Source organism: Bacillus sp. V2I10, from assembly GCF_030817055.1.
GTDB lineage: Bacteria > Bacillota > Bacilli > Bacillales > Bacillaceae > Bacillus_P.
The window spans coordinates 4,364,851-4,422,521 of sequence record NZ_JAUSYV010000001.1 but is presented as its reverse complement, the minus strand read 5'-3'; the positions used below and the strand labels follow the sequence as shown (position 1 = coordinate 4,422,521).

Genomic DNA, 57,671 nt, shown 5'->3' with positions numbered 1-57,671 from the left:
ACATGCCGATGTTCAACCGTTAACAAGAGAAGATACTCAGATCATGAAGAAAATCTATAATGGTAAATGGAGCTGGAAAAGAAGAGCCGTCATTGTGTTGGTCAATGATCAAATGATCGCTGCTTCTATGCATGGAATGCCACATGGTGATGGTGCTCTTCAAAATGGTTTTCCTGGTCATTTTTGTGTCCATTTCTTTGGAAGTATTACACATCGTTTGAAAAACGAAGATCTCTTTCATAAATTAATGATATTGAAAGCAGCCGGTAAGATGGATGAATATTTAAACATGGTAGGTCCCTATGAGCTCATCAATATTTTTACTGTTGCCATTAATCAAGAGGATAAAAAATTATTAAACCTGATTATTTCGGATTCTGACTGTCCTAAATGTTTTGATGAATTTATAAAAGGTATTACATATTTTGGGGTTGGTGGCCTCCCAGCACCACCATTTAAAGATACAAATGGACTACTACTAGTTGAAATACCAGCCCAAGTAAATATTTATACAAAGAGAAAAGGTGCAGAAAAGAAGATAGTCCATTTTATGATCAGAAGAGAAAGTTTGACTGATCGTTGGCTAATTGATCAAGAATCCCTCTATAAAGACTTAAGATAAAAGGGCGTGTAAGTACCCATGAAAATAAATTCATTATTTGCTGTCAAATTTTTTTTGCTCATCACTTTATTCTCCTTTGCATCGGTAAATGCGGTAAGTCGAGAAAATGTTCATATCAAGGTAAATCTGTGGTCAAACGAACTCTTCGTCTGTAATGGTTAGATAAGTTTGTTATAGGTCACTTTAAATAACATTCCGAATGAATCTTTCTAAATAAGTCACATCAAAAAAGTTCTTAATATATTTTTTATATTACTCGCTCTAAAGTTTATCATGAGAATAAAGGTGTGAAAAAATGGAGACATAAATTTCATCAACCTTATACTATTTAAAAACTAAAGACGAAATCGGGGATACTATAAGAACAGCTGTTTTTTAACTTGAAAATGAATTATTTCACGCGTCAAAAAGATGATAAACAAAATTATTGGTTTTGGTGAGAGTGAAAATGATAAAACAGCTATAAATTTTATCAAAACAAGACCTAAGAATAGAATGGGAAGCTAAACACTATACAAAGGATATCAAAACCCTGTATTAAAAAAAATTTAAAATCCGTAGAGAAGAAGTAAAACGAGGGCGACCTATCTTCTTTTTTTATTATTTAACGGGTGTCTTTAGTTCAACAACTAAGTATTTAATATCTTCAGCAATCGGGCGCAATTCTGCAGTAAGAATTGTGCTCTTTCTTTATGTTAAGGGCCAGATTGTTGAATAAGATAAGTAATACTTGTCTGAAAAACCAATATGCGATATATTGGTTTTATGAAAAAAGACATTATAAAACCAATTAAACGTTTGTCATTAAGAGATGAAGTATATCAAACTTTAAAAAATTCGATTATCACCTTGGAATTACACCCAGAAGAACGCTTAAATGACAAAGAATTAGCAGAGAAGTTTGGAATTAGTCGTACCCCTGTTAGGGAAGCACTTAAAAGACTTGAAGACGAAGCACTTGTTGAGTCACTTCCAGGATCATCTACTCGCGTAGCACCAATAAAATTAGAGGAGGCGAAACATGCATTTACTGTTGTAGCAGCTTTGCATGCTTTAGCTGCTCGACTTGCATGTCCTTTATTGAAGGAAACGGATATTGAAGAATTAGAGTTTAGCAATAAGACTTTTAGACTTTCAATTGAAAAAGGTGATGTTATTAAGGCGATTGAGACAGATGAAGCTTTTTACAAGGTGTTCTTAGATGTGGCTGGGAACCCTGAAATAGTATTCGCATTAGACAGGAGTGTACCTAAAATTCAACGATTAGAGATTTCACAATTTACTACGCAAAAAGGCTTACATTCGATTGAGCAACACAATCAAATTATATCTGCTTGTAAAAATCGGGATTACGAAATAGTCGTCCGTCTTGTAGAAGAAAACTGGCTAAGTCTTGGCGAATTACTAACACAACAAACGGACCCGAGGTGAGAGCAGTTGCAACCAATTTTAATAGGTATTTGTGCAGCCTTCTTTTTTGCTTTTACATTTGTACTCAATGCATCTATGGAGTTGTCTGGTGGTAGTTGGATTTGGAGTGCTTCGCTCCGATTTATCTTTATGTTCCCATTTCTTTTGTGTATTGTAATAATTAGAAAAAATTTACGACCACTCTTAAACGAAATGAGAAAACGACCAGGAACATGGCTTTTATGGAGCTTTGTTGGATTTGGGTTATTCTATGCTCCCTTATGTTTTGCATCTGCTTATTCACCTGGTTGGCTTATCGCTGGAACATGGCAAATTACGATTATTTCAGGTGCTTTACTTGCACCGTTATTTTTTGAAACGATATACACAAAGAATGGTCCTTTACAGATAAGAGGGAAAATTCCCTTTAAAGGTCTTATCATGTCACTTATCATTCTGTTAGGTATTGTTCTCATGCAAATTGAACATGCAAAACAACTTTCTTTAGAAAGTCTATTACTAGGAGTTGTCCCCGTTCTAATAGCATCATTTGCATATCCTTTAGGGAATCGTAAAATGATGGATGTGAGTGAAGGGCGTTTAGATGCCTTTCAAAGGGTGTTAGGAATGACACTGGCAAGTCTTCCATTTTGGTTTTTACTTTCCTTGTATGGCTTTTATACCGTTGGATTACCAAGTAGGGGGCAGAGTATTCAATCTTTATTGGTGGCACTTTGTTCTGGAGTTATTGCTACTGTCCTATTTTTCAAAGCAACAGATATGGTAAGGGGAAATATGCAAAAGTTAGCTTCTGTTGAAGCAACGCAATCAATGGAAGTGCTTTTTGCATTAGCTGGGGAACTAATATTTTTGTCGATACTAATTCCTTCTCCATTATCTTGGTGCGGTATTTTTATCGTCATTCTTGGAATGATTTTGCATAGTTATGTTTCAAATAGAAAAGAGGAAAGTCATTTTAAACAGTCAGTGAATCTTTAAATAATCTTTCTCTTATTCTACAAAGGGTGCTAATGTTCAATAAGTGCGAGCCGGCTTCAACAGCCTTTGATCTTCAACAATCGGGCGCAATTCTGCAGCAAGAATTGTGCTCTTTCTTTATTCAAAAGGGCTAATTTCTGAGTAAGGAAGGAATATAAAGGGTGCCTCTTGAAATTTAATTTATTCCAGAAAAGGGCAGTTTAGTTTAAGAAGAATTTGCATTAAGCCTTACTTTTTCATGCATTTCCCAGGCTTTTTCAGAATCCGAATGCCGATATAAAAGTTATAAAAAAATAATACAAACGCCAACCCCTGAAAAGTATGAGGTTGGCGTTTTGTTAACTTTATAAAACCCTTACATGAACAAAATTTATATGATTAGAACATCGTTTTTAAATGCTCAATAAACTTTTTGGCAGCAGGAGAGATTTCTTTTAGAGATGTTGCGGCAATGCTGATAAATCGATGCTGTTCTGGCTCTAGACTAAGAACCCTAACTTTATGCGGCATACCTTGCAGAACTAATTCAGGAATGATACTTACACCTAGTTCATTTTCCACCATAGCTATAATAGCTTGGTCATCAGCCATTTCAAATCTGTTTTTGAGAGTAACACCAGTCTCTTTTAATACACGCTTTATATCGTGGTTATGACCTGATTTTAGTGTAACGAAGGCTTCATTCTCTAATTGTTCAATACGGATTTTATCTTGATTACTTAGAGGATGATTGTGTGGAAGGATACAACACAACCTGTCTTTTTTTAGGGGTATCGTTTCAAAGGATTCTAATGTAGGTAAAGTAGTAAAACCAAAATCTATAACACCATTAGTAATCCACTCTTCAATGTTTTGATAGCCTCCCTGATAAATCTTAATTTCTATGTGGGGATGCTCTTGTTTAAAATGCCTCATCCATCCAGGAAGCCATTGGATACAAATACTAGTAAATGCCCCTATCCGAACTGAACCAATTTCAAGTCCGTTGATAGAGGCGGCTTCTTGCTTCATTTTTTCATCCCAATGTAGAATCGTTCGTATATATTTTAAGATTCTTTGCCCATTGTTTGTTAAAGTAATTCCAGACCGACTCCTAATCAGTAAAGTGAATCCAAGTTCAGCTTCAAGATTTGCAATAGAATAACTAACAGCAGACTGAGTTAAATTTAATGACTCCGCAGCTTTAGTTAGATTACCCAGTTCAACAACAGTGTTAAAAACCTCATATTTGGCAAGACTCACTTCAAATCATTCCTATCCATAAAATTTATTCATAATAAGTATCAAAAACTTTGATTTTATTTATATGTAGTTTACTCCTATAATTTGAGGAAGCACAACTACATAGAAATGGACAGGTGAAATAAAATGATATTAATGGGGGCTTTAGTAAACGGAATAGGTGTATGTATTGGTGCTTTATTAGGCAGTCTACTTCGTCGTATACCAGATAGCATGAAAAACACTGTCATCAATGCAATGGGTTTAGCCATTATAGTCCTGGGAGTACAAATGGGAATTAAAAGTGAGAATTTCCTTATCGTAATTTTAAGTCTTGCTATCGGTGCAGTAATTGGTGAGTTATTTGCCTTAGAGGATAAACTAACAAATCTGGGAGGCTGGATAGAGAAAAAAATCGGCTCAAGTAAAGAGGGAAGTATATCTCAAGGATTTATAACAGGTACTTTAGTATTCGCCGTTGGAGCAATGGGTATTATTGGTGCTTTAGATAGTGGCATTAGGGGTAATCATGATGTGTTATTCACAAAAACCATTATAGATACATTTGTAGCGTTAATATTAACTACAACACTTGGGATTGGGGTCTTATTTTCCGCAATTCCTGTCATTTTATATGAAGGTTCAATTGCTATTTTTGCAGTCCAAATTGAACGTGTTATTCCTCATGCTTTAATGAATCATTTTATTCTAGAAATGACTGCTACTGGTGGGATAATGATTATTGCTATCGGTTTAAATTTAATAGGGATTACCAAAATCAAAGTAGCGAATCTTCTTCCTGGAATAGTAGTGACTGCACTGCTTGTTTCAATAATCTAAGTAAGCATTAGAAAAAAAGATTGTGAAATTTTGTACTTAAACTAACGGGGGCGTGTGCGGCCGAGCCTAGGTCGTATCATATAGCGGGTGGGATTCCCGTCGAGTAAGAACTAGCCATTCGCTCGTAGCGAGTCTTGGAGGGCTAAAGGTAACTTTAGTCTTTAAGCGTAGACAGTTAGGTGGAGCAGCCGTCAAGGCTGAGAATCTTATGGAGTGAAAGTCTCCTGTCATCAATTGGCCGAATTCGGATGACTAGCATATCCAATGCGTGGGGAGGTAACAAACCACGTTCTGCTTGGAAGTAAAAGTCACGGCGGCCTATTCTACACTGAGAGAATAAGGTCGGAACAGTCTGTGTGGCGAGCAAACCTAGAGGCCAGAAGGATTTAACGAATACTGCAGTCCCGAAATCTACGCCCCTCTAAGAAACTGTTTCGAGGGATATATGCTTAGCGTCGACCTTTATCTAACGGGGGAAGACCGATGCCTTACGGGAAGAAACGGTCAAAAGCACCGTAAGGGCAGCCGGGGCACGGGTTCTAGCATCTAGGGAAAGATTCTCAGAGATAACGACGGGAAGGTCCTACTTCAAATTGGAATGGTTCAAACCAATAAAGACCTATCATATATGAGGCTAATAGAAGTTGATAGGAAGATTTAGGACTGGCGCATGAGGTCGTAGTAGCGATGAGAGAAGGGTAATGCCTTCTTAAGTGTAAGGAAATTACACTTCTATCAAGGTAACACCTATGATGGAGCGAAGGACCTCTGGGCACTTGGAATGTTTAAGCATAATAGACTCTGAGCTATAAAGTATGTTTAAACTAGCTTACAAGTAAACCTACAAATGATGGGGGAATATGTGTACCGACATTTAATCCTGCGGTTGTATGGGAAGGCCTGTAGGTGATTTAACCAAGGTCAGAACCGGACTCGGGAAATCCGACCGTCCGGGATCGTAGGGGGGCTACAGGAAACGTGATTTTATCATATGCGCGCGCCTGTTTTCTACCCGACGGCGGGCCGAAAGCCAAATGGTTGAAGGGATAGAGCTCCATAATGTTAGTAAATCGAGAGGGCTGATGCTTTACGCACTGCAGAAAGCTATATTTTATCCTTCGTTAAGGGCAAGATGGATAGAACCTCTCTGGAGTCAGAGACCTTGGCACGTTACACATCGATATGATACGGCAACTCGGGAGACCCTACCAGTCTTTTCTAGTTAGAAGAGTATGGTGTACAAGCGATAAAAAGCAAGGAAACCAAATGCTGGGTAGGGAGTCGGATAGCAGCGTAGTACCAATGAAGTTGGGTAATGCCAATGGAGGAAAGGCTAGCTACCAGTTATCAGCCTTACTAGGGAAACATTTACTACACTCAGAGGTAGGGATAAATGGAAACAAAACTACTAAGGATAGCAGAATTAGCAAAATCTGAATCTAAGAGATTAGCTACATTGTGTGAATGGTAACTAGGAGGAGCCGTGTGCGTAAATAGCGCAAGCACGGTTCTGTGAGGGGGGAGGAACACAATCTACCGCAAGGTAGAAAGGTTCCCTTCTACTCGACTAGTGAAAGAAGAATTAATTGATTTTAAGATTGAAATCATATTTTAGGTATTCCAGAAAAGGGCGCACTTCTTGAATAAGAAGGCGTCCTTTTTGAATCGGGCAGATTCTGAAGTAAGGAAATTAGTTAGTGCATCTTGAATATGTAGTTATTCCATTATACCAGCTAATATAAGTCAATACATTTTGACTAAATTAGTTTTAGTCACCGTGTTATAATAATTTTAGGCATGACAAAGAGACTTCAAATGTTAGTTTGAAGTTATGGTAAAAAATGTTATTTCAACTCATTTTTATACTTTAAATGTCTCTTTGTGTGTGAGGATTGCATAAATCCAATGTAAGAGCTTGTTGGCACAGGCTATAATTGCTACTTTGTGAGGCTTGCCCTCACTTCTTTTTTTATCATAAAATTCTTTTAATTTTGCGTTTCGATTTCTCGTTATTCCGCATTGAACGGCTGTATATAAGGCTTGTCTAAGCCGCGTAGATCCTCTTTTCGTAATTCGGTTAATTGACGCTTTAAACTTTCCAGATTGGAATATCCTCGGGTCTATGCCTGCATAAGCAACTAACTTTTTAGGATTGCTGAATTGATCTATTTCCCCAATTTCTGAAATCAGAGTAGCGGTGATTTTCGTTCCAATACCGGGAATGGAACGAATGATTGTATACTCTTCAAACTCCTGTGCAAGCTGATCAATTTCTTCCTCTAGGATTAGCAGATACTTTTTTTGCTGAAGAAGTAAATTCATATACATATTAATACTGACTAAATGGCTTTTATATAAGGTTTCTTTGAAGGGATTCTTAACTGCTGCTTCTTTAAGTTTTTCTGCCTTACCCATACACCAAGAATACGATCGATTCGCTCCTAGATTATATATTTCACTAGCCAACTCTTCTGTTTTCACTTGTAATACATCCTTGGAAGTCGGATATAGAAGTAATGTTTTTAGTGACACAGGTGAATATACATTTCCAAACACACTTTTATATTCAGGGAACACCTGGTCAAGAATGGTTTGGAACTGTAGTTTTAATTGAACATGATTTTTTGTTAAAGACTCATGTTGCCGTGATAGGTTTCTTAAATTCATTGTTCTAACACTCTTCCTATGAAAGGTCTCTAGATCCTCTTTATAGTAAATTTCACATAAATGTTTAGCATCATGGGGATCTGTCTTTACTTTTCGAAGGCCTGTCTTTTTTGTTTCGTAAGAAACTACTGGATTAATAAGATAGTATGTGATCCTTCTTTCCTCCAGGAATTGAAGTATAGGTTCATGATAATGTCCAGTAGACTCAAAGATTACAACAGGATCTGTTTCTGCTGTATGCTTAACATCCTCATAAAAAGCATTAAACACACCTAAGCCTTCATTATTATGCTTAAACTTAAAAGATTTTTTGAAAGGCATTTTCTTTTCTAGAAATGCTTGTACTTGGCTTTCTCCTTTAGCGACATCCAGGCCAATGACTGGATTCATTTTTATCACATCTCCTCTGTATAAATTTACCGGTAGCCCCTGTCTATCTTACAGTTTCATAGCTTCGCTTGTTATACGGGATCTTTGTCCCAACCAGCCTCAAACATGTTTCTGCAAGTAGGGGGTGGACAGTATAACGGACGGGATCTAGTCCCAAGGGCAGGAACGTCCTCCCCCGGCTACTTAAACATAACCTAAAAAAAATAGGCCAACCAGAATTAACTGATTGACCTTATAATACGAAAGGGCAGCATTCCTGTAATGAAGAAAAATGGGGTTTGAACAAAAAATAAACCTCTTGGTAAGATATGAGTGTCCAGTGCTTGCCGGCAAAAAGGACGAACTCAAATAACCAGGAGGCTGTTCAAATGAATTATAACCAAAATAAAAAGATTGCTCAAATAACTTCTCAAACACTAATTGTAGGTGTAGATATTGCGAAGTACAAGCATGTAGCTCGTGCTCAAGACTTTAGAGGCCTAGAGTTTGGTGCACCTTGTCATTTTGAAAATACCAAATCACATTTTAATCTTTTTTTAGGCTGGATAAAACATTTGATGGAACAACACGGCATGGATAAGGTGATTATTGGAATGGAGCCGACAGGTCATTATTGGCTCAACCTCGCTCATTTTCTTAAAGAAGAGGAGATAAAGTTTGTCGTGGTAAATCCTATGCATGTGAAGAAATCTAAAGAATTAGATGATAATTCTCCAACCAAAAATGATGTGAAGGACGCAAAAGTCATTGCACAGCTAGTCAAAGATGGGAGATATGCCGAACCTAATATTCCACAAGGAGTTTATGCAGAACTTCGTGTGGCAAGGAAAATACGCGATCTCTTATTTGTTGACTTACAAGCTGTGCAGGGGCAAATTCATAACTGGTTAGATCGATATTTCCCTGAATTCCTTACAGTGTTTAAGGATTGGGAAGGAAAAGCAGCACTACAATTATTAAAGTTAAATTTATTACCACATGAGTTAGAGATAGTCTCCGAACAAAAGATCCTCATTCACCTCAGAAAAGCTGTAAAACGTGCGGTTGGACTCAGTAAAATTCAAGAACTTAAACGAGTAGCCAAAGACTCTATTGGTATTCGTGAAGGTTCAAGGATGGCTAAATTAGAGCTTCGCACTTTACTAGACAAGTATGAGTTAATAAATGAAAAGTTCGAAGAACTAGAATCTGATATTGATGGACTCCTTGAACGGATACCAGGTGTTCAACAAATGTTGGCCATCACAGGAATCGGCAAGGACACTGTAGCTGGCTTCTTTTCAGAAGTAGGGAATTTAAGTTACTATTCTCACTCTCGACAAATCATCAAGTTAGCTGGGTTAAGCTTAAAGGAGAATACCTCTGGAAAGCACAAAGGACAAACGAAGATTACAAAGAGAGGTAGGAAGACACTAAGGGCTCTCCTCTTCCGAGTAGCGATGCCTTTGGTAGCTAAGAACACTGCTTTTAAAGCTTTACATGAGTATTTTACAACACGTAAAAATAATCCTCTAAAGAAAATGCAGTCTCTTATAGCGATATGTAATAAGCTGATACGTATTCTTTTTACGATTGGTACAAAACAATGTGAATTTAGTGAAGATAGAATGTTGAAGGATATTCCTCATATGGCTCCTTTACTGAAAGCAGCTTAGGGTTCATTAGTTAATATTCAAAAGGTTTTATTTAGGATTATTATTTAGACATTTGAAGCACGGATTAGTCAGTAAAACAACAATACTACGGACTTTGATCCTGTCGGGCAGCATCACTGACATCCACCTCATGGAAAGGTTGGACGAAGGAATTTTGGAGCATAGACTCTGTGAGACATGGGAGGGTTGACCTCCATGAGACATGTGGACATCCACCAGTGCAACCATACTTTTACTAGGTAACCACTTTTTGGATAGGAGTGGTTAGGCAGTTAAGGACTTTTTTTCTCTAACACTCCAAAAATATCCTTAATTTCAACTTAAATCCATAACTTTGATGTCTAATTAAAATAAATCTAGATGAAATCTTAAGAAAAAGCTAGAAATCCAGAGTTATTCCTTTCTTTATAGAGGGAGGATTGTTGAAGAGTGGTTTCAAGAGTTTGATCAACAATCGGGCCAGATTCTTGAAAATTGAATTTTAAAAATAAGAGATTTCTAATGATTTAATTTTTATTTTGGTTATAATGACTGATGAGCAAGTTAACGATTTTTGAAGGACTGATTATCTATGGAAAGAATCATTTTATGGTCACTGCTTATAATAGGAATCGCCTTATTCTTTTATAGTTTAAGAAAACCACCAATCAAAGATTTGATTTTAATTTTCTTTTTGACCTCTTTTTTCTCAATATTTCTTGGTGTTCTTGTTGTAGAAGAAAAAATGATCGAATATCCAATAAGCTTTTTAAGTAACTATTTCAGTTCTAGTCTTCTTTATGAATATCTTTTACTTCCAGTTGTCTGTATTTACTTTTATCAAGCAACTTATTATTCAAGATATCCTAGCATGATTCTAAAATGTGCATTGTACACTTCTGTTTTAACGATCATTGAGGTTCTTTTGGAAAGATATACTGATTTAATTGAATATCATACTTGGACATGGATACACACGTTTATCAGTATCTTTTTTCTAATGATGTTTATCCGTATCCTTATGAAATTAATTAACAGACTCGATAGATAAATTGAAGACTATACATAATAAAGATCGTACATTATCCATAAGTCAACGAAAGGATTCTTAAATTTATTATTCCAAAAACAACTTTGCTCAGATTGGTTACAGAGTGCATCAGGGAATTCCAACCGACACGATTAATAAAAGAAGTATAATTTAGATGTATTTTATTCAGTTAAAGGGCGCTTTTCTTCGATAAGACAACATAAATGATATTCAACAATCGGGGGCGATACTATCCTCTTCTTCTTAAGAATACACCACGACCATTCGCTAAAACATTTTGTATCAAAGATATCCAAACACTATGATTAGGGTTTGGAGATTGAGACTTCCCGATCCTTGCTAACTGCTGTTCATACCAACCAATTTCTAACATAGCAGCGGTCTTATCTACCAATTTAATTCCCGTGCGGATAGGCTTGGTTTGAACGGTTTCATAATTGCCTTGAAAGATCTTGTTTGCCAAGTCAGGTACTAAAGCAAAAGGTTTTGCCATTCCAACCATATCAATTTCTCCACTAGCAATAGCTTCCTCCATCCCTTCTTGGGAACGGAAGCCGCCTGTGACTACTAATGGCGTAGAAACTAATTTCCTAGCCTTGTTTGCATATTCTATAAAATAAGCTTCTCGTTTTTTTGTCGTTTCTTTTACATCCGCTACCATCATCTTGGGATTCTCGTAATTCCCTCCAGAAATTTCAATGAGATCAATCCCAATTTCAGACATTTTCTGAAGAACTTCCATAGACTCCTCTTCAGTGAACCCGCCGTGTTGAAAGTCAGCAGAATTTAGCTTTATGCCAATCGGAAATGTTTCTCCGACTTGTTTTCTAATTTCTTTATATGTTTCAAGCAAAAATCGCATTCGATTTGCTAAGCTCCCACCCCATTCATCTGTACGCTGATTATGGTGAGGCGATAAAAACTGACTAATAAGGTATCCGTGTGCTGCATGGATTTGAACACCAGTAAAACCTGCTTTTTTAGCTATTCTTGCCGCTTTTCCAAACCGGATGATTATTTCTTCAATTTCTTTCGCATGAAGAGCTCGTGGTGGGGTGAAGAAATTCTTTAAGTCTCCTGAAAGCGGAACTGCACTTGGTGCTACAGGTTCTTTTGAAATTGTCTTAGGCGACTGCTTCCCTGGGTGATTTAGTTGCATCCAGAGGTGCGTTTCATTTTCAGTACCAGCTTTCGCCCATTTCATTAGCATGTCTAGATCACGTTCGTCTTCCACAACAACGTTATTTGGTTCCCCCAAAGCATTTCGATCTATCATAACGTTACCTGTCACGACCAGACCTGCGCCACCATTAGCCCATGTTTTGTATAACGTAACCAATGACTCTCTAGGATTTTGATTATTTGTTCCTAATGCTTCACTCATTGCAGATTTAAAGATTCGATTCTTGATAATTGCTCTATTTGGGAGTTGCAGAGAATCTTCCAAGACTGACTTTGACTGTTTCATTTTATATTTTGTCACCTCATTTTTAATTGTTTATAGGCAGAAAAGTCATAGAAATTATGATTATTTTAATATCTATGACTAATTTTCCTCTACACTCTTTATTACTTAGAATCAAGAAACAGGTTTACATGTTCAGCAAACTGTTCTGGGTACTGGAATAGATGTCCATGCCCGGAGTCAGGATAAATGATGAGTTGGGCGTAAGGTAAGTTTTCGGTAAGAATATAACTGTTTTCGGTCGGAACCATTATGTCTTTAACACCATTGGTCACAAGTACCGGTTGTGTAATCTTCTGCAACCAGTCGTATTTCTGTTCAGGATCCCGCTCAGCCCATTGGGAGATTGCCTGTAATTGCGCATCACGTACTTGAAGTGAACTTTCCACTTTTTTCTGGGTCAAGATTCGTTTTAATGAAGATATTCCAGCCGTGCGACTCGTTTCGGTCGGACTGTAAAATAGGAACAAGAAATTCTCTAGGGCATCATTTGCATCTCCATCAGCTTGAGTCATCGCTTCATACACGTCTTTTCTAGAATCATTGACGCCAGATTGTGGAGCAGTCCCCGCCAAGACGATGCGTCGTACCAAATTTGGCTGTTGCAATGCTAACTCCTGTGCAACAAATCCGCCAATTGAGAAACCAAGGGTATCGACTTTCTCTAAGCCAAGTGCTTTAATGAAAGTCGCTGCATCCTTTGCCATCTCAGTTATAGTAGTCGGAGTTTCACCACTGGATTCACCGACACCAGTATTATCAAAAAGAATAATTGGTCGACTTTCAGCTAAAACACCAATCATGTTAGAATCCCAGTTTTCCATTGTTCCGCGGAAGTGAATGAAGAAAATTAGTGGAATTCCTGTTTCTTGGCCGAACTTTCTATAGGCAAATCGGATTCCTTCAGCTTCGATATAACTTGATTCAGTTGGAATTGTAAATTTTGACATCATTTTTTCTCCTTTAGAACGGTGAGTTCGGATTGATTTGATAGAGTTTAAATTAGTTGTTAGTTCGCTTTGTGCATAGGGTTTACGCATTTTAGAATGAACATTCTAGAATTGTTAAAAAAAGAAAGCTATTCTAACACTGAAAGTGTCATGTCAACAATGCTTTCTAATTTTTTGTTATCATCTTCAGTCTTCACTAATACGCGTAAGCCTACAAGTGAATTATGAAGAAAAAGAGACAGTACTTCAGGATCATGTCTCCTGGATATTTCTCCATTTTTTTGCCCATGTTTCAGTAGCTCATAAAAGAGAGATTCTGTCTTTCTAAACATTCCAGCAATCTTTGTTGCAATTTCTTCGTCAAGCAAAGATAATTCAACAGCTGCGTTTACAGACAAACATCCTTTTGGCAGATTAAGACCTGGATAAATCACCATTTTAAACACTTCTCGTATCGCTTGTTTAACCAGTAAGTTTGAATCTACTCTCTTCTTCATTTCAGTAGTAATTAACTCTTCATAGTGAGATAAAGCACTTAAAAACAAAGTACGTTTGTCACCAAACGTATCGTAGATGCTTCTACGATGAATGCCCATATAGTCTACCAACTCTTGCATAGACGTTTTTTCATACCCTTGTTGCCAAAAAAGCTCCATTGCTTTTCTTAATGCTTGTTTTTCATCAAATTCTTTACTTCTAGCCATAATTCCCCCCAAAGTGTTCATTTTGTATTCTGGGGAAAGATAAAAATTAGCTACATCGCTTGGATGAATAAGGATTAATTAATCAACCATCCCTCCCTCAATACATTTATAGAAAAAATTAAAGAATGATCATTCTCATTTCAGTAGAATAAAACAGTCAAATCTAACTTGCCTTAGTATATCAATTTAAGAACGTTCAGTAAAGAATTTTTCATCAGGTTGTCCGAATAAAGAAATTCTGTAAATTATAATTAGTAAACAAGAAGTGAAAAAGATTAAAAATATTGTAAGAAAATTAGATGAGAATGCGTTTATTACAATACATGATGTTAGAGTTGTATTTGGTTAGGGTTTTATAGATCTAACAAAAGTTTAAACTTTATTCAACAATTGGGCACGTTTCCTGAATAAGGATAAGTGCCCGTTTTGCATATCAGGGCAGCCTTAACAGTAAATTACGTTATTTTTAATGTACAATTCGATCAATAAACCGAAGTCTTAACTTCAATCTAAAGTTGCAGGGAACTTCATTCCATTTATCGATTCCTGAATCTATTTTAATCGTTACAATAGAGAGGACGAAGCAAGAAGTCTACATCAAGCTTTGTAAAGCGGTTTTGAAAAGTTATTGCTAAGAAAAGGAAGTGTACCTTATGAAACTAAACCATATCAATCTTACGGTCACTGACGTTAACGCTGCTCGAGAGTTCTTGGAGACATATTTCGACTTGCAAACCAAAAGTATAAATGGCGATTCATTTGCTGTAATGACTGACGATTACGGATTGTTACTAGCTTTGATGAAAGATACCCGGGCCAACTACCCCAAGTCCTTTCATATTGGCTTCTCTCAAGAGAGTAAAGAACGAGTAAACGAGATCAATCAACGATTGAAGGATGATGGATTTGATGTGAAACCGCCCAAAATGGCTCATCGATGGACATTCTATGTTAAAGCCCCAGGCGGATTTACTGTGGAGGTACTCAGTTGAGTAAGGCACATTCAATACATTGGTTACCTCATGCTCCAAAGAATCAGGCGGTGTCCGTGACCTAAATGATTTTAAAAGCAATGGTGGTATAACAAGAAAAGGATCAAGTTCCAGTAGAGAGCAGATGCAAGGCGCTTTAATTTAATAAAAAGAGAGCACATATTATACATGACTAATATGTGCTCTCTTTTATTTTTTAGGTTTTTTATAATTTAGGTCTGGATAACTTTAGAGATAAGGTAGAAAATGGAAAGTATTTTTCTTTTATTAATGGAAGTTAACAGTTCATTTACAAATAGGTGAATATTGGATTAATCGACAAATTTTTAAGAATTGCTTGATTATAATGGCTTTACCTTTGAAGGAAGGGAGTTGGACCCCCATAATCTAATATCTGGGAGGATGACTTTTTAAAAACAGAGGAAAAGCTTACCTAATCATCAATCTCTTTTTAACAACTCATCATCTAACAGTATGTTGCTTACCAATCGTTCGTGAACAGTTCATATCGATGATCATGCTGTGATCATCTGAATTGAGAGGTAAGTTCCTTGGTCAACAAGTTCTAACATATAGTGCAGCAAGGGATTGTATCAACCCTCGATTAACAAGATGAGAAGGGATCAGTGATCATGATGGAGGTTTTAACCTATCTAGGTATTTATCTCTCGGGTACCCTTGCTATTGTATGGCTGATTGCCATCGCTTTTGATCAATTATTAAAATAAGGAGCAAGGGAATCAAATATTTTTTGTAGAGGATGTTCAGGACCGATAATCAGAAACGGTTGATAGGAAGGATGAAAGGAAATGCATGATAATAGTAACATTCTGGAAGAAAAGGAGAGAAGATTAGCCCGATATTTTGAAGCATATACAACAGAGGAAGTATTGAAAGATGCCCAGGAATACATTCCTTCCCTTTGTTCTCATTTAGATATTATCCGTAAGTTGAACGAAATGAAGCTATCACAACCAGTCATAAACACTCTCATTTATTACGTTCTTGCCACAAACAAACAAAAATTCGTAACTGATAAATTATTGACTTTAGCTAATTTATGCAGAAAATTCAACATAAAGAATGCTCAGTCAGCTATTACATTCTTTAAACAGTACTATTCATATCATACTCTTATAGGTCAAAAGGTTAAACTCGTTTCCCTTAAACCGACTCTGTTCGGTGACTGAAGGATGGTGACTTTCCATGAAAAATAATGATAATAGAAGAAAAAAGAAACGTTACTTTTTATAGAATTATTTGAAAAATTGGTAGCCTAATAAATCTGGTAAAGGACCTGCCTCCAACCATAAAGCGTCGGCATAAACAGAAGGGACACACAACATGTCCGCTTTCCTTTTCGTTAAATGTTTGATGCTATCCCAATTATTTGTTTTCTTTTTTATGTACTGCTGCAACTGCCGATTCTATGTCCGTGAATACATTGACTTTACTATATACCATACTAAATATAGAAAGGATTGATTCTACATTAATACTCTCGACTTAACGTACACGTCCGTAATGGAAAAAGCAATGTTTCAGGCTCATGGAATGGGGTATGCTGAATATAGCCAAAAACTGGAGCAACGTTTGAAAGTTGAACAAGAACGGGAACAGGATTATTTACAAAGCAGACGTATATTAGAGGGAATACGAGCCAATCTTTTTCTGATTAAATACAATATACAAACCTAGTTACATAATAACAACTAATATGTTGCTTCCCTTTCGTTCCTTATGAAACTTGAGACATTTGTATATGGTGTTTTTTTGTGGGAGTTATAAACAACCTAGAAATAACAAGAAAACCACTACTGCATAAATGAATTAAAACTTATATGTCGTAATTATCTTGTTCTTCACTTAATAATTCAATACATGCAACAACTTCTAGGTTGTTTGCACGTTTCTTTCTAATTTCCACATATAAGTTGCTTTAGGCACACTAGTGAGTTTCACAAGGTCTTTCACGCTTAATTCATTCGTGTTTCTACTATTAGGCCCAGTACCAGCGTTTGTGCAACCAGGGCAAAGTAAATATTCTTTATTGATACAGTCCTGACTCTAAGGGCTTTTTTTATATTCTGAATTCCTATAAGATTTTGTTAATACGCAGTCTTTAAGTTCTTCTCCTGAAATTTCGTTGTGTTTGAAGTTTATAACTTCAAATTGGGGAATTCTAAAGGTTATGGTATCCAAGCCATATGGTGGCATAATTGCTCTCTCTTAAGTAACACTTGGACAGTTACATCGTACTGTTCTTCATAGGGAACTTTTGTTATGTTTATTATCTTTTCTTTAAAAAATAATTTTGAGTCATTATAATAGCTGTCTAATGCTTTACCAATTGGCTTACTCATCGATCTCAGAAAGGCTTATTTAATTAAATCTTGTTTATCATTTTGACTAACTGCATAAGTTTCCTTATCAGGTATAACATAGTTAGTAGTTAAAATTAAACAGGCAAAAGTCAAAATATATAGGATTTTAGCTTTTCTTCTCTTCAAATTTTTCACCTTATTTCTGCTTTAATAACGGTATTTCTTACTTTCTCTTTCCTAAATAATTCTTAGAGTGGGTTTTATGTCAAAATGTTGGTGATACCCCATAATAATCTTATAGATGAAAATATAGTGAATTCAGTATCAGTATATAAATTTGTTGAAACAGACTTGTTCAATTGGTAGTTATAACCTGTCCTTTAGGGGAGTATAAGGGAAGAGGATAGTGAACAAACTATTTTTGATACCGATGTAAGGAGAGATAATGTTTTAAAATAAAATTTATTTGGCTGTTATATGTACCATACTTATCTCGCTTATCAACTAATATCTTTTTTACAATATTCGATACAAGGTGGAAAATATGATTTGGTTATTCATTCCAATTTTTGTTTGGGTAATTGCCCTACTAATTATGGTGTTACCTAAGTCTGTTTACAAAAAAATACAAAAATTAAAAGTGGAACTTAAGGTAAATGCTGAATTAGCAAAACACACTAATCCCGCTGAAAGTATATTTAAAAATATAGAGAAAAGTATTTTAGATACCATCCATATTCAAAACCTGTATTTAAGTAGTTCTATAATAGGTTCAGTATTAATCGCTCTTGGTACTTTGGCTCTTTGCCTTGTTTTATTACTATAAATTAATTGACAGATTGGAAAAACGACGGTTGAGCCATTCAAAACGTGCAACCAGCTATTCTAGGTTGTTTGCACGTTTCTTTCTAATTTCCACATATAAGTTGCTTTTCACTTGTGAGTTTCTCAAAGATATAAATGTCAAATTGATAAAACAGGTCATTTTTTTGTCATTAATAATATTTAGTGAAGAGCAGTGAGAGCTGCTTTTTTAACTTTTGAAGATCTGAATTTGCTACAATGATTGAAATCATGTATACCTTTAAAATGCAAGATTCTGAAGTAAGGAAGGAATCTAAAGGGGACCTCTTGAAATTGTAAGTTATTCCAGAAAAGGGCAGTATAGTTGAAGAGTGGTTTCAAGAGTTTGATCAACAATTAGGCCATTTTTTTGAATAAATAAATCCCAATTTCTCATTTGTGAAACTGAGAGATTGGGATTTTTAATACTGGAATATCCTTAACGGTATAAATCCTCATTTTCCTGACGCTACCCTATGTAAGGAAATAAGTAAGCCAATACTTATTCCGGGAATCAAAAACAACATAGGTAAAAAAACCTTGAAAGCTATAAATAATCACTTTATTAAAATTTGATTAACGTTGATTAAAAATTCTAATCTAATCAATAGAAATCCTTTGAGAAACTTATCATTTAAAAACCCCGGTAATGCAATACTCCAAAGGACTTTCTCCATTCGTCCTTCCCGTGACATTGGATTCACTGCCTATTAGCTAACTGATCTCGATCCGGTGCTTGTGGTGGTTGCTCTAGCCAACCGTTATCAATCATTATATTGGTTCCATCTTCTGCATATTGTACAATTTCCGCCATTAATCGAGGATAAAGAGCTCCTAAATCGCGTCTTGCACTTGTCCCAAGACTAGCCCCATAATGGGTGATTCCTATCGAAATTAACGCTGTTACATGGTACATCATCAGTTTATCGGAAAATGGGGCAACCGTTGAATCAGTTGCTTCAGCATCCCATTTACTAGCTGGAGGCAGGTGATCCTCACTTAATGTGGAGCCGAAAATTTCAATATGTTTGGCTGAAATGTCTCTTCCTCTTATCAAGTAGTTACGAACCTCTTGAGACTTCGCTACTTGACTAAATCCCGTGACCAGTGCTTTTCCTAATATATTTCGTATCATACTAAAATAGATATTCGATATTTCAATTGCATTAAGAGGTCTACGCTTGCCAAACCAACCTGTTAAATAACTTTGTTTTTGAACGTATTGAACCTGTTTTGGTTTTGGAATATGCGGAGTTCTCGTATGGTTTCCCTTTGATAACAATACTTGTAATGCTTGGTTAAATAGTTGTGTGTATTCAGTTAGACAGTTGGTGAAATATTGACTTTGGTCTAATCGAGAAGAATTAGCTAGAGCCATCCCATATGATTCGATGCCGATTTTGCCCATGTTGTGAATGTATGTCAGATAGAACGTATCCGTAAATAAAGGAGGGGCTTGTAAATTAAGATCCTCATTTTCGTTAAATCCATCCGGAATCGGAAGTTGTTCTTCGTTAAACATAGCAGTTAATTGTTGAACATGTGATTGAGATAACTGTAACGCAGTTTCTAAAACGCTACGAATTTCTGTATCTTGAACGGTGGCTAATGCATATTTAACGACACAAATGACCATCGTATCATTTTGGTAAGCCACCCAAAGATTTGCCATTTCTGCAGATGTTAAATCAATATGATGTTTTGTTTCCATGAATTTGTTTCCTCCAACTTTTTATTCGTTAGCAATAATTTCTCCTGTATTAAATTAAATATGTATAATTGAGCTGCTTTTCAATAGCTTATGTTGGTTTAAATTACAAAGCTGCAGCTAGAATAAGTTATAAAGTTAATTTCTTTCATAAACACTAGCTTATATTAGGTTTTTGTTTATTCAAGAAAAGGGCGCTTATCTGTAATAAGGTAAGTGTCATGCAGACATACTTTTACTAAATAACCACTTTTTGGATAGGAGTGGTTAGGCAGTTAAGAACTTTTTTTCTCTAACACACCAAAAATATCCTTACTTTCAACTTACATCCATAACTTTGATGTCTAATTAAAATAAAACATGATGAAATCTTAAGAAAAAGCTAGAAATCAAGAGTTATTCCTTTCTTTATAGAGGCAGGATTGTGGAATAGTGGTCTCTAATTTATGGAAGACCAATGAAGACAAAGTTCAAATTGAAGTTAAGTGGGATGAAAAGGTAAATAAATTTCAATTAATTAGTGTTAGATGATTTGAATCATATCTTCCATAATCGGGGCGATTGCAGCACAGAGTGTTCGCCTTTTCTTATTAAGGAATTGGGCTGCCTGTGAACGAACGAGTGTCTGAAGCAAGCATTCCTCAATATGCTAAATTCTTGAATATTTTATTGGATTAGACACAAAATATGTGATGTCCGTTTATTTTTCAAGTAAAGGCGATGGAAGTAAATGATTCGTACTTTTGCGGTTACAAACGATTTAAAACTTTTAATAGATATACCAATGAATCGTTTATCTGATTCTGATATTAAATGGTTTTGGGTGGATTTTGATGCCCCTACAGAAGAAGAAGCAATATTTCTTAAAACACATTTTAGCTTCCATCCTCTAGCGATTGAGGATTGTTTGCATTTTTTGCAGCGACCAAAACTTGATTATTATGATGGTTATGATTTTTTTGTTCTACACACTTTTAACCAAGACTCACTTTCACCTGAGGAAATCGATATATTTGTTGGAAAAAATTTCATTGTTACATTCCATTTATCGCCGTCATCTGAAATAGCAATGGTTCTACAAACATTAATGGGAGACAATAATATTCTAAATAAAGGGACATTGTACATTTTTTATTTAATAATGGATAAAATTGTTGATGAGTTTTTCCCTACCATTTATAAAATTGAAGATAGTATAAGTGAAATTGAAACGAAAGAAGCAAACCAAAATCTAATTGAAAGTGTATTTGAAATTAGGAACCAGCTACTAAATTTACGCCGAATCATTTTCCCGATGCGTGAATTGCTATATAGAATTTTAAATTCAGAGCGGGTTATAATACCCAAAGAAGAACGAGTGTACTTCATGGATATTTACGACCATTTGCTGAAACTTTCCGAAATGATTGAGTCGAATCGAGAAATGACGAATGATATACGAGACAGCTACATTTCATTAAATTCAAACAGAATGAATAAGATTATGAAGACACTAACAGTTATGACTTCCATTTTTATTCCTCTAACTTTTATTGCAAGCATTTATGGAATGAACTTTGAATATATGCCGGAACTTACCTGGCGTTGGGGCTATTTTTGGGTACTGGGGATTATGTTTGCAGTCGGTTCAGGCATGCTACTAGGATTATGGATTAAGGGTTGGTTCAAATAATAAACATAAAAAAGCCGATGTTCTTAAAGACTTCGGCATTTTTATGTTTATTAAAAGAACCTCTTTTTCCAGAAGATAACTGCCGTAATACTTGATAAAATAAAAGAAATGATAATTGCAACAAAAAATGCATATGGGTAATTTTGAAACGGTATGGGAACATTCATACCATAAAAACTTGCAACCATTGTTGGTAAAGCCATAACAATCGTAATGGATGTTAAAAATTTTATTACGATATTTACATTATATGAAATGACAGATGTGAAAGCGTCCATAACCACTACTATTGATTTGCGTTTCTGAAATCATCAGGAACGCTTTTTAAGTAATGTTAGGGTAATTAGACATACTATTTATTCAGTAATTATTCAACAATCGGGGGCATTTCTTCAAGAAGGAGAAATGCTCTTTTTTATTGAAGTAAAGGGCAGGATTTTTAATGACTACCGACGAAATCATTATTCTCATTAATTATGAAATATTCTTATTTTATTGTAGATAATGCAATCTTTTCTAATTTTAAAAGGAAAATGAATTTAACTAAGGTACTATTTTAAATGATAACTGTTCAAGGGGGAGATGACTTTGAATCGTATTGAATTCCTTATAAACGTGCTAGATTCGACGTTTGATAAGGAGAGTTGGTATGCTCCGCTCAAACATGCAATTGAAGGAGTCACGGCAGAACAAGCCAGTTGGAGACCAGCTGGAGAGGCAGCCAAAACAATCTGGGAGAACGTTAACCATCTCAACTATTACAAAGAGAGACTTGTAGCAGACATGGAAGGCCGTGAATGGACACATAATCTCAGCGGTGACGAAAACTTCTATCTCACCGAACAATCAAATAAAGATAAGGAATGGAAGAAAGTCATTGAACGTGCTGAAAACGTTCAACGTAGTTTAAGGCAGATACTGAGTAAAACTTCCGTTGAAGAGCTTGACCAAAATTCCGAAGGGAAACTGCTGGACATATTTCTTCACGACGCTTACCATACGGGGCAAATTATTCAAATCAGAAAAATGCAAGGGTCCTGGCCATCCCATCGTTGACCGAACGAAGAAACATTTTGTTTGGGTGAAATAAATTATTATATATCTAACCAAATTATAATAGTCTCTAAAGGCAGCGTTAAGCTGTCTTTTTAAAATAATTTAAGTGAAAGAGGTGTCCATTAAGGACACCTCTTTCACTTAAATATTCCTTCATGCTTTACGATGTCTTTTCAAACTTGCTTGTCGCAATAGATTGACTTTTTCATCCTATGTCAATTTTATTAAGAAACTTGCTTCGCATTTTTAACTAATTTCATTTCCTGCTCTTTTTTTGCGGACTTTTTCGCCCAGTACGTGGCAATCAAAGGTCCAGAAATATTGTGCCACACTGAGAAAATCGCACTCGGAACAGCAGTAAGTGGGGAGAAATGGGCGGTTGCTAACGCTGCAGCGTCATACATCCGTTCAACTGACGATTAGTAACTCGGTTAACAAATTACGTGAGCAAGATATACATCATATGTTTGACCGTTTTTATAAAGCAGACCAAACAAGGACTGGAAAAGGTACAGGCCAAGGATTACCGATTGCAAAAAGCTTAATGGAAAAAATGAACGGAAGCCTTTCTGCTGAGTTAATCGAACTAAGCATTCTTATTTTATAAACAATGACATTAATGTAGGCTTTTTTTCATACTATATTTTTGGGGTGGAAAAATGCCAAGAGTAAGTTACCGAAGTTCAGACGTTGACTTAATGGCAAGGATGATGAGAGCAGAAGCCGAAGGTGAAGGAAAACAAGGAATGTTATATGTAGGCAATGTAATTGTTAATCGTCTTAAAGCAAATTGTTTAGACTTTAAAAATTTAAAAACAATTCCACAAGTCATTTTTCATGTACAAGGAGGAAATTATTCTTTTGAAGCTGTTCAAAAAGGTAATGTATTTTATAATAGAGCGAGAACTGTTGAAAAAAGATTAGCAAAACAGAATTTGGATTATTGGAGACAACACCCAGGGAAATATGCTCTTTGGTATTTTAATCCATATGCTCCATGCCCTCCAACATGGTACGGTCAACCTTTTTCTGGACAATTTTTAAATCATTGTTATTATGAACCAAAAGCTGGAACATGTGATAGTGTTTATAGCGGTTAGGTTGTCTGGAGCTATTAGTAATTCTGGAGTTTTATTGTAATTTTGCCTTTTTGGTGCTACGAATACAAAATTTTTAGTCGTAGGTGCTGGTAGCCAACCATATTCATTCAATGCAGCTTCTGTAGGTAATGTAACAGTTGTCGGTTGAAAAAAGGCTTGAAAGCCTAACCGCAGCCTATTTTTCAATCGTTGTTATGGTGTATTTTTATCTCACGAAATAAAAAGGGAACTTCCAGGTTAGCAGGTGTTCCCTTTTTTTATATATCAAACATTTAGTAATAATAATTTATTTATCCAATAAAGCAAGATTGTGAAATATTGCACTTAAACTATCGGGTGTGTTAGTTGATTAAGGAACACCAAAAATGATCAATCTTTTTTATAAAAGAATAATCCAATTAAATATTATAAGGGCATGTTTTGATTAATCTTTCAAAATATGCCCTTTCTATTAATTCATTTATCAAGGTTTATTGTATTAATTTTTGATCAAACTTTGTTTCAAAGCTACACATGGAAGAGAACGACTTTGTTGTAATTGAAACAACTATATTGTTATTCAATACTAGGTCTTTTACTTCTGATATGAAATATGTTACTCGATTGAAATGAAACGTTCACGAAATTTTCATTTGATTGAAAGCGTTTAACATTGATAGTTTGAATAAGGCTCTCAGACAAGTATAGGAAGAATTGATTTAAGAATGAATATTAGTAGCAGGGTTCTTTATAATTCGAAATCTATATGATTATTTATGAATTACAGTAATGATTATTTTGAAATCAAACATGGTTTTAATAAAGTTTCATTAGTGAAACATTCAGATTTAACACCTCTAGAATAGGCAACTCAAATAGATAAATAGTCTGTCTGAACGTGTCTTTAACTTATAAGAAGAGTTAAAGATTCACTTCGAATATAACAAAGAGAGAATTTTGTTACGTTCGTTAAAACCTTATAAAAATAGAGGGAGATTTATTAAATGATTCTCAATGATTTTTTCATTACTCTTTGTATTTTTTCGTTCTTAGTTAGCACGTGTATACTTATTCGAGTTTTAACTGAGCGAAAAAAGATGGAAGAGGAACTAAGGACGACTAAAGAACGACTAGAATCATTTATCAGTCATAACACAGATTCTATCATTATATCTAATTTAGAAGGATATATTTTACAAGCCAATAAAGCTTTTGAGAAGACATTTGGTTGGTCAGTACAAGAAATCATGGAAAAAAAATTACCTTGTGAACCAGATTTTATAATGGATCGAGCTCTAGAAACCATTCAAAAGATTATAGCTGGAGAACCTGCTATAACTAAGTGGGAAACAGTTAAACAACGAAGAGATGGAAGTCTCATCAATGTAAGTGTGACGCTTTCACCTATTCTGGATTCAAAGAGAAAAGTGATTGCTTTATCAGCAATTATTAGAGACATTTCCGAAAGGAAACAAGCAGAAAGAGAACTCTATGGATTACATCAACAATTAAGGGAAAGTGAGAAGAAATACCGTGTTCTATTTGAACGGTCACCTGATGCCGTATACTTAGTGGAATTGAATGAGGATCGACATCTAACTCGATTACTTGAAGTAAATCCAGTAGGGTGTGAGAGATTTGGGTATAGTAGGGAAGAACTTCTCTCGATGCCATATGCCGATATTTTTCCTCAAAATTCTACAATGCTCATAAGAATTGTGGAAAAAATCAGAGAAGGAAAACGTTCTTTTACTTTACAAGACGAATTTGTTTTTGAAAAAACAGGTAAAAAAATAAATAATGAGTTTAGTATTCGTGTTTTTAACTTGAATGGAAAGGAAGTTTTATTGCTTATCTCCCGAGATATCACTGAGCGTTTAAAAACAGAAGAATTATTACGGAAGTCGGAGAAGCTTGCTGTAGTAGGACAATTAGCTACTGCAATCGCCCATGAAGTTAACAATCCTTTAACCGCAATGAAAGGATTTATGCACTTACTAAAACCAACAGAAAATGAGAACAAGCAGCATTATATAGATGTGGTATTGTCAGAAATGGATCGAATAGAAAGTATTACCAATGAATTTATGGCAGTAGCCAAGCCGCAGGCAGTAAAGTTTCAACCGAATGACCTACATAGGTTGGTAGGACAAGTTATCATGCTACTTAAACCCCGAGCAATGATGAATAATGTTCAAATTATAACAAAGTTTGAATCTGATATTCCATTGATCCCCTGTGAAGGGAATCAAATAAAACAAGTAGTTATCAATATCTTGAAAAATGCGATTGAAGCGATGCCAACTGGAGGAGACATTTTGGTTCAAATTGATAAACCCGATGATCATCAAGTAAGTATTCGTTTTATCGATCAAGGGTGCGGGATTTCAAAAGAACGTATCCCATATCTCGGAGAACCTTTTTATAGTATCAAAGAAGAAGGAATCGGTTTAGGATTAATGATCTGTTATAAAATTATTGAAACACATCAAGGAAAGATCGTGATTGAAAGTGAAGTAAATCAAGGAACGACAGTTGATGTCATGCTCCCTATTTATACTCTTCAAAATCAAAACATTCATTCATTTTCTTATACTGAAATAAGAGAGTAGTTTAAACCTTATATTCTATTTTTAGTAAACAATCTTTTTTGTAATAAGAAGGAAATTTAAATGATAAAAGAGTTTAGAGGATTTGCATTAAAAGGCAATGTGCTTGATTTAGCTATGTAATTATAGGTGCAGCTTTTGGTAAGATTGTCACATCGCTAGTGAATGATATGATCATGCTATTAATTGGGCTATTATTTGGTGGTATCGATTTTAATCATTTACAAATTAAAGTTGGAAGTGCTGTTGTAAAGTATGGAATGTTTATTCACACAAGTGTAGACTTTCTAATTGTTGCATTTTCTATTTTCATGTTTATCAAATTGATTAGCAGATTAAAGAAAAAAGAAAAAATACAAGAAGAAGCGACAGAACCAACACTACTAAAAAATGAATCAGCAAGAGAACAATCATAATTAATAACTTATTAATGAGGTGGCTTATGAAAAGTCAATGGAATTATTATTAGCGCTAATTGTCGTCTTAATTATTGCGGTTTTTTCCGTTATCAATGTTGAACTTGTAACAGTTAATTATTTATTAGGAAAAGCTGAGTGGCCTTTGATCCTCGTCATTATTGGATCAGTTTTATTAGGAGCTCTATTCGTTGGGTTAATTGGTATGATAAAGATTTATCAACTTCAAAGAGCTTTAAAAAAATCAGAAAGTGAAGATAAAGACCTAACCTAAGTTTTTTTGATTAACGATCAAAAGGTTTACAACGAAAATAAGCGATCTTGTTATATTGCTAGGATTGTTGAAGGGTGAATGTTCAATTTTGGATGTATGATCCTCAAAAGGGTAATGATAAAGTTGCCATCTCAGCAAAAGAGCAGCAAGATATGATAGTAACTATCAAAAAAGATTGGTTGAAAAAATATCAATAGAATTATTAAATCTAAATACTTAGTAGAAACACGTCAAATATGATTTCCTTAGTTAGTGAAATGAGTATTTTTAAACCCATGCCCATCAATCTCAAGCAGGAATGACGGATTGAAGGGAGCGTCAATGAAATGATTAAACTTGCCAAATAGGAATCATTCCGATAAAATATAAATCGTTATCATTTCGTGTTAGGGGGATTATCATTGAAAACAGCTAATTATAGAGACTGCTACATGATTTACAATAGCTTTTATAAATACATAAAAAATCATTTTCTAAAAATAGGTATCTTATTGATCTTTGCCTGTTTATTAAGTGCATGTACGAATTCATCGACAAGAACCGAAAATAAGGGAGATGGTAAGCACATTCATTTTCTGTATAATTTCTCTACTAATTCCCTTGATCCCCATGTAGATTCAAGTTATGTTCCTTTAAGAGCGGGAATAACTGAAACGCTGGTTCGCTTAGACGAGGAAAATTTAACCATTGAACCATGGCTCGCAGAAAGCTGGGAAGGTGAGGATGGGCAACATTGGACGATTAAACTCCGTGAAGATGTTACATTCCATAGTGGAAAGCAAATGGATGCTGAAGCCGTAAAAGCCTCTCTGGAACGTGCGCTTAAAGAGAGTGTTGCGATAAAAAATGCATTGAAAATCGATAAAATAGAAGCTGATGGCTATTTCCTGCATATTTCAACAACTGAACCCTTTCCAGAGTTTGTATCAGAACTTGTGAACCCAAATGTTTCAATTATTGACGTAACGGAAGAGGATATTGTCAATAAACCTATCGGTACAGGACCTTTTGTACTGAAGACATTCACACCTGGCAGCAAGCTTGAACTCGAACGCTATGATGATTATTGGGATGGGGCCTCAAATCTTGATTCTGTAACCTTCTCATTTAATGAGGATGCAAATGCTCGTTCGCTTGCATTAAAGTCTGGACAGGTAGATATTGTTTATCGTCCAGAGGTAGAAAGCCTTGAAACATTAGAGGCAATTGACGACATTAAAGTTGAGTCTACAGCGACTTTCCGTGTACATCAAATGACAATGAACATAGAGCGCAAAAGTTTACAGGATGTCAATGTGCGACGGGCTGTAGATACGTTGATTAACCGCCAGGAAATTGTCGATGCGATTCTGCTTGGGCACGCTGAAATCGCGCAAGGACCATTTCTGCCTTCTCTCCCATTTGCTCCAAGTTATGGGGAGCGTCCAGTGGGTGGTGAAATAGCTATTAAATTTTTAGAAAAAGCGGGTTATACACTCAAAGACGGAAAAATGCAAAAAAATGGAGAACAGCTTAAGTTTACGTTGCTAACTTATTCAGCAAGGGCAGACTTGCCATTAATTGCTCAAGTTTTTCAATCGGACGCTAAAAAAATTGGAATTGATGTTGAGATAAGACAAATCGATATCCCTGAAGAATATATGGCATCAAACCGTGATTGGGATCTGGCTACTTATAGTAATCTGACAGCACCGCGCGGAGATGCGGGGTATTATTTAAATGCCACCTATCATCCAACTGGAGCTCTAAACTTTAGTGGCGCAAGTAAGCCGGAATTGACAGCTATCATTGACAAGCTTAATCAAACAGTCAATCAAGAAGAACGAGCTGTACTTGCGGAACAGGCGGCTGATTATGTAAATGAACATGTAATCAATTCATTTGTCTTACATCCTTCGACAATTGTTGCCTATAATAAGTCAAAAGTTAAGAATTGGGTGACGACGCGAAGTGAATATTACATGATTACAAATCAATTGGATGTGAAGTAAATGGTTCAAATTCTTGTCCGGAAATTTCTTGAAGTTTTCTTTTTTATGTTGTTTATTACATTTGTAAGCTTTTTATTTATCAGACTCGCACCTGGGGATCCCGTTTTAACTATTCTGAATGTTGATGAACTGTCCGTTAGTCAGGAGCAGGTGGAAGCACTAAGAGAAGAGATGGGGTTTAACAAGCCGTTGCTCGTTCAATACGGGCATTGGCTTCTTAATTTTGTTCAGCTTGATTTTGGCCAATCGTATGTTACTGGTCAACCTGTGATGGAGATGATCCTAACGGGGCTTCCGGCTACAGTTGAATTAGCGATCGGTGCGATGATGGTTATGCTGACGGTATCGATTCCATTAGGTTCCTTATCGGCCCTTTACCGAAATAGCTGGATTGACCATATTAGTAGAATTCTATCAATTATTGGGGCAGCTATCCCCAGTTTTTGGCTTGGTCTTATTTTTATCGACTTATTTGGTGTACGTTTCAATTGGTTTCCAACAATGGGGAGAGATGGATTAGTATCATTAATTTTACCATCGCTTACTCTTGGTTTAGCGATTTCTAGTGTATATGTCCGTTTGCTTCGTTCCAGCCTGCTTGATTCGCTTGGGCAGGAATTTATCCGTGCAGCGAGAGCACGTGGATTGTCAGAACGACGAATTTTTCTAGTGCATGCATTTCGACACAGCCTCCCTCCTGTTATTACTGTATTTGGAGTAAGCTTAGGCAGCCTAATTGGGGGTGTTGTCGTGATTGAAGTTCTATTTGCATATCCAGGCATAGGAAAACTGGTAGTTGATGCGATACGTCAACGTGATTATCCACTCATACAAGGATATATTTTAATCATGGCTGTCGTTGTTTTTATTGTAAATACATGTGTTGATCTATCTTATCGATATTTAAATCCAGAAATGAAACTAAAAGAGAGGGGGACCAACTGATGAAAGGATTGTCTATCTGTTTGCAAAAGGTAAATAAGCACAGTTGGCAAGGGGTGATGGCACTGATATGCGTAGTCCTTGTTTTTGCATTCGCCATATATGCTTTTTTTTATTTGCAGCATGATCCAACATTAACAAATCTCGATGGACGCCTTCAGGGGATGAGCCTTCAGCATCCGCTTGGAACAGATCAACTTGGTCGGGACGTACTGACTAGGCTTTTGCTAGGCGGTCAGCAGACAATCGGTTATAGCTTGCTGGCGCTGATTGTTGCTCTCATCATTGGAATCCCCTTTGGTCTTATTTCAGGATATAAACGCGGGTTGGTTGATCGGGTATTTATGCGAATTGCCGATGGATTTTTAGCTTTCCCAGATACGATTGTTGCAATTGTTTTAAGTGGTTTGCTTGGACCTGGCATAGGCAACCTTGTGCTTGCTATTGTGATGGTCAAATGGGTAAGTTATGCCCGACTTGTTCGCAGTACAGTTTTATCAGAATCTCAAAAAGATTATGTGATGATTGCCAAGATCAACGGACTATCGTCACGTAAAATCATGCGAAAACATTTATTTCCGCATATTGTGGGGCATGTCTTCGTTCTGGCAAGTCTTGATCTAGGTAAAATTATTTTGCTCATTTCTTCCTTGTCATATATTGGGCTTGGTGCACAACCCCCAATCCCTGAATGGGGAGCAATGTTAAACGACTCACGTCCGTATTTTCAGTCAAATCCTGAATTAATGATATACCCTGGTTTAGCTATTGTGGTTGTTGTGCTGCTAACGAATATGCTAGGTGATTATTTACGTGACCTTTTTGATGTAAAGAAAGAGGTGCGCCAATGATTTTATCAATTGAGCAAGTATCAATTAGCAGCAGAAAAAAGAAATTTGTTGATAACGTGTCCCTTTCCATTCGTAAAGGAGAGTGGTATGCACTTGTTGGGCAAAGCGGAAGCGGCAAAAGCCTTCTGTCCCAGGCAATTGGACAAATGCTTCATCCTAATTTGCAGGTAGAAGGAAAGATTCTTTTTAAAGGGCAGGATTTGCTCGCATTTTCACCAAAACAGATGCGAACAATACGTGGTCAAAAATTGTCTTATATTTTTCAAGATTACCAGAGTTCTTTTACACCGTTTCGAACAATTGCTCAGCATTTTGAAGAATACCAGAAATCTCACGGAATTCTTGACGCAAAAACTCGGCAGTTAAAGGCAATGGAAGAGTTTGAATCAGTTGGGCTGGACAAAACGTTATACAACCGATATCCATTTCAATTAAGTGGCGGACAACTTCAACGAGTTTCAATTGCATTGGCACTTTTGCTGTCGCCTGATTTATTAATTGCAGATGAAATAACCACTGCACTTGACAGTGTCTCCGGGCACAGGATTTTAGAATTGCTTGCAAAGCGGCAAAAAGAAACAGGCTGTGCGATTTTATTCATCACCCATGATTGGCGCCATGTCAGACGCTATGCGACCCGTCTAGCTGTCATGAAGGAAGGGGAAATCGTTGAATCAGGCGGGAAGCATCGTATACTTGACCATCCGCAGCATGAATATACAAAGCAGTTGATCCAAGCCGCACCTACACTGGGACGCGGCCTTCCATCGGGGTTACAGGAGGTAGAAAACGTATGAGTCTGCTTACTGTTAAACAACTGACAAAATCATATCAAGCAGGAAAAAAAGCGGTGAACAACCTCTCATTTGAACTGAACAAGGGTGAATGTCTTGGTCTTGTCGGTGAAAGTGGCTGTGGTAAAAGCACACTGGCTCGTTGCTTGCTGCGGATTGAACCGATTGACAGCGGCTCGATCTATTTTAAGAATGAAGCAATTGAACAGCTTAATGAGCGTCAGTTGTACCCTTACCGAAAAAAGATTCAAATCGTGTTTCAAAATCCATCAGCTGCTTTAAATCCAAAGCTTAAAATAAAGGATTCACTGATTGACCCTTATGCTCAGTATGGGAAGGAACTTAACCTTAGCCATTTTTCCTATACCTCTAAGAACGCCTTTGTAAAGCAGCTTCTTGAAGCTGTTGAGCTGCCGTCTGGTTTAGCCAATCAATATCCCCATGAATTAAGTGGCGGACAGCGGCAACGTGTAACGATTGCCCGTGCTATCAGCATTGAACCAGAGCTCATTGTTCTAGATGAGCCGACCGCAAGCCTTGATGTCATCTCGCAAGGGGCAGTACTTACTTTATTGACAGAGCTTCGCGAAACTTTAAATCTCTCTTACTTGTTTATTTCACATGATCTTGCTGCTGTCAGGCAAATGAGTCAGCGGATCATGGTTATGAAAGAAGGAAAGCTTGTCGATCAATTCAACCGCGATCATTTATTTGCTGAGGAACGCCATCCTTATACAAAAGAGCTCATTTCAATTTTTTAGATAGAACAAAAGTGAATAACAACACCAATATCAATCTTGTCATTCCTTTGCTCCGATCGACAGTTACGAAATCTCTTGAAAACTGTAGTTCCAACGCAAGGAGCTTATGAGCTTGAAGTACCCAAAAACACATTTATTAGTTGGAGAAATAAATACCGCTTTGGACCACTCTAAATATCAGCAGATTGAGCAGAACAAGTTCATTTCATATAATAAATAAAAAAGTTATGGAGTATTATTATCTTTTAACCAATTTAAAGGGATGAATATGATCTGTTTGTAGTCTAGATATGGTTAACCAAACACTTATTTTAGAATTACTAAGGGAGCTAAAAGAAGACTTCGGGTTATCTTATTTTTTTATTACGCATGATATTGGGTGTACTAGAAAAAGGAGAATTAGTCGAGCTTTACGATTTTAAAAATCAGTTTTTTACTTCAGAACATCCTGTAGTAATAGAGATGAGAGGTTCCATATTTGCCGAGCACCCACGTTTTCGTTCGATTAGACAAGGGTAAGCCATATTTAATTAAAAATATATTAAACAGTAAAGTGGAAAGAAATTTAATTAAAGTAAGAAGGCAACCAGCTGCGGTTGTTTTTTAATTGTTATTCTTGATTATCTGCTGTTTTTGATTTTAGGTTAGAACTGTCAATTGACTCAGCATATTTTTCTGTGTTAAAAGGTTGATTTTCATCCGTTCGTGTATTCCATATACTATATTTGAGTGTATTCGGAACATCTTTGTTTTTATTTGGCATTATTAATTCACCTCCATTTAATATAGTTTCAAAAAAATATAAAACTATACTTTATAGAGTTGTTTTCTGCGCTATGTACAAAGAGGGCGCCTTTTTTTATTAAGTTAAAGGGCACAGTTTGAAGAGTGGTTTCAAGAGTTCTGATCAACAATCGGGCTAGATTATGGAGCAAGGAATAAAGCTATTTTCTTGTAATGGGAGGTTAATTTAGGAAGAAAATAATGGTAAAATTAGTAAGATCCTTTTTGGAAACTAATTAATTGAAAGGGTTACTATATCTTGGAGTATGGCATTTTAATTTTTATTATGAAAATGCTTTAGGGAGGGTGAAATGGAACCGAAAATAAATATCAATAATTCAACACATTTTTCCTGGCTGTCGCGTTGGCCGCAGTGGACTGGGTATGCAGCTGCTCTATGGTCCCTACTATACGGGTTACTCGGACTGTATTGGTTATTAGGTGGCAACGGATTTCCTTTCGGTAAAAACGATTCACGGGCACCCTTTTTAAGGTAATACCAACAATGATTTTAAGAATTTGTGGTTCATTCTCGAAAGATTAGAAAGAGAAGGATTTAAGTTTAAAAAAATTGAAAAAGATCTTCAGCAAATTCTAGAGAACTAAAATTCATTTCATGTGGTGGAACATCATAATTCCATAATCGGGGTGAACGATCTTCCATTATCGGGCGCTTTTCTGTAGCATAAATTGTACTTTTTCTTTTTGTATCGGACCATTTAATTGAATAAGAGGATCATAAATCGCCACTTTATTATACAGAGCCATTAGGTGCGTTTAAGCACGTATAACGATGAATTTATCAATGATGAATAAAATCCTGCTAAACAATAAATTGTAACATACCATTAGCAAAATTTAGCACAAGAAAAACGAATCGTTGTCTATTCCTAATCGGTTTTATTTGACCAAGTTTTCTCTTTCCTGTCGTAAATAGGTGTATGTAAATCAAGATTATTGATTGCCAATGTCAACGATTAAAGAATGATCTTTATCACTAACAGCCGCATAAAAGATGTCATTGAGTTGGTGAAATCCTTTGTTTATCAACTCTTCCTGAAGCCATTTTTCATCCTTTTGAATTAATTTCAAATTTTTATGCTGGATTTTCCCTTCGACGATCACGGCAATCGGCAGGCCCTGATAGTCCGTTTCAATGTTTAAGTGTTTAGGCGTCAAATTAACAATAGCTTGGTTAGGTAATATACTAAGAGCTCCATTCGGTTCGAGAATCACATAATCGAGATCCTTAATGTTCGGATATCCTGCAGCTCTTATAGCTGACAATAGTTCCACGAGAGAAAATCGAGTTTTTCGCAATTCTTTTTTAGAGATTTTCCCATGTTTGATCAAAATACTCGGATGGCCGATGAACAATCGGTTTAACCAGCGAAAAAGGCTTAATTTAGAAAATATAAAGTACATGACGACGATAATGATGATCCCTATAATTGCCTGTCCAATCCCATTGACTTTGATGGGACTGACGGACAAAGTGACGAGAAACACAATGGCAGCAAGGTCAGTCGGAGTTAACTGAGCCAACACAGTCTTTCCCATACAGCGCATTGCCAGAACCACCAAACCAAAAAGCAGAATTAACTTCCCGAAAAAAATGAACATTTTTTCACCCTCATTTTTATGCTCTAAAAATATAAATCCTATTTTGTCACATAATTTTAAATCCATACTTAATGTTATTATTTTTCCAGTATATATAAATAAAGTTATCAAAAAATAATAGAAAATGAACAAAACATAAAAAAGTATTCTTCATTTATAGAATTTTTCTCAAACAATATCCTAATACTATACTTTATAGAACATTAAATGGCCAATCATCCGTCGACTATAGCTTATAGCTTATTAATTATTCATTACTTAGAAAGTGAGGAAAAAATATTGATTAATTGTCATACATTAATTTTTTCTGCTTCTATTGGTAATGGACATAATCAAGCAGCCAAAGCACTGAAAGAAGAGTTTGAGAAAAACGGGTATACATGCGAAATTATCGATACATTTAAGTTAATTAGTCCGGTATTTCACAAAATAGTTTTAGAAAGTTATTTACAAATTTTAAAGTTCAGTCCAATTGTTTGGAGAAAATTATATCACCATACAGAAGAGCATCCTTGGTTTATGTTAATGGACCAATTTGGAACATTTTTCACGGAACGACTATACTCAATTGTCCAAAAATATAAATGTAAGTCGTTAATTTCAGTGCATCCTTTTTCGACAGCTATATTGTCAAAATTAAAGAAGAAGAAAAACTTAGATATACCGTTATATACTGCAATTACTGACTTTGTCATGCACCCAGCGTATATTAGAAATGAAGTAGATGGATATTTTACAGCTTCAGATCATTTGGATTATTTTACAACTTTATATAATATACCAATATCAAAGTTCTACTCAACTGGTATCCCAATTTGTTCTATACCATCTTTAAAGAAACCAAAATGGAAGGTAAAGCATGAATTGCAGCTAGACCCGGAGAAAAAAACAATATTAATTGCAGGTGGTGCGATCGGATTAACAAAATTCACAAAGGTATTAAAAACTTTAAACACTATAGAAGACAAGGTTCAACTAGTCTGTATAACCGGTCATAATAAGAAAGCAAAAGCAAAAATTGAACAACTGGAAAGTAAGCATGAGATAGTTAGTATTGGTTTTACAAATAGGTTTACCGATTATTTAAGGGCAAGTGATGTTATTCTATCTAAAGCAGGTGGATTAACAATGGCAGAGTCATTAGCTTGTGAAACGCCAATTTTAATATATCAACCAGTACCAGGTCATGAAGAACAAAATGCCCAGTATTTAATGAACTATGGGGCAGCAGTAAAAGCTGAAATTTGCGAAGAGATCCCAGTAATATTAGAACACATTTTATTTAATGAACGTTATTATAAGGAAGTGGTTCAGAACATAAAAAAAATTCAAAAGCCTTATGCTGCCAAAGAAATCATTAGTGAAATAAGTAAGTATGTAAACTAAAAAAAGGAATTAGCAACAAATCAACAATCCCACGATTAATTTTTTGTGGGTATGGCGAATCGGGATTAAAAAGCAGATAATGAGGCAATACTGTCCCTAAAACCCTTCCCTAAATCAAACGTGATACCTCTAAGAAAAGAAGTGGCAGTGGCATTATCAAAATTAAATAAGTTTGTGGATGAATAGATGCTGTTTGTTGTTCAACTATAAAGGGTTGCAATAGTTGAAAATGTAACTGTCATGAATACCACAGCTTTGTGGTAAAATATAGAAAAGTTAATAACGTAAGCGTTAAGCCAACCAAAGCCCTCTTGTTCAACTTTGTAATTTGGATTTATAGAATCCACTTTAAATTCCCATTGTCTTATCCTCTGCATTACTTCATCTAGCCTACTCATAAGATTTTCTTTACTATTCGTATTGCTTGGGGGGGGTATTTAATTCGTCTGGTAACTTGATTTTAATTGGTGGGAATCCTCCAATTTTAAATGCTCACCAAATTCTGTTTTCCCAAGTTTTTGCCTTCCTCTGCTGCCGCACAAATTTCCACATTGTCAAGATACTCATGGGCAACGAGGATCAAATGGTCATACATTTGACCGATGGACCAAACTCCTTCAGCCGTTATATATCTTTAGTTGTTCCAAAGAATTTATCGACAACAAACAATTCCCAATAAGACTTTTTATATTTGGTTTTATAACCATTAGGTTTTAATAAATTTAAAGAATCATGATAAAGATCTATTAATGACATTATTAAGTTTTGGCATAAAGAAGCCTTGTTATTTCATTTTTCATTTATTTCTTGATTTGGACCTGGCGTTTTTTGTCCGGTTTTTCTTCTTAAATAGTTAGATAAGAAATACAACTTGAAAATTCCATTTATGTGCTTTTTTATACTATACTAAGCTAAAAGAAGTAATTTATACGATGAATAACAAGTAATAAGGGGGAGGTATTTTGCTTATAACTGAGCGTCATCGTTTGATATTAGATTATTTAAAGGAAAAAGAGAATGTTAAGGTTCATGAACTAGTAGAGTTAACAAAAAGTTCAGAATCTACATTGCGGCGCGATTTGGATCAACTCGAAAAGCAGAACTATGTAAAACGTGTACATGGCGGTGCTTCACTGTTACAACGAAAACGTGAAGAACCAAGCATGATTGAAAAATCAACTCAGAATCTTAAAGAAAAAAACATTCTAGCAAAATATGCTGCCCAACTAATTGAAGTTGGAGATTGTGTATACCTTGATGCAGGTACAACAACCTATCAAATGATACAGTATTTAGACCAAGAAAACATTGTTGTGGTTACAAATGGGATTGACCATTTGGATGCATTACTTGAAAAAGATATAAATACTTATATAATTGGAGGATATGTAAAAAAAGTAACAAAAGCGATGATTGGCAGCAATGCATACGAAAGTATTCAAAATTATCGATTTGATAAAAGCTTTATAGGAACAAATGCAATCCACCATGATCTAGGTTTTACTACTCCGGATCCTGAAGAAGCACAACTGAAAGCAAAAGCTATCTATCTCTCTCGTGAATCGTTTGTACTTGCAGATCATACGAAATTTGGAGAAGTCTCATTTTCTGAATTTGCAAAACTACATCAAGCTAAAATCATTACGAATGAAGAAGATTCGATAATATTGGAGAAGTATAAGGAGAAAACGGAAATTTACTGTGCAGCTTTTTAATAAACTCTCATTTTTTCTACATATAATATCTTTTAATTGGAGCTGACCCAGATGTCTACTGAATAGACAATAGGGGTTTAAAGCTCTTTTTATTTTGCCTTGAATATGCAACATCTCAAAAAAAATTTCCCCCTTTTACATTTAGTTTCACAAAATAAATATATTGGTAAACCGTTTTTGAAATTGGAAAGAATGCACTGAAAATCAAAATCTTCCATTATTCATTCAAAAACTCCTAATAATACTCATATTGAGAATTGTTGCAAAAAGTAAAATTAGCTAACATTTACATTTTTAATATAATTTACTGAATTTTCTCAATATATTGACAGTTTTTGAAGGGCATAATATAATCAAAATCAATCAAAAAGAGTCATAAATAAGCAGATTAAATTGTAAAATCCACCATAAAAAATCATAACTTCTTCACTTCTTTCAACTTGAACCCACTAATCAAATATTGGAATTTTCATTATCGATATATTCTAAAATCATTCAGAACATCTTTAAAGAAAAATGAAATCATATTTGAACGACTTAAAGGAGGTGATGTAGCCACAAGATTGTAAGCGTTATCAATGGTATTATCAATTTATTTAATTCTATGAAAAGTGAAATTCGTATTTATTAATTTCTAGGGGGCTCACAATGAAAAAAAGTGTAAAAAAATTATTAGTGCCAGTTTTAATGTCTGTAATTGTTCTAATGTCTGCATGCAGTAGTGCAAGTGAATCTTCAAATGAAAGTACTGGGCAGGAAAATAGTAACGATAAGTTAAAAATCGGATTAACTGTAGGTACTTTAGCAAATCCATTTTTCGTTGCCATGGGAAAGGGTGCTGAAGAAGCAGGGAAGGAATTAGGTGCAGAGATTCTTGTTGAAAGTGCTGAATACGATCTGGCAAAGCAAACGTCTCAAATTGAAAACTTTATTACGAAAAAGGTAGATGTTATTTTATTAAATGCTGTTGATACGAAGGGGATTGCGGCAGCTGTTCAACAAGCAAAGAATGCAGGGATTCCTGTAATCGCAGTTGATACGAATGCAGAGGGCGGTGTTGATGCAACGGTCACTTCAGATAACTACCAAGCAGGTCAGCTTGCTGGTGAATATGTGGTTGAACAATTAAATGGAAAAGGAAACATTGTTATTATCGATGGACCTCCAGTTTCAGCCGTAACAGATCGTATTCAAGGATTTGAGGATGTAATTAAAGAGTCAGGAATTAAAGTAGTTGCAAAGCAAAATGGTGAAGGAAACCGTGAAAAAGCATTATCTGTTATGGAAAGTATTTTGCAAGCGAATTCATCTGGATCAATTGACGCTGTATTTGCGATCAATGACCCTGAAGCAATCGGAGTAGAAATTGCTTCAGAGCAAGCTGGAAGAAAAGATGAGTTTTTCATTGTTGGTGTTGACGGTGCTCCTGAAGCGGCAGAAGCAATGGCGAAAGAAGGAAGCTCTATTATGGCGACTTCCGCTCAATCACCTAGTGAAATGGTGAAAACAGCAGTTGGAATTGGCATGAAAGTGAAAAATGGTGAAGACGTTGAAGAGCTTATTAAAGTACCTGTTGAGCTAGTCACTCAAGAAACATTAGATTCTTACAAGGGTTGGTAAGCCTCCCTAATGAAAGAGGCTGATAAGGGTCCATCGCCTTATTCAGCCTTTTTAAAATAAATAAGGGGTGGGATTGACGTATGGCTGTTAAAGAGGTGTTAACAAAAAAACAATACATGATGAAAACGCCGGTACTGAATATGGAAGGGATAAGTAAAACATTCTCAGGTGTAAAGGTGTTAAACAATGTGAGAATTGAGCTCTATCCAGGTGAAGTACACGCTTTAATGGGAGAAAACGGCGCCGGGAAATCAACCTTTATGAAAATTCTTGCAGGAATCCATTCTCCAGATCATGATGGAGGGACCATCTATTTAAAAGGTCAGCCCATATCATGGAGGGATCCTGTTGATGCAAGGAATAGAGGAATCAGTGTGATCCACCAGGAGTTAAATCTCTCTCCTAATCTTACAATCAGTGAAAATATATTAATGGGTTCAACTTTTCCGAAAAATCGCCTAGGAATGGTCAAATGGGATGAGGTACATGAACGTGCACAAATAGTGTTAGATTCAATGGGATCTAATCTGATTCCCCGTCAACTCGTTTCAACCTTGAGTGTTGCACAACAGCAAATGGTCGAGATTGCACGAGCATTATCCTTTAAGTCAGAGGTTCTTATAATGGATGAACCTACAGCCTCGCTGACAGATAAAGAGATTACGAAGTTGTTCCAAATTATTGACGATTTAAAAAAACAAGGAGTTGCGATTGTTTATATTTCTCATCGGATGGACGAAATCTTTAAGATTTCCAATCGATTCACTGTCTTACGTGACGGTGAGTGGATTACAAGCGGGCCGATTGAAGAGACAAATCCCGACCACCTCGTAAAGCTAATGGTAGGGCGTGATTTAAAAGATTTATTTAATCGAACAAGGGCATCTGGGACAACACTCTCATATGGAGGTGCCCCTGCTCTAGAGCTGAAGAATGTTTCTGATAATACCATTGTAAAAGATGTTTCGTTTAAACTTTACCCTGGTGAAATTGTTGGTTTAGCAGGACTAGTAGGTGCAGGTCGGACAGAGCTGGTTAGGGCACTATTTGGCGTATCAGAGCTGAAAAAAGGTGAAATTTACGTAGATGGTAAGGCTGTAAACATAAAATCGCCAATCGATGCCATGGCAAATGGAATTGCTCATGTGCCAGAAAGTCGGAAGGAACAAGGTTTATTTTTATCGATGTCAGTAAAAGAGAATCTATTAATGGCAGAATTAAAGAAGCATTCTAAATCAGGGATTGTTAGCTGGAAACAGGTTAATGAAAGTGCGGATCGCTATATAAAAGATTTAAATATAAAAATTGCCTCTCCTGAACAGCAAGTTTCAAACCTAAGCGGCGGCAATCAACAAAAGGTAGTCATCGCAAAATGGCTGTCGATTGCACCAAAGGTTTTACTGCTTGATGAGCCAACTCGTGGTGTTGATATTGGAGCAAAAACGGAAATACACAAAATTGTCTCAAAGCTTGCGGAGGAAGGCTTAGCCGTATTGGTGATTTCATCTGAGCTTCCAGAAGTATTAGGAATAAGTGATCGAATACTTGTCATGTGTGAAGGAAGATTGACTGGTGAACTTTCTAGAGAAGAGGCGACACAGGAAAAAATTATGCATTTAGCTACTAGAGGGGAGTAAAGAAAAATGAAGGCAAATATTCAATCAGCTTCACGACCGCAAAGCCTGCAGGTAGGTAATATCCTTCATGATCTATGGAATCGTTTAGGGATGATTATGATTCTATTACTATTATGTATTGTTCTTTCGTTCACAGCCCCTAACTTTTTGGATACAGCCAATATGTTAAATGTCCTAAAGCAGGTTTCCATTATTGCGATATTAGCTGCAGGAATGACAATTGTTATTTTAACAGGCGGCATCGATTTATCAGTTGGTTCCATAGTTGCTCTATCTGGTGTTATATCAGTTATGGTTTCTGCTGCAGGAGTTAATCCAATCATTGCGATGTTATCAGGTGCAGCAGTAGGTTATGCAGTAGGACTTATTAATGGCTTTTTTACGGCAAAAACGAAATTGCCATCATTTATCGTGACATTGGGAAGCTTTACGTATGTTCGTGGTCTTGCTTATGTCATAAGTGGCGGCTATCCAATTGTTTTGCAAAATGAAACCTTTAAATTCATTGGCGGCGGGGCTATTTTCGGCATACCTACGCCGATCTATATCATGCTTATTGTGTATGGTGTGATGTTTTTTGTTCTAAAGTATACAATGTTTGGCCGCCATATTTATGCAATTGGCGGAAATGAAGAAGCTGCGCGCTTAACCGGAATCAAGGTTGAAAAGTCATTAATAAACGTTTATTCCATTAGCGGCCTGTTAGCTGGTTTAGGGGGCGTTGTATTAGCAGGAAGATTGTATTCCGGCCAGCCGACCGCAGGCCAAATGTATGAATTAGATGCCATTGCTGCGGTTATTTTAGGCGGAACAAGCTTAACTGGAGGAAAGGGCAGAATACAAGGAACGATCATCGGGGTTTTAATCATGGGTGTGATTAGTAATGGTTTAACACTTATGGATGTGAATTATTATTGGCAGCTAGTTGTTAAAGGCGGTGTAATTGTAGCAGCCGTTTTATTAGATCGTTTAAGAGGAAGCAGTGCAGCATAAACTTCACCGCGTTATTAAAATGACAAAGGAGTTTATATGAAAATGTCCATAAAAAGGAAGATTTCTGTACTTCTAATCAGCTTGACTGTTCTTAATTTTCCATTTACAAGTGTTTTTGCTGCAGAAGATTCAGGGTATTATAAAGAACCTTTTCGTAATCAATTTCATTTTTCCCCTGAAGCAAACTGGATGAATGATCCTAATGGAATGGTCTATTATGACGGTGAATATCATTTGTTTTATCAGTATCATCCATATGGAACGACATGGGGCCCGATGCATTGGGGTCATGCTGTAAGTAAAGATCTTGTGCATTGGAAGCATTTGCCGATTGCCTTATCGCCAGATGAAAACGGTGATATTTTCTCAGGAAGTGCTGTGATCGATTGGAACAATACAGCAGGATTTGGAATGGAAGCAATGGTTGCCATCTTTACTCATTCAGGGGAAAAAGGCCAAGTCCAAAGTCTTGCCTATAGCCTTGATAAAGGAAGAACGTGGAAAAAATATGAAGGTAATCCTGTTATGCCAAATCCTCCTATCCCTGATTGGCGTGATCCGAAGGTTTTTTGGCATGAAGATTCAAGCAAGTGGGTGATGTCGTTAACAGCAAAGAATAAGGTCATGTTTTATACGTCACCAAATTTAAAAGATTGGGAGTTTGCTAGTGAATTTGGACCAGATGGCGGGATCCAAGCGAATAGTCTTGATCGCACCTCTTACGCGATGTCCTCGCAAATAGGCGGATCGTTTAGCTATGAGAGTGACATTACCCTTAACGAAAAGAATGGGAGAGAAGGTGCAGGTGGCCTTGTTTTTCGTGCTGACAAGAGTGCGAAGAATGGATATGTGGCCAACCTGGATGCAAAAAACGATGTTGTCACATTAAGTAAAAATGTCGATGGTATTACGAAAGAAATAGCCCGCAAACCATTATCTCTAAAAACCTCAACGACCTATCATATGAAGATAGATGCCAATGGGGATCAAATCAAAGTTGCTGTAAACGATCAGCTTGTTATTGAAGCAAATGATCCATCTTTTGAAAACGGTTACTATGGATTGTCTGCATGGAATTCTACAGCAGCTTTTCGAAATGTTGAATTTAATAATAAATCAAATTTTGTGACGAACCTGTCTAAATGGAAGGTTGTAAATGGCACTTGGGAAGATACGTTAGCTGGGAAAAATGGGACCTCTGCGGATGATGCGTTTATTATAAGCGGTCAAACGGCTGATGACTTATTATATGAAGCGGATCTAATGATTTCTGGAGATAAAGGAGAAAATGGAGCAGGAGCACTCGTTTTCCGAGCAGATGCTGATGCAAAGAATGGTTATTTTGCAAATATCGATGCACTGAATGATATGATCAAACTAATGAAAATTGAAAATGGACAGATATCAGTCTTAGCTGAAAAAGCGAGGAGTCTTGATACAGATAAATCCTATCATTTAAAAGTTAGTACGTACGGTGAAAACATAAAAGTATATGTAGATGGTGAGCTCATTTATGACATAAAAGACGCGACGTTTTCATCTGGCTATGTAGGCTTGAACATTTGGAATTCGTCTACGAATTTTCAAAATGTTCAACTGAATAAGAACATCGTAACAAATGAGAAGGAAATCAAGAACCATGATTTTGAAACAGGTGATTTAACTGGTTGGAACCTAATTGAAGGTAATGCATTTACAAATGATCATGTGACAGATGCTGCATCCTATTGGGGCGGTCCATTTGGCCATGAAGGAAACTACCATTTATGGGGATTTTCGGATCGTCAAAATGGTGATGATGCAACCGGTGAACTGCATTCCTCGTACTTTAAGCTTGGCGGCACAGGTGAAATTAACTTCTTATTAGGCGGTGGCAATGACATAAACAACCGGTATGTTTCATTAGTAAGAGCCTCTGATAACAAAGAATTAATTCGCCAGGCTAATACGAAATTTAATGAGGAAAAGTATAATAAATACGTATGGGATGCTTCTGAATATATCGGAGAAGTGCTATATATGAAAGTGGCTGACCAAGCTGTAGGCGGCTGGGGTCATATAAATATTGATGATGTTCATTTTTATAATGAAGGTCCTATGTCAGCAGAAGTTGACAATTCTGCAAAAGAACCTGTTGAGGATGAGGCAGATAAGAATAGCGGAACCCTTACAGAATGGACGGCTGTTTCAGGTGAATGGATCCCTTCTACACACGGTAATAACGGTGGGATTTGGGAATGTCCTGCTTTAGTTGAATTACCAATTGATGGCGATCCAACAAAAACAAAGTGGGTGCTGCAAGTAAGTATTAATGATGGAGCTCCTGCTGGCGGGTCTGGCAGTCAATATTTTATCGGCAGTTTTGACGGAAAAACGTTTAAAAATGAGAATCCTTCTGATCAGGTATTATGGACTGATTATGGAGCTGATTTCTACGCAGCAGTCGAATGGAATGGAATTGAGGGTGAGAATGGCGAAAAATATTGGCTAGGATGGATGAGTAACTGGCAATACGCCAACAATACACCAACGGCATCTTGGAGAGGTTCAATGAGTCTGCCTCGTAAGATGGAGCTCACGCAAACAGAAGAGGGATTGCGATTAAAACAAACACCAGTTTCGAACAATTCGATTCGTGACACTAGCAAGAAAGTTTCTTTTAACAATAAAGAGATTTCAAATGAAAGTAATCTTCTAGATGATTTTTCAGGAGATACGTTTGAAATGATTGCTGAATTTGATGTCTCTAATACAACCTCAACTGAATTTGGCTTTGAAGTTCGCAAAGGTCCTATTGATGAGCATACGAAAATAGGATATGACGTTGCGAACAAGCAATTATTTGTTGACCGAACGAACTCTGATCGCTTTCATTACGGCAGCAATGTCGCAGCCATGCATGAAGGTCCTCTATCTGTATCAGATGGAACGGTTAAGATGCATATTTTTGTCGATCGTTCTGCTGTAGAAGTGTTTGGAAACAATGGAGAGACAGTTATTACTGATCAAATCTTCCCTAGTCCAACAAGTCAAGGAGTAAAGGTTTATAGTAAGGATGGAAATGTTACATTGAAATCCTTGAATATCTATCCTGTAAAAAGTATCTGGAAAAAAAGCGGCTTTAAATCAACCTTAAATGGATGGAAAGCTGTAAATGGCAAGTGGGCAGATACAATTGCTGGAAAACAGGGACAAAGCAGTGAGGATGCCTTCATTTTATCAAATGAAGCTGGAAGTAATTTTAAGTATGAAGCAGACATCAATATTCTTGATACGGACTCTCATCCGAATGATCCTAATAAGGATACAGCTGGTAACTTAGTCGGTGCAGGAGCATTAGTTTTCCGCTCCGATTCAGAAGGGAAAAACGGGTATGCTGTCAATGTTGATGTAAAACATAATGTTGTTAAATTAATCAAATTTGTTAATGGTGTTGGCTATGACCTTGTAGCATATAACAAGGATGGAAATCTAAATCTGCAAGCAAATAAAAGCTATCATCTCAAAGTAGTAACTGCAGGAAAAAGCATTAAGGCTTATTTAGATAGCAAGCTTGTCATTGACACAAACGACCAAACCTATAAAGAAGGATACTTTGGACTAAATGTCTGGGATTCAACCGTTGTGTTTAACCAAGTAAAAAACAAGGTTAACATGGGTACAAGATGATTGGGGGAGAATATATGAATGGTATTTTATTTTGAAGGAGGAGCCATTTCCTTAGACTCAACTTCATTGTATTATTTCCCTGATGCAATATATACTTTTCGTTCCTTATATTCTGATGTTCACTTTTGTCTGTAAACAACATAAAGTTGATGGGCTACCAATTCGGGTTTATCTAACTTATGGTGTTGAGTGGAATAGCTGAATATCCACCAAACATTTATGTTGCCATTACGGATATGATACGAGGGGAGAAAGACTCCTCTCAACTTTACTAAGCCTCAAAGTTTGAATGTCTGAAAGGTTGTATGTTTTTATTGTCTTGGCAACCAAGTAATAATTACATACTTGTTGAACTATAAGGGAGCGTACCTTCAATAAGATAACATAAATGATCTTCCACAATCGGACCAGATTGTGGAAGATCACTTATGTGTTTAAACGAGCAGATTATTCTTTTCGCCAACACAATGTGTAGGGGATAAATCTAGACGGTATGAGGACAATTGAGCACTGAAAAATGATTAAAATATAGAAAGACAAGTAAGGTGTATTTGAAAAGGACCTAATTAGTGTCCTTTCACATACACCTTTTTTAAATGAAATTTAAACTTTCCTCGTGAAATATTATAATTAGCCTTTTTTGATAAATCTTTTTTATAAACTAACAAAAGTAGGCCGTGCCGCATGAACAGGTGTAGACTAAAAACAATCTTGAGAGTAGTTTCACAAAAAAAGTCTGAAACATGTGCAATGCTCCGTTCGTATAAATAATAAAGGGGTGTTAGATATGGATAAATGCGTATACTTCACTGATCAATTTTTTTCTTCCGGCAGTACTGATATTTATAATGAATCACAAGAAAAGCTTGGAAAACTCGATTTGAAAAGTGCATTCACTTCAAGTGTGAGTGTGGAGAATGAAATAGGCGAAATCATTGTCGAAGGTAGCTTTCCGTTTTTATCTGGCAAATGGACAATTAAACAGCCGAATGGGAAGGAATTGGGCGAGGTAAAAGCTTCATTTTCATTCTTCACTAGGCGTTATAGTTATACAGCAAATTCCGGCAGATTTGAGATTGAGTCACCAGCCTTCTCAAAAGAATACACCATACTCGATGGGAACAAATCAGCAGTGGCGACATTCAAAAAAGTAAGTGGAATCTTTCAAGCAGCTGCATACGAATTCTCACAGAAGAATTGATAGCTGTAGTCATGGGGGTCAATGCAATTGAAAAACGCAGAAATTCAAGTGCCGGCGGAGGAGCGGGGGCATCTACATAAAATAAATGGATACCCTTATACTTTTTCAGGGTACCTATTTATAGTTAAGCTCTTGATGATGATAATGCTGCTTTTCTTCTTTAACTAACAGGCAGGAATGTTGAATAAGGACATTGGTTCGGGACGTTATATTTATGAAAGATTTACCCATCTTATTTAGTGTTCTATCATTAAGCTTAGGCATATTCATATGGTATATAATTTTCGTTATGATTAGAATGGAAATCATTTCAGCAGTTATATTAATTCAACTTACTATTTCTGTGATTGGACTTTTTAGGAGCGGTGAGAATAAACTTCTTATTTCGTTTGGCATTTTATTAAGTGTCTCGCCAGTTGTAACTTACGTTTATTTCAGTGGTACTCAGTAGCGAGGAAGGGTTACTAATTGGCTCGACATTGGGGGCGTTAATCCAAGAAGGGATTGACGCTTTTTTTATTGAAATCAATTGTTGTAGAAATTTTATCAGAGAGAGATTTGGAGGAAGATTAAAGGGGGAATTTATTTTGCCAAAAGTGTACGTAAAACATATTGATGCGTTTAGTTCGATTCCAGAGAAAGGGAATCCGGCTGGCGTCGTATTAAATGGCGAGGATTATACAGAAGAACAAATGTTAGCCATTGCAGAAAAGGTAGGCTTCAACGAAACAGCTTTTGTCGTTTCTTCCGATGTTGCTGATTTTCGCATCCGTTATTTCACACCTGGACATGAAATGAATTTATGTGGTCATGCGACAATGGGAACGGTTTATGCATTAAGAATGAATGGATTACTAGAACAATCACATTTTACAATTGAAACAAATGCAGGCGTATTGCCAATACATATTCATGAAGAAAATAATCAATTGCTTATCACAATGCAACATGCAAAACCCCAGTTTCAATCTTTTAGCGGTTCAAAGTCCGATTTAGCAGCTTCAATCGGATTACGAGAAGAAGATTTACATTCAAAATACCCAATTGTTTATGGCTGTACAGGAATTTGGACGTTAATTGTACCGATTAAAGAGTTAGCAAGCTTTGATAAAATGAATCCAGTGATAGAAAACTTTCCGAGTGTTTTAAAAGAAATGCCAAAAGCTTCTTTACATCCTATCTGTTTTGAAGTTCGAGATGATGAAAACGATATGCATGCTCGTCACTTTTCATCTCCTTATTCGGGTACAATTGAAGATGCCGTTACTGGAACGGCTTCAGGCGTGATGGGGGCTTATTATAAAACCTTTGTTAACAAAGACACTAGATTACCAACGACGCTTATTGTTGAACAAGGGCATGAAATCAATAAAGACGGACGAGTATATGTGCATGTAAAAGGAGAACAAGACCAATTAGATATCTCTATTTCTGGTACGGCTGTTTATGTTAAGAACATTGAGATTGAAATTGAATAAGTGGGGGGCTTTTTTTAACAATCAGGGAAGTGGACAGCTTTTTAGGGGACCAATTACATATTGCTATAAAATTTCAAGACAGAAAGCAAACCATTTTAATGTCGTTCCTGCAAAAGTTGCCAGCCAAAATACACTTGTTCCGAAATTCTAATACACAAGTTGCGAACTTCTATCAGGAAGTTCGCATTTTTTTTATTCCCTCATCAAGATAAAATTCAAAAAATGCTAAATCTCTCACTTTTATGTAAGGAAATCTCCCGTTTGTAGTGACTCTATGAAGAACTATTGATATATTCATAGAGTCTTAATTAAAAAGGGGGATTGGACTATGAGAAAGTGGTATAGGAAGCCGATTACTTTCGCGACCAGCTTAGTATTGGCGGGAAGCTTATATTCGACTTCGGCGGCTGCAGCTCCAAAAGCAGCAAATCCAGTTGAGAAAGGCCGTTTTACGGAGCAGATTGAAGAGGCATCAATCTTTGACCTGCAGCATGCGATGCAAAAGGGGGATTTGACCTCTGAGGAATTGGTTAAATTCTATCTGGATCGAATTGAGGAATACGATGACAGCATCAACTCCATCATTACAATCGATGAAGATGCCATTGCTGAAGCAAAGCAGCTTGACAAGGAGCGCAAAGCGGGTAAAGTCCGTGGGAAATTGCATGGAATTCCTGTAATTTTAAAAGACAATTATGATACATATGACATGCCAACTACGGCCGGATCCCTGTCGCTTGAAGGTTCGGTTCCACCGGACGATGCCTATCAAACAAAGAAATTTAGAGAAGAAGGAGCTATTATTTTAGGGAAAGCCAATCTTCATGAATTTGCGTTTGGATACCTAACCATCAGTTCACTTGGCGGCCAAACCTACAATCCGTATGATCTGACAAGGTATCCAGGCGGTTCGAGCGGCGGTACGGCAGCAGCGGTTGCTTCCAACTTTGCTGCAGTTGGATTAGGTACAGATACTGGAGGATCGATCCGGGTTCCGGCTTCCTTTAACAATCTGGTCGGAATACGACCAACGATGGGACTAGCCAGCCGTGATGGTATCATTCCACTTGCCCTTACCCAGGATGTGGGCGGACCAATTGCGCGTACCGTAGAAGATGCCGCGATAGTACTTGATGCGATTGCCGGCTATGACCCAGCCGACCCTGTTACCGCAGCAAGTAACGGGTACATTCCCAAAACCTATACACATTATCTTAAGAAGAATGGACTTAAGAATGCACGTATAGGAGTTGTGCGAGCCTTGTTTGGAAATGACCCGCAAATTAATAAAGGCATGGACCAGGCCATTGAGGATATGGAGGAGCTCGGAGCAGATGTAGTAGAAGTGACTGTTCCGAATCTAAATAAAATTATCTCCTATCCAAGCCTCAGTAACTTTGAATTTAAATTCGATCTCAACGATTATTTGGCTTCCCTGGGATCAAATGCACCTGTTAAGTCCCTTGCAGAAATTATCGATAGCGGAAAATACGACCCTAGCATTAAAAACAGCTTGATAGCAAGAAATAATAAAGAATCCTTAGAAAATGATCCTGTATATCAGGACATCATTACTAATCGTTCTAAGCTGGCAAAAGAAAGCCTAAATTCAGTCTTAAATGAAAATGAATTAGATGCGCTTGTTTATCCAACTTTAAATTCTTTGCCAGCTGTGATAGGAACAAATCAGGGATCCGGGTCTGCGCCAATGTTAAGCCCTTTCTCCGGTTTTCCAGCACTCTCTGTTCCAGCAGGTTTCAGCGACAGCGGCCTCCCAATCGGAATGGAGATGCTTGGCAGGGAATTCGCTGAGCCGACTTTGATTAAGCTCGCTTATTCTTACCAGGAAGGGACAGAGCATCGGAAAGCACCAGTACTAAAATAGAGAGAAAAAAGCCAATCATTTTTACTGAACTGCACCTCCAATTGTTATTTGTGTCTAACAATTGGGGTGAAGTTCACTTAAACCATTCAAGGAATTGGTTTTTTTACTATCTTTATGTGGTTAACATTATGTTAACTAGAAATTGAATTAGTTTCTTATATTGGTTCTACGACTAGTGAAATGATTCTAAAAGTATGCAATTCCAAAGAAGGGAAAAGTATTATAAAAGACCTGTATGCTCAAATGGGAACAAATCCATCTTTTAGGAATCCTGCTGTAGCTGTTAGTGTTGTTGTAGGGAATGCTGCTGGTTTGATAATGCATCACCATCCAATATAATACAAAAAAATATTTACGAATAACAAAAAACTCCTATTGTAGCCGTTCAGTTAAAGATTCGTATATAAATTAATTTCCTATAATCCTTCCTTATGTAAAATAGGTAGTTAAAGAAATATGCTTTTCTATCGGGCGCTTTTCCGGAACACGGAAAGCGTTTTTTTTATGGAATAAAAGACTGAGTAATGACCTAACTTTGAAACAATTGTATTAAGGGTAGGTTAGTGGGATAAGTATTTGTTGAAAGGATATTAGATGCAATATGTGGAATATCACTAACATTAATTTATGGGAGGAAGAAAAATGAATACCTCTGTCCTAAGTACCGAAAGATTAAATTTAAGAAAAATGAAAAAAGATGATGTTAAAAACCTGATGGGAATCTTCTCAGACCCAGAGGCTATGAGGTACTATCCTTCAACAAAAGACGAAAAGCAGACTATCGAATGGATTGACTGGACATTAGACAATTATGCTAAATATGGTGCAGGTCTCTGGATAGTAGAGGATAAGGAGACAGGAGAGTTTCTTGGACAGTGTGGAATTGTACCCCAAGAAGTAGATGGTGAAATAGAAATGGAGATCGGTTATCTTTTTGTTAGGCGTGTATGGGGAAATGGATATGCTACGGAATCTGCATTAGCTTGTAAGAGTTATGGGTTCGATCAAATGAAACTAAAAAAGATGGTTTCTTTACCTGATGTAAACAACATCCCATCTACTAAAGTTGCCGAACGAATCGGAATGAAAATCGAAAAGGTAATAAATAAATGGGGAAAAGAGGTATTTGTTTATTCTGTGTCAAAATAATGTTATAAGAAATATATTGTTTTTCAGCTATCAGGTGCTAATGGTCAATATGTGTGAACCAGTTTCAACGACCTGAGTTATTCCAGAATAGGGCGCCTCGTTAGCTGGATGCTATGGTTTCCCTGTTAGTAACTTCCTCAATCATAACGGAATGGTTGTTTGTTGCAATTCTATTCTTAAAATAACTAATGATGTTGGATGTAATGAAAATGGAAAGAACAGATAGTATGCCTTTTAAAAACTCTATTGAATAAAATTGAAACGCTAGGCTTTTATTGTGAACAAATTTCAAGAAGTTACACAAAAGAGGTGGTGGAATACATCTCCCACCACCACATTTCACAGAGAACCAATTAATGTTTTATAACTTCTTGTCCTCGAATATTCCAAGTGATTGCGAATAAGATAATTGCTAAAACACAAGAACCCGTTAATAACATAAATCCTCCATTCCAACTTGAAAATTGAACAACATACCCAAGTAAGGCATTAGCCATTACTGCTCCACCTAGATAACCAAATAAACCCGTTAATCCAGCTGCAGTACCTGCAGCTTTTTTAGGTACAAGATCAAGGGCTTGTAAACCAATTAACATGACAGGTCCATAAATTAAGAACCCAATCGAGATTAACGCAATATTATCTATCATTGGATTTCCTGCAGGGTTTAACCAATAAACAACAACTGCGATTAATACTCCCGCCATAAATACAGCACCGGCAGGTCCACGACGTCCTTTAAAAACTTTATCGGATATATAGCCACATAAAAGTGTACCTGGAATACCAGCCCACTCATATAAAAAGTAAGCAATACCTGATTCTTTCATATTGAATCCCTTTTCTTCACTTAAGTATATTGGTGCCCAGTCAAGCACACCATAACGTACGAAATAAACGAAGACATTCGCAATTGCAATGGCCCAAACCCATTTGTTATTTAATACGTGTTTGAAAAGGATTTCTTTCGTTGTCAATTCAGTTTCGTAGCTTTTTTTAGAATTATTCGCGTAATCATTACGATACTCTTCAATGGGAGGTAAGCCAACTGATTGAGGTGTATCACGCATTAAAATAAATGATAATACTGCTCCTAAGATTGCAACTAAAGCTGGTAATATAAATACTCCTTCATAACCTGTATAGGTTGCTCCAAAATATGTCGTAATAATTGAAATTCCACCAATCGCTAGTGGTGCCATTAAGCCACCACCTACATTGTGAGCGACGTTCCAAATTGCTGTTTTACCCCCTCTTTCACTTACACTAAACCAATGGACAAGCGTACGACCTGATGGTGGCCATCCCATTCCTTGGAACCAACCGTTTAAAAATAACATGACAAACATAATCGCAACGGACGATGTAAAGAAGGGGAAAAATCCCATAAATAAGTTAATAATAGCAGATAAAATCAGCCCTGTGACTAAGAAATACCGAGCATTACTACGGTCCGACACGGTTCCCATTACAAACTTACTTATCCCGTATGCAATCGAAATAGCAGACAATACTAGACCTAATTCCCCTGTTGTGAAACCTTTTTCAGTTAAATACGGCATCGCAAGAGAGAAGTTCTTACGAAGTAAATAATATGCTGCATAACCAATGAAAATCCCCATGAAAACTTGAAATCTAAGCTTTTTATACTCAGAATCAATCTTGTCTTCAGGTAACCTTTCAACTGGTGGGGCAGACTTAAATAGTTTAAGCATATAGTCCTCCTTTATTTTGAAGTTAACAAGAAATTGATATTGAATACAGAAAAAGACCCACACTTCAACAGACATACTTCCACTTGGAAAGTACCTTTGTAGTGTGAGTCTCCGAATCTCCATCACGTAGTTAACTTGTATATAAAAGTTAAACTTTTTTGGAAACGGTGTCAACATTTTTTTGTGACTATTTTACTTCTATTCTTATAGTGGGGTAGCACCACATCCCCATCATGCTAAATTGAATTGTTAACATCATAATAGGAAATAACGCTTTTCTTTAGTATATATTATTTAGGCATAGTGATGATTATATGATAAATAGATTTACAATTTCATCAGGTGCGGTCGTTATCGATAACCAGAATAGGGCTCTCCTCTTCCGAGTAGCGATGCCTTTGGTAGCTAAGAACACTGCTTTTAAAGCTTTACATGAGTATTTTACAACACGTAAAAATAATCCTCTAAAGAAAATGCAATCGCTGATAGCGATATGTAATAAGCTGATAAGAATTCTTTTTACGATAGGTACAAAACAATGTGAATTTAGTGAAGATAGAATGTTGAAGGATATTCCTCATATGGCTCCTTTACTGAAAGCAGCTTAGGGTTTATTTAGTTTGTTATTTATTAAGTTTTATAAGGTTTATTATTTAGACATTTGTAGCACGGATTAGTCAGTAAAACAATTAAAGTGCGGACGTTGATCCTGTCGGGCAGCATCACTGACATCCACCTCATGGAAAGGTTGGAAGAAGGAATTTTGGAGCTAAGACTCTGTGAGACATGGGAGGGTTGACCTCCATGAGACATGTGGACATCCACCAGTGCAGCCATACTTTTACTAGGTAACCACTTTTTTGGATAGGAGTGGTTAGGCCGTTAAGAACTTTTTTCTCTAACATACCAAAAATATCCTTACTTTCAATTTACATCCATAACTTTGATGTCTAATTAAAATAAAACATGATGAAATCTTAAGAAAAAGCTAGAAATCCAGAGTTATTCCTTTCTTTAGAGGGAGTTTAGTTGAAGAAATAAATTTTAAAGTAACATAGTTTTAGTTGTGGTAAAATATGTTATTAGTACAAGCTAGAAATTATTAGGAGGTTTTTATATGAAAGGGAAATTTGTTTTAACCCTTGGTTTTGCAGGAGTTTTAGCAGTATCAATCGGTTTTGCGAAAGACTTGCAAAAGATAGAAGCATCAGCAGAAGTTTTTTCAAAACAAACAGATACATACAAACTTGTTACTAGAGAGGAACAAGACCGTAGAGAAGGTATGGTAGCTGAAGGAAAAGATGTTACTACAAATATAACAGTAGAAGAGCAAAATATGGTGGAAAATAGTTCATCTCAACAAGGGTTTTTTTCACAAAAAAATGGAACAGGTTTCTATTTTACTAAAGAAAAATGAAAATAACACTGACCGGTGCTTTTCTTCAATGAGACAACATAAATGATATTCCCCAATCGGGGGCGATTGCTTAACAAAGTGTCGACTCTTCTTATTGAAGTACAGTTTAGTTGAAGAGTTCTGCTCAACAATCGGTCCAGATTATGGAAGATATGAAAGTGATAAATTCTTTTTAAATGATTCTTTAAACAAACTCTTACCAGTTTAGAATTAAATACGGTGAACCGTATCATAAGTAAATGAGGTTTTTTAATTGTATACAGGTGCTGGGATGCAAGATATTTAAATAATAACACTTTAATTATTTACTTATATGAAGTGAGGAAAATAATTATAGATGCTGGGGTGAACTTATTTAGGTTATGATACGGTTAAAGACCAAATCATAACCTAAATATAGGTAATTAAAAGTTAGAAGGGTTTTCTTTTGTTTTGGGTGAATAATCATTTGGCTGCGTTTAGAGTGGAAAAAGTAATTAGTCAATTTGTGTAGGAATTAGATACTTTTACTGTGAATAATTTGCCATAAATTCCATTAAAGTTTTCTGTGCCAATATATTTATAATGGTAGCTAAATTTGTATCTACTCGAACTATATCTATTTCTGCTCTCAGTTCTTTTTTTATAAAGTCATAGATCATTTCTTAAGAATAATCAAGGCTTGGGGGAGGAGTAGCCAAAAACCTGAAATCGGCATAAAGAAGGCTCCCACAATAGATATCCATAGCATATACCAACCGAGAAACTTTGGCAGTTCTCTTCCTAGATCATTTGCCAGCCAATGCATCAAATGCCCGATGATAAACATCAATACTCCTGAAAATAGAAACCAAAAAATTGTAGCCCGATCATAGTGAAAAGCAATAGTGTTAAACAGACCTGCATGAAAAATGTCAACCAAAGGCTCCCAAAATATAATAATACCGATAATATTATGAATAATAGAAGTTAGAATAAGTAAAATCCCACTTTGTTTTTTCCAATTCATTTCTTGTCCTCCTTAATAATCAGATATCTTAATCTTTTGCACGGTTTGATGGTTGGAGGAAGACATAGATGTTCCTGTTTTAGCACTATGCTCCATCTCCATAATGTGATGATCAATCCATGCACGGATCCCAATCAGTATCTCTTTATTAGCCTGACGAAAATGAATCTGTGACTCTTTCGGAATCATACTTTCTAAGAGCAGCTCTTTAGCTTCTAAAATAGCTTGTAAGACATGCTGATTTTTTTCTCTTTTCATTTTAACTCCTCTCCTTCTTGAAACTGAGTCATTCTTTCTGAAAAACGAAGGGCTAATATATGGTCGGCTAAGCGAGCACTTTCAATAGATCTCCCTATAAGGATACGGGGTAAAACTAGCTTTCTCCTATAGGCTCCAATCTGAACGATTAACTCCTCTCCTTTTTGGGAAAGCTCTACTTCATCTTTACCTACAAAAGGGAGGGGAATTTCTAAGATATATTGACCTCCTTCTTTACGAACCTGCTCTGTTCTGCCAGAAAATAAGATGCAGGACATATCTGTCTCTCCAAATCCTGCAGTAGAAAGCCGTTCCAGCTGTAACCTTCCTGAAACCTCTGAAGGCATCAAAGGAATCCGATAAATAGGGAGGGGGGCAAAGCAGGCTTTAATCTCTTCATCATAGCGTTCATGAATATGATGCCAATTGGCTAAAAATCCTTCTCTAGCCTCCTTTGGAATCACCCGGTTAACGATAATGGCATCCGTATTAAAGCCAAATAAATTTAAATAAGTAAATGCTCTTCTCGATTCGGCAATGACCATTTTTTCAGGATTTAAGACAATTCTTACTGAGGTTACTTTTTCATCTAAGAGGATTTTATTCATCTCTTCTAATTCTCGAACAAAACGTTCAATACTGTCCATCACATCATCATTGGGCAATTCTATGCCACCCATGACCATTTTACTAACTGGTCGGATGACCTTAATGAGACGACGTTCAAAAGGGAATATTTTTTCTAGCCACCACTTTAGTAGATTGGGATAGCTTAAGAGCCTTAGAGTTTCTCCTGTAGGAGCACAATCTACAATGATGACATCATATTCTCCGCTATGAGCATGAGTTTTTATTTGCATCAGGCTAAATAGTTCCTCCATGCCTGGAAAAATCATTATCTCCTCTGAACCGATGTCCTCTAGCTGAGCCCATTTCATTATTCCACCCAACCATTGCTGGACAGCTCCCCAGTTACGTTCTGTTTCTCGTAAACTATTTACTTCGACTCCCCATAAACGTTCATGAAGTTGAAGAGGTTGATCACTTAAGGGCTGGTCAAAGGAATCAGATAAGCTATGGGCTGCATCTGTACTCATGACAAGCGTCCGTAGTCCTTGCTTTGCCAATTGAACAGCTGTTGCGGCGGCAATACTTGTTTTTCCTACTCCACCTTTTCCCGTATACACTATAATTCTCATGTTCTTCACCTCAAATTTTTCTAATTTATCATTGATATTTACTACGATATCGTAGTATTTGGTTATAATAAAGATGAACAAAGTGCATATAACATGTTCATCTTTATTATATTTATTCATCTTACTTCTCTTTGATATTTAGTATTACTCGTCAATGGAGATTTTTCGAATAAGAGGCTTCTTTTCTTTTGCTGAACTTGTTCCCTCTTCAGATGATTGCAAAGATTTAACTACCTTAATAACAAGGTACAAAAATTGCTCTAATTCTTGCTCTGTCAGAGTAGCTTGGATTCGTCTCAACACTTCCTCTATCAGCTCGTTAGCCTGCTTAGCCAGTTCTTTTCCTTCTTTAGTTAAGCTCACAAAAATAACCCGTTGATCATTGGGAGAGCTCTTTCTCTCAATCCAGCCCTTTTTTTCTAGGCGTTTGGCCATACTTGTTATTGTACTCAGCGGTGCACCTAAGTCAGAAGCTAATTCTGACATTGTAAGCTGTTCCCTCAGTAGTAAAAGGACTAAGGCTGATAAATCTGTGCGGGGAATTTTTTTTTCTAATTCAGCTGCTTTAGGTAAGTAGCTCAAGGGTTTAATTCCGTTTTTAAGTAAAAGATCGAGCAATTGTTCCATGTCCCACACCTTTAGATTTAGATTTCTATTCATAAAATACTACGATGTCGTAATAAATGCAAG

The 57,671-nt window shown here is 36.3% G+C and carries 46 protein-coding genes and 7 pseudogenes (1 of these 53 running past the window's edge); 38 read left to right on the top strand and 15 right to left on the bottom strand.

From position 1 onward, the window contains the following. The 3 genes from QFZ72_RS22490 to QFZ72_RS22480 all read left to right on the top strand — a co-directional run. Positions 1-622 carry the 3' portion of a hypothetical protein gene (locus QFZ72_RS22490; RefSeq protein WP_307437956.1) on the top strand. The gene continues 233 nt to the left of window position 1, outside the view, so the window shows 622 of its 855 coding nt (coding positions 234-855); its start codon lies beyond the left edge, outside the window; it ends in the stop codon at positions 620-622. A gap of 765 nt (positions 623-1,387) precedes the next feature. Then, positions 1,388-2,053 (top strand): GntR family transcriptional regulator, encoded by a 666-nt coding sequence (locus QFZ72_RS22485; RefSeq protein ID WP_307437954.1) that lies wholly within the window; start codon positions 1,388-1,390, stop codon positions 2,051-2,053. A gap of 6 nt (positions 2,054-2,059) precedes the next feature. After that, the gene (locus QFZ72_RS22480) at positions 2,060-3,031 is read left to right on the top strand and encodes a DMT family transporter (RefSeq protein ID WP_307437952.1); all 972 of its coding nucleotides are present in this window, start codon (positions 2,060-2,062) and stop codon (positions 3,029-3,031) included. A gap of 378 nt (positions 3,032-3,409) precedes the next feature. Here the strand turns inward: QFZ72_RS22480 and QFZ72_RS22475 are convergent, their stop codons facing one another. Further along, entirely contained in the window at positions 3,410-4,273 is an 864-nt protein-coding gene (locus QFZ72_RS22475; RefSeq protein WP_307437950.1) for a LysR family transcriptional regulator, read from the bottom strand. 126 nt (positions 4,274-4,399) lie between these two features. On the opposite strand from QFZ72_RS22475, the gene QFZ72_RS22470 reads away from it, so the two are divergent. After that, positions 4,400-5,092, top strand: coding sequence for a DUF554 domain-containing protein (locus QFZ72_RS22470; RefSeq protein WP_307437948.1), 693 nt, complete (start codon positions 4,400-4,402; stop codon positions 5,090-5,092). Positions 5,093-6,952: 1,860 nt separating this feature from the next. On the opposite strand, the gene QFZ72_RS22465 is transcribed toward QFZ72_RS22470, so the two are convergent. Then, positions 6,953-8,149, bottom strand: a complete 1,197-nt coding sequence (locus QFZ72_RS22465) for an IS110 family RNA-guided transposase (protein ID WP_307437946.1) — start codon at positions 8,147-8,149, stop codon at positions 6,953-6,955. A gap of 368 nt (positions 8,150-8,517) precedes the next feature. Here QFZ72_RS22465 and QFZ72_RS22460 point away from each other — a divergent pair, with 368 nt between their 5' ends. Together QFZ72_RS22460 and QFZ72_RS22455 are read left to right on the top strand one after the other, a co-directional pair. Then, positions 8,518-9,804 carry an IS110 family RNA-guided transposase gene (locus QFZ72_RS22460; protein WP_307437944.1) on the top strand — a complete coding sequence of 429 codons (1,287 nt, stop codon included), beginning with the start codon at positions 8,518-8,520 and terminating at the stop codon, positions 9,802-9,804. Between the two features lie 571 nt (positions 9,805-10,375). Further along, positions 10,376-10,834, top strand: a complete 459-nt coding sequence (locus tag QFZ72_RS22455) for a CBO0543 family protein (RefSeq protein WP_307437942.1) — start codon at positions 10,376-10,378, stop codon at positions 10,832-10,834. Positions 10,835-11,063: 229 nt separating this feature from the next. On the opposite strand, the gene QFZ72_RS22450 is transcribed toward QFZ72_RS22455, so the two are convergent. The 3 genes from QFZ72_RS22450 to QFZ72_RS22440 form a co-directional block, all read right to left on the bottom strand. Further along, positions 11,064-12,302, bottom strand: coding sequence for an NADH:flavin oxidoreductase/NADH oxidase family protein (locus tag QFZ72_RS22450; protein WP_307437940.1), 1,239 nt, complete (start codon positions 12,300-12,302; stop codon positions 11,064-11,066). Positions 12,303-12,403: 101 nt separating this feature from the next. Further along, on the bottom strand, positions 12,404-13,249 hold the full coding sequence (locus QFZ72_RS22445; RefSeq protein WP_307437939.1) for an alpha/beta fold hydrolase: 846 nt from the start codon (positions 13,247-13,249) through the stop codon (positions 12,404-12,406). Positions 13,250-13,377: 128 nt separating this feature from the next. Continuing rightward, positions 13,378-13,953, bottom strand: coding sequence for a TetR/AcrR family transcriptional regulator (locus QFZ72_RS22440; protein WP_307437937.1), 576 nt, complete (start codon positions 13,951-13,953; stop codon positions 13,378-13,380). A gap of 229 nt (positions 13,954-14,182) precedes the next feature. Here QFZ72_RS22440 and QFZ72_RS22435 point away from each other — a divergent pair. The 5 genes and pseudogenes from QFZ72_RS22435 to QFZ72_RS22420 form a co-directional block, all read left to right on the top strand. Next, a pseudogene (locus tag QFZ72_RS22435) lies at positions 14,183-14,302 on the top strand (DUF2179 domain-containing protein); the annotation flags it as partial. A gap of 304 nt (positions 14,303-14,606) precedes the next feature. After that, positions 14,607-14,945, top strand: coding sequence for a VOC family protein (locus QFZ72_RS22430; protein WP_307437935.1), 339 nt, complete (start codon positions 14,607-14,609; stop codon positions 14,943-14,945). Between the two features lie 809 nt (positions 14,946-15,754). Beyond that, positions 15,755-16,135: a replication initiation and membrane attachment family protein gene (locus QFZ72_RS22425; protein ID WP_307437933.1), complete on the top strand. Its 381-nt coding sequence runs from the start codon at positions 15,755-15,757 to the stop codon at positions 16,133-16,135. 334 nt (positions 16,136-16,469) lie between these two features. Beyond that, entirely contained in the window at positions 16,470-16,643 is a 174-nt protein-coding gene (locus tag QFZ72_RS29820) for a YuzK family famiily protein (protein ID WP_483862256.1), read from the top strand. A 1,170-nt stretch (positions 16,644-17,813) separates the two neighbouring features. Continuing rightward, positions 17,814-18,095, top strand: a complete 282-nt coding sequence (locus tag QFZ72_RS22420) for a hypothetical protein (protein WP_307437932.1) — start codon at positions 17,814-17,816, stop codon at positions 18,093-18,095. Between the two features lie 717 nt (positions 18,096-18,812). Here the strand turns inward: QFZ72_RS22420 and QFZ72_RS22415 are convergent. Next, positions 18,813-19,823 (bottom strand): DUF3231 family protein, encoded by a 1,011-nt coding sequence (locus QFZ72_RS22415; RefSeq protein ID WP_307437930.1) that lies wholly within the window; start codon positions 19,821-19,823, stop codon positions 18,813-18,815. Between the two features lie 727 nt (positions 19,824-20,550). On the opposite strand from QFZ72_RS22415, the gene corA reads away from it, so the two are divergent. Further along, positions 20,551-21,492 (top strand): magnesium/cobalt transporter CorA, encoded by a 942-nt coding sequence (gene corA / locus QFZ72_RS22410; protein ID WP_307437929.1) that lies wholly within the window; start codon positions 20,551-20,553, stop codon positions 21,490-21,492. Positions 21,493-21,542: 50 nt separating this feature from the next. On the opposite strand, the gene QFZ72_RS22405 is transcribed toward corA, so the two are convergent. Continuing rightward, positions 21,543-21,782 carry a CorA family divalent cation transporter gene (locus QFZ72_RS22405; protein ID WP_373464714.1) on the bottom strand — a complete coding sequence of 80 codons (240 nt, stop codon included), beginning with the start codon at positions 21,780-21,782 and terminating at the stop codon, positions 21,543-21,545. Between the two features lie 298 nt (positions 21,783-22,080). On the opposite strand from QFZ72_RS22405, the gene QFZ72_RS22400 reads away from it, so the two are divergent. Continuing rightward, a complete protein-coding gene (locus tag QFZ72_RS22400; RefSeq protein WP_307437927.1) occupies positions 22,081-22,548 on the top strand; it encodes a DinB family protein in 468 nt (155 codons plus the stop codon). A 224-nt stretch (positions 22,549-22,772) separates the two neighbouring features. Here QFZ72_RS22400 and QFZ72_RS22395 read toward each other — a convergent pair. After that, positions 22,773-22,940 (bottom strand): annotated as a pseudogene (locus QFZ72_RS22395) (hypothetical protein); the annotation flags it as partial. On the opposite strand from QFZ72_RS22395, the gene QFZ72_RS22390 reads away from it, so the two are divergent. The 12 genes and pseudogenes from QFZ72_RS22390 to QFZ72_RS22335 all read left to right on the top strand — a co-directional run. Next, positions 22,910-23,155 carry an ATP-binding protein gene (locus QFZ72_RS22390; protein ID WP_307437926.1) on the top strand — a complete coding sequence of 82 codons (246 nt, stop codon included), beginning with the start codon at positions 22,910-22,912 and terminating at the stop codon, positions 23,153-23,155. The pseudogene QFZ72_RS22395 and the gene QFZ72_RS22390 overlap by 31 nt on opposite strands. A 52-nt stretch (positions 23,156-23,207) precedes the next feature. Further along, positions 23,208-23,648, top strand: a complete 441-nt coding sequence (locus QFZ72_RS22385; RefSeq protein ID WP_307437924.1) for a cell wall hydrolase — start codon at positions 23,208-23,210, stop codon at positions 23,646-23,648. A 1,058-nt stretch (positions 23,649-24,706) separates the two neighbouring features. Continuing rightward, positions 24,707-26,239, top strand: a pseudogene (locus QFZ72_RS22380) (PAS domain-containing sensor histidine kinase); the annotation flags it as partial. A 60-nt stretch (positions 26,240-26,299) separates the two neighbouring features. Next, a pseudogene (gene mscL / locus QFZ72_RS22375) lies at positions 26,300-26,652 on the top strand (large conductance mechanosensitive channel protein MscL). A 37-nt stretch (positions 26,653-26,689) separates the two neighbouring features. Next, positions 26,690-26,926: a LapA family protein gene (locus QFZ72_RS22370; RefSeq protein ID WP_307437922.1), complete on the top strand. Its 237-nt coding sequence runs from the start codon at positions 26,690-26,692 to the stop codon at positions 26,924-26,926. A gap of 74 nt (positions 26,927-27,000) precedes the next feature. Then, positions 27,001-27,123, top strand: a complete 123-nt coding sequence (locus QFZ72_RS22365; RefSeq protein ID WP_307437920.1) for a hypothetical protein — start codon at positions 27,001-27,003, stop codon at positions 27,121-27,123. A gap of 234 nt (positions 27,124-27,357) precedes the next feature. Further along, complete coding sequence (gene nikA / locus QFZ72_RS22360) at positions 27,358-28,917, top strand: nickel ABC transporter substrate-binding protein (RefSeq protein WP_307439941.1); 1,560 nt, start codon at positions 27,358-27,360, stop codon at positions 28,915-28,917. Further along, positions 28,918-29,862 (top strand): nickel ABC transporter permease, encoded by a 945-nt coding sequence (gene nikB, locus QFZ72_RS22355; RefSeq protein WP_307437918.1) that lies wholly within the window; start codon positions 28,918-28,920, stop codon positions 29,860-29,862. After that, positions 29,862-30,710, top strand: coding sequence for a nickel transporter permease (gene nikC / locus QFZ72_RS22350; protein WP_307437917.1), 849 nt, complete (start codon positions 29,862-29,864; stop codon positions 30,708-30,710). Before nikB ends, nikC begins: the two co-directional genes overlap by 1 nt. Beyond that, the gene (locus QFZ72_RS22345; protein WP_307437916.1) at positions 30,707-31,507 is read left to right on the top strand and encodes an ATP-binding cassette domain-containing protein; all 801 of its coding nucleotides are present in this window, start codon (positions 30,707-30,709) and stop codon (positions 31,505-31,507) included. Before nikC ends, QFZ72_RS22345 begins: the two co-directional genes overlap by 4 nt. Further along, complete coding sequence (locus tag QFZ72_RS22340) at positions 31,504-32,265, top strand: ABC transporter ATP-binding protein (RefSeq protein WP_307437915.1); 762 nt, start codon at positions 31,504-31,506, stop codon at positions 32,263-32,265. The genes QFZ72_RS22345 and QFZ72_RS22340 overlap by 4 nt, the downstream gene beginning before the upstream one ends. 272 nt (positions 32,266-32,537) lie before the next feature. Further along, positions 32,538-32,784: pseudogene (locus QFZ72_RS22335) on the top strand (nickel import ATP-binding protein NikE); the annotation flags it as partial. A 91-nt stretch (positions 32,785-32,875) separates the two neighbouring features. Here QFZ72_RS22335 and QFZ72_RS22330 read toward each other — a convergent pair. Both QFZ72_RS22330 and QFZ72_RS22325 read right to left on the bottom strand, forming a co-directional pair. Further along, the gene (locus QFZ72_RS22330; protein ID WP_307437914.1) at positions 32,876-33,028 is read right to left on the bottom strand and encodes a hypothetical protein; all 153 of its coding nucleotides are present in this window, start codon (positions 33,026-33,028) and stop codon (positions 32,876-32,878) included. A gap of 974 nt (positions 33,029-34,002) precedes the next feature. Beyond that, a complete protein-coding gene (locus tag QFZ72_RS22325) occupies positions 34,003-34,671 on the bottom strand; it encodes a DUF421 domain-containing protein (RefSeq protein ID WP_307437912.1) in 669 nt (222 codons plus the stop codon). Between the two features lie 279 nt (positions 34,672-34,950). On the opposite strand from QFZ72_RS22325, the gene QFZ72_RS22320 reads away from it, so the two are divergent. The 11 genes and pseudogenes from QFZ72_RS22320 (at position 34,951) to QFZ72_RS22270 (ending at position 51,404) form a co-directional block, all read left to right on the top strand. Next, positions 34,951-36,057: an MGDG synthase family glycosyltransferase gene (locus QFZ72_RS22320; RefSeq protein ID WP_307437910.1), complete on the top strand. Its 1,107-nt coding sequence runs from the start codon at positions 34,951-34,953 to the stop codon at positions 36,055-36,057. Positions 36,058-37,019: 962 nt separating this feature from the next. Beyond that, positions 37,020-37,772 carry a DeoR/GlpR family DNA-binding transcription regulator gene (locus QFZ72_RS22315; protein ID WP_307437908.1) on the top strand — a complete coding sequence of 251 codons (753 nt, stop codon included), beginning with the start codon at positions 37,020-37,022 and terminating at the stop codon, positions 37,770-37,772. Between the two features lie 648 nt (positions 37,773-38,420). Further along, positions 38,421-39,392 (top strand): ABC transporter substrate-binding protein, encoded by a 972-nt coding sequence (locus tag QFZ72_RS22310; RefSeq protein WP_307437907.1) that lies wholly within the window; start codon positions 38,421-38,423, stop codon positions 39,390-39,392. Positions 39,393-39,472: 80 nt separating this feature from the next. Further along, positions 39,473-41,029, top strand: coding sequence for a sugar ABC transporter ATP-binding protein (locus QFZ72_RS22305; RefSeq protein WP_307437905.1), 1,557 nt, complete (start codon positions 39,473-39,475; stop codon positions 41,027-41,029). Between the two features lie 6 nt (positions 41,030-41,035). After that, positions 41,036-42,022 carry an ABC transporter permease gene (locus QFZ72_RS22300; RefSeq protein WP_307437903.1) on the top strand — a complete coding sequence of 329 codons (987 nt, stop codon included), beginning with the start codon at positions 41,036-41,038 and terminating at the stop codon, positions 42,020-42,022. Between the two features lie 42 nt (positions 42,023-42,064). Further along, a pseudogene (locus QFZ72_RS29815) lies at positions 42,065-43,117 on the top strand (glycoside hydrolase family 32 protein); the annotation flags it as partial. 30 nt (positions 43,118-43,147) lie between these two features. Then, the gene (locus QFZ72_RS22290; RefSeq protein ID WP_307439939.1) at positions 43,148-45,691 is read left to right on the top strand and encodes a GH32 C-terminal domain-containing protein; all 2,544 of its coding nucleotides are present in this window, start codon (positions 43,148-43,150) and stop codon (positions 45,689-45,691) included. Positions 45,692-46,478: 787 nt separating this feature from the next. Next, on the top strand, positions 46,479-46,892 hold the full coding sequence (locus QFZ72_RS22285; RefSeq protein WP_307437901.1) for an LURP-one-related family protein: 414 nt from the start codon (positions 46,479-46,481) through the stop codon (positions 46,890-46,892). A gap of 587 nt (positions 46,893-47,479) precedes the next feature. After that, a complete protein-coding gene (locus tag QFZ72_RS22280) occupies positions 47,480-48,370 on the top strand; it encodes a PhzF family phenazine biosynthesis isomerase (RefSeq protein WP_307437899.1) in 891 nt (296 codons plus the stop codon). A gap of 328 nt (positions 48,371-48,698) precedes the next feature. Beyond that, the gene (locus tag QFZ72_RS22275) at positions 48,699-50,255 is read left to right on the top strand and encodes an amidase family protein (RefSeq protein WP_307437897.1); all 1,557 of its coding nucleotides are present in this window, start codon (positions 48,699-48,701) and stop codon (positions 50,253-50,255) included. A gap of 642 nt (positions 50,256-50,897) precedes the next feature. Next, positions 50,898-51,404 (top strand): GNAT family N-acetyltransferase, encoded by a 507-nt coding sequence (locus QFZ72_RS22270; RefSeq protein ID WP_307437896.1) that lies wholly within the window; start codon positions 50,898-50,900, stop codon positions 51,402-51,404. A 353-nt stretch (positions 51,405-51,757) separates the two neighbouring features. Here QFZ72_RS22270 and glpT read toward each other — a convergent pair whose 3' ends face one another. Then, positions 51,758-53,119 (bottom strand): glycerol-3-phosphate transporter, encoded by a 1,362-nt coding sequence (gene glpT / locus QFZ72_RS22265; RefSeq protein ID WP_307437894.1) that lies wholly within the window; start codon positions 53,117-53,119, stop codon positions 51,758-51,760. Between the two features lie 368 nt (positions 53,120-53,487). Between glpT and QFZ72_RS22260 the strand changes: the two are divergent. After that, a pseudogene (locus tag QFZ72_RS22260) lies at positions 53,488-53,727 on the top strand (IS110 family transposase); the annotation flags it as partial. 509 nt (positions 53,728-54,236) lie between these two features. Further along, a complete protein-coding gene (locus QFZ72_RS22255) occupies positions 54,237-54,536 on the top strand; it encodes a hypothetical protein (RefSeq protein ID WP_307437893.1) in 300 nt (99 codons plus the stop codon). Positions 54,537-55,173: 637 nt separating this feature from the next. On the opposite strand, the gene QFZ72_RS22250 is transcribed toward QFZ72_RS22255, so the two are convergent. From QFZ72_RS22250 to QFZ72_RS22235, 4 genes are all read right to left on the bottom strand, one after another. Next, positions 55,174-55,524 (bottom strand): DUF6463 family protein, encoded by a 351-nt coding sequence (locus QFZ72_RS22250; protein WP_307437892.1) that lies wholly within the window; start codon positions 55,522-55,524, stop codon positions 55,174-55,176. 12 nt (positions 55,525-55,536) lie between these two features. Further along, positions 55,537-55,782: a hypothetical protein gene (locus QFZ72_RS22245; RefSeq protein ID WP_307437891.1), complete on the bottom strand. Its 246-nt coding sequence runs from the start codon at positions 55,780-55,782 to the stop codon at positions 55,537-55,539. Next, positions 55,779-56,981, bottom strand: coding sequence for an ArsA family ATPase (locus QFZ72_RS22240; RefSeq protein ID WP_307439937.1), 1,203 nt, complete (start codon positions 56,979-56,981; stop codon positions 55,779-55,781). The genes QFZ72_RS22245 and QFZ72_RS22240 overlap by 4 nt, the downstream gene beginning before the upstream one ends. A 144-nt stretch (positions 56,982-57,125) precedes the next feature. Further along, positions 57,126-57,608 (bottom strand): MarR family winged helix-turn-helix transcriptional regulator, encoded by a 483-nt coding sequence (locus tag QFZ72_RS22235; RefSeq protein ID WP_307437890.1) that lies wholly within the window; start codon positions 57,606-57,608, stop codon positions 57,126-57,128. Positions 57,609-57,671 lie beyond the last annotated feature (63 nt).

Bases quoted from the DNA above. Each gene is read 5' to 3' on its own strand.
- QFZ72_RS22485 (WP_307437954.1), top strand. From the start codon at position 1,388: ATGAAAAAAGACATTATAAAACCAATTAAACGTTTGTCATTAAGAGAT.
- QFZ72_RS22470 (WP_307437948.1), top strand. From the start codon at position 4,400: ATGATATTAATGGGGGCTTTAGTAAACGGAATAGGTGTATGTATTGGT.
- QFZ72_RS22465 (WP_307437946.1), bottom strand. From the start codon at position 8,149: ATGAATCCAGTCATTGGCCTGGATGTCGCTAAAGGAGAAAGCCAAGTA.
- QFZ72_RS22460 (WP_307437944.1), top strand. From the start codon at position 8,518: ATGAATTATAACCAAAATAAAAAGATTGCTCAAATAACTTCTCAAACA.
- QFZ72_RS22455 (WP_307437942.1), top strand. From the start codon at position 10,376: ATGGAAAGAATCATTTTATGGTCACTGCTTATAATAGGAATCGCCTTA.
- QFZ72_RS22450 (WP_307437940.1), bottom strand. From the start codon at position 12,302: ATGAAACAGTCAAAGTCAGTCTTGGAAGATTCTCTGCAACTCCCAAAT.
- QFZ72_RS22445 (WP_307437939.1), bottom strand. From the start codon at position 13,249: ATGTCAAAATTTACAATTCCAACTGAATCAAGTTATATCGAAGCTGAA.
- QFZ72_RS22440 (WP_307437937.1), bottom strand. From the start codon at position 13,953: ATGGCTAGAAGTAAAGAATTTGATGAAAAACAAGCATTAAGAAAAGCA.
- QFZ72_RS22430 (WP_307437935.1), top strand. From the start codon at position 14,607: ATGAAACTAAACCATATCAATCTTACGGTCACTGACGTTAACGCTGCT.
- QFZ72_RS22425 (WP_307437933.1), top strand. From the start codon at position 15,755: ATGCATGATAATAGTAACATTCTGGAAGAAAAGGAGAGAAGATTAGCC.
- QFZ72_RS29820 (WP_483862256.1), top strand. From the start codon at position 16,470: ATGGAAAAAGCAATGTTTCAGGCTCATGGAATGGGGTATGCTGAATAT.
- QFZ72_RS22420 (WP_307437932.1), top strand. From the start codon at position 17,814: ATGATTTGGTTATTCATTCCAATTTTTGTTTGGGTAATTGCCCTACTA.
- QFZ72_RS22415 (WP_307437930.1), bottom strand. From the start codon at position 19,823: ATGGAAACAAAACATCATATTGATTTAACATCTGCAGAAATGGCAAAT.
- corA (WP_307437929.1), top strand. From the start codon at position 20,551: ATGATTCGTACTTTTGCGGTTACAAACGATTTAAAACTTTTAATAGAT.
- QFZ72_RS22385 (WP_307437924.1), top strand. From the start codon at position 23,208: ATGCCAAGAGTAAGTTACCGAAGTTCAGACGTTGACTTAATGGCAAGG.
- QFZ72_RS22370 (WP_307437922.1), top strand. From the start codon at position 26,690: ATGGAATTATTATTAGCGCTAATTGTCGTCTTAATTATTGCGGTTTTT.
- nikA (WP_307439941.1), top strand. From the start codon at position 27,358: ATGATTTACAATAGCTTTTATAAATACATAAAAAATCATTTTCTAAAA.
- nikB (WP_307437918.1), top strand. From the start codon at position 28,918: ATGGTTCAAATTCTTGTCCGGAAATTTCTTGAAGTTTTCTTTTTTATG.
- nikC (WP_307437917.1), top strand. From the start codon at position 29,862: ATGAAAGGATTGTCTATCTGTTTGCAAAAGGTAAATAAGCACAGTTGG.
- QFZ72_RS22345 (WP_307437916.1), top strand. From the start codon at position 30,707: ATGATTTTATCAATTGAGCAAGTATCAATTAGCAGCAGAAAAAAGAAA.
- QFZ72_RS22340 (WP_307437915.1), top strand. From the start codon at position 31,504: ATGAGTCTGCTTACTGTTAAACAACTGACAAAATCATATCAAGCAGGA.
- QFZ72_RS22330 (WP_307437914.1), bottom strand. From the start codon at position 33,028: ATGCCAAATAAAAACAAAGATGTTCCGAATACACTCAAATATAGTATA.
- QFZ72_RS22325 (WP_307437912.1), bottom strand. From the start codon at position 34,671: ATGTTCATTTTTTTCGGGAAGTTAATTCTGCTTTTTGGTTTGGTGGTT.
- QFZ72_RS22310 (WP_307437907.1), top strand. From the start codon at position 38,421: ATGAAAAAAAGTGTAAAAAAATTATTAGTGCCAGTTTTAATGTCTGTA.
- QFZ72_RS22305 (WP_307437905.1), top strand. From the start codon at position 39,473: ATGGCTGTTAAAGAGGTGTTAACAAAAAAACAATACATGATGAAAACG.
- QFZ72_RS22300 (WP_307437903.1), top strand. From the start codon at position 41,036: ATGAAGGCAAATATTCAATCAGCTTCACGACCGCAAAGCCTGCAGGTA.
- QFZ72_RS22285 (WP_307437901.1), top strand. From the start codon at position 46,479: ATGGATAAATGCGTATACTTCACTGATCAATTTTTTTCTTCCGGCAGT.
- QFZ72_RS22275 (WP_307437897.1), top strand. From the start codon at position 48,699: ATGAGAAAGTGGTATAGGAAGCCGATTACTTTCGCGACCAGCTTAGTA.
- QFZ72_RS22270 (WP_307437896.1), top strand. From the start codon at position 50,898: ATGAATACCTCTGTCCTAAGTACCGAAAGATTAAATTTAAGAAAAATG.
- glpT (WP_307437894.1), bottom strand. From the start codon at position 53,119: ATGCTTAAACTATTTAAGTCTGCCCCACCAGTTGAAAGGTTACCTGAA.
- QFZ72_RS22255 (WP_307437893.1), top strand. From the start codon at position 54,237: ATGAAAGGGAAATTTGTTTTAACCCTTGGTTTTGCAGGAGTTTTAGCA.
- QFZ72_RS22250 (WP_307437892.1), bottom strand. From the start codon at position 55,524: ATGAATTGGAAAAAACAAAGTGGGATTTTACTTATTCTAACTTCTATT.
- QFZ72_RS22245 (WP_307437891.1), bottom strand. From the start codon at position 55,782: ATGAAAAGAGAAAAAAATCAGCATGTCTTACAAGCTATTTTAGAAGCT.
- QFZ72_RS22240 (WP_307439937.1), bottom strand. From the start codon at position 56,981: ATGAGAATTATAGTGTATACGGGAAAAGGTGGAGTAGGAAAAACAAGT.
- QFZ72_RS22235 (WP_307437890.1), bottom strand. From the start codon at position 57,608: ATGGAACAATTGCTCGATCTTTTACTTAAAAACGGAATTAAACCCTTG.